Origin of the sequence: Maridesulfovibrio ferrireducens (assembly GCF_016342405.1) — a bacterium.
Taxonomy (GTDB): domain Bacteria; phylum Desulfobacterota; class Desulfovibrionia; order Desulfovibrionales; family Desulfovibrionaceae; genus Maridesulfovibrio; species Maridesulfovibrio ferrireducens_A.
Window position 1 is genome coordinate 170,417 of sequence record NZ_JAEINN010000005.1, and the last position, 57,301, is coordinate 227,717.

The window sequence follows — 57,301 nt, forward strand, 5'->3', positions numbered from 1 at the left end:
ACAGTCCAAGTTTGTATGGCCGCGGCTTTTGCGCCTGAGACTCCGTTAAGCTCAACAGTTTTAGTTTTGCCGGAAGCAACAATACCCACAACCGGAACACGGATTGTTTCGCCGAAAAGATTTTTTAATTCCTGAACTTGCGGTGTAACAATAATATTTTTTTGCTTGCCGTCTCTTGATATAACTAAATCAAGAGAGTCGGTTTTACTGTTTTGAATGGTTTCTGCCAGATCACTCCAGAACACAATCTTTTTCCCGTTTATAGAAAGAACATTGTCTCCAGCCTGAATTCCGGCTTGAAGTGCAGGGCCGTCAGGTTGCAGTGAGCCTACTTCAGGAGTCATACCCATCTGACCATGTGTCAGGATAATTCCCCAGAAGATGATCCATGCCAGAATAAAGTTGAAAACAGGTCCAGCAGCAACAACAAGCATTCTGTGCCACGGAGGACGATTCATGAATAATTGTTTGGAGTTGAAACCGGAATCATTGTCCATATCACGTTCTTCACCGGCCAGGCTTACATAGCCGCCGAGGGGGATTAATGACAATCTGTAGTCGGTATTTCCCAGTGAAAATCCCGCAATCTTTGGGCCGAAGCCCAGAGAAAAGGTTTTAACCCCTATTCCGAGTAAGCGTGCGACAATGAAATGACCTAACTCATGAAAGAAAATTAAGCCGCCGAGAACCAGTAGGAAATCAAATATCCATGTCATATTTTGCCTTAAGCGATAGAGTTCATAACATCGCGTCTGGTTTTGACATCAAGTTCCAGAACCGCTCCTGCTTCACTTACGTCGCAGGATATATGTCGTTCCAGAGCTGAGCCTATTATTGAAGGGATGTCCGTGAATCCTATTTTTTCGTGCAGAAAGAGATCAACAGCTACTTCATTAGCAGCATTCAGAACGATAGGGTGGCTTTGTCCTGCAGAAAAAGCCTCAGCTGCCAGTTTCAGGCAGGGAAAAACTTCAAGATCCGGTTTTTCGAAAGTTAAAGTTCCTATTTCTGCAAGATTCAGAGGTTTTAAGTCCAGTGGAACTATCTTGGGGAAGCAGATGCTGTATGCAATTGGAATCTGCATATTAGGAAGCCCTAAATGGCCTAACTGTGAACCGTCAACATACTCTACAAGCGAATGGATAATACTTTGCGGGTGAACAACAACATCAATCTGTTCCGGCGGCAGACCATATAAATGACAAGCTTCAATAACCTCGAGACCTTTATTCATAAGGGTCGCGGAGTCAATGCTGATTTTTGCGCCCATGTCCCAGTTGGGGTGGTTCAGAGCCTGTTCACGGGTGACAGTTTTCAGAAATTCTTTACTCTTGCCGCGGAAAGGTCCGCCGGAAGCTGTTAGAATAAGTCTGCTTACATCCGCGCCGTTATGACCTGCAAGGCCTTGAAATAGAGCATTGTGTTCAGAATCTACGGGTAGAATTGTTGCACCTGTTGCATGGCAGGTAGCTCGGATAATGTGTCCACCCAGAACCAGAGATTCCTTGTTGGCGAGGGCAATCATTTTGCCTTTTTTAGCCGCTGCAAGAGTAGGCTCAAATCCGGCGGCGCCGACGATTGAAGAGAGAACAAGTGAAACTTCATCAAGAGATGCCAAGGTCACGTAAGCCGAAGGCCCTGTCAGAATTTCAGGTTTGTAATCAGCGGGAAGCAGTGTTTTGAGTTCTTTAGCTATCTCATCCGTAAGAACAGCGAGATAAGCAGGGCGGTGCTTGATAGCCTGTTTTGCCAGTAAAGAAGCATTTCTTCCGCCGGCAAGTGCTGTGATTTTAAAAAGATCTGGATGCTGTTCAATTACTTTTAGAGTGCTTGTTCCGATTGAGCCTGTGCAACCCAGAATAGAAATAGTTCTCGGGAACGCTGGAAGTTGCGCAGTTGCAGGCCATGGAGATATGTAAGTTTTCAAAATCTTAATTCCGTCGTGTTTTGTGAGCTGAAAGTTTTTAGGCTCTGTTTAGAAAAAGGCGTGTAACTGTCTTGCCAGAATATACACGGGGAGCGCAAGGACAAGACTGTCTATTCGGTCTAAAACTCCGCCGTGTCCCGGAAGAATTTTTCCTGAATCTTTAACGTCGAGTTTCCGCTTGAGTGCGGATTCAAAGAAGTCTCCCATTTGAGAAGCTATGTTTAAAGATGCGGCAAGGATAACCCATGAAAGGATTGATGCGTTGCCTAAATATCTTCCGTATACAGTGCAACAGATAATACAGGCAATAAAGCCTCCGATTGATCCTGCCCATGATTTTTTAGGACTGATACGCGGCCATATTTTTTTCTTGCCGAAATAAGTTCCGGCGTAAAAAGCTACGGTGTCAGAGGCAGAGGATGAAAGGAGAACAAAAAGTATTTCCCAGCTGTTCATGGAAGTTAAAAACTGAAGAGTCAAAGGGATGTATATCAGCCCGGAAAAAAGAATCAGGGAGTCGTTGTATGAGGCTCTGCCCGGGGTGGCGCTGTACGAGAAAAGAAATTTTAAATTAAATATCCAGAAAAGGGCGAGTAATAAAATTATTACCCATGTGGGGGAAGCTAAAGCCGCAGTCAAAATTATTGCGGCTCCTGAAATCATGCCGATTATTTTTGAAAAAGTGCGGGAGTTTTCCTTCCAGAACATGGAATAAAATTCGTGGAGCGCTACAACTGAGAAAACAGTCACTGCTCCCATGAGGACGTATCCTCCTAAGTATAATGCGAGAAAAAGAGCAAAGACAAGAAGTACTGAGGTTATAATCCGCTGCTGCAAGGTGCTTAAGGTCATGAAATCCTCTGTTAAAATTTCCAATGAATTCGTGCTGGAAAGATTATTTTTGTATTGTTTTTTTTGGATATTATTTGCATTTAAGCGGTTTTTTTATGTATCAAAAATAAAAAATTAATCAGTTTTTTGGTGTTCAAGTTCGATTAACATTCATAAAAAACTGCATAATTATAATTCATTAATAGGTATCGGGCAACCCGTAGAACCTCCTTTTTAAAGATTAGTTAGAGCATAATGAAAATAAAAATTTTAATAGCAGCTAAATCTGATAGAATCAGGTGTGTTTATATTGATTAACGTAAGTAGATTGAATCTATATGAATAAGTTTAATAAAAGTTTACCAGCTATCTATACGAAGTTATATGATAACGTAAATATTTATGATATTTTAATCATATAATAAAAAGAGTTGAGTAGCTGGTTTCTATGCAGTATGTTTAAGTATTAGCTGATGACTTTATGTTGCTGCACAGGGGGATACCAGCGTGGGGGATGTTTTGAAAAAGAAGATTGCCAAAATAAATGTGACGGGCGCTACAGCCATTGAGAAAATTCTTAATGACATGATAGAAGAGACTCAGTGCGTCACGTGTCAGAAGGCGTTGAAAGATCTTACTAAACCCGTTCTTTCAGCTGTTTCAAGTATGTTCGGTGAGCAGATGGATCTTGTGGACAGGCTTACTGAGATAGGTCTGGCTCTTTCCGGGGAAACAAGGCTTGAGCGTCTTTTAGAAATGATAGTTGATGAAGCCCGTGTTTTGACAAAAGCCGATGCCGGGACTCTTTATATTGTGGATAAAAATAACCGGAAGCTTGAATTTTCCATCCTTCAGAATGACACTATGAATGTGCGCATGGGCGGCACCAGCGGTAATGAAATAACTTTGCCACCTGTTCCTCTTTATACCTCCGGCAATACTCCTAATAAATCTCACGTTTCCGCTTATTGTGCCCTGACCGGTGAAACTGTCAATATTGCAGATGTTTATGAAGCTGAAGGGTTCGATTTTACCGGGCCGCGAAAGTATGATGCCGCAACCGGATATCGTTCAAAATCGATGCTTGTTCTGGCTCTAAAAAATCACGAACAGGATATAATCGGTGTTTTGCAGCTTCTTAATGCTCTTGATAGTAACGAAAAAGTCGTTGAATTTTCAACAGATGTTGTAGATATCGTGGGTTCTCTTGCTTCACAAGCCGCCATTGCTCTCACAAATGCTCAGCTCATTCAGGGCCTTAAAGATCTTCTTTATTCTGTTATCCAGAGTATTGCCGCGGCTATTGATGCAAAGTCTCCTTATACTAACGGGCATATTGAGCGGGTTGTGGATCTTACTATGATGATAGCTGAAACTGTTAACAGAGCAACTGAAGGCAAGTTCGCAGATATGCAGTTTACCGTAGATGAACTGGAAGAGTTGAAGCTTGCGGCTTGGATGCACGATGTAGGAAAAATTTCTATTCCTGAGCATGTGGTAGATAAGTCTACTAAACTTCAGACTATTTATGACCGTTCAGAGCTTGTCGATAACCGGTTCAGGTTGATTTCTGAACTTGTGAAAAACAGGCAGCTTGAAGAAGTTGTTCAAGTTTTGTCCAACGGAGCCGGGACTAATAAAATTTCTGCAATTGAAATGCGATATGCTGTTGAACTGGAACAGCTCGAAGATGACAGGAAATTTATTGCTTCCTGCAATATCCCTAATGAATTCATGACTGATGAAAGGATTGCAAGGGTTCGCGAAATTGCGGCGCGTACTTACGAGAGCGGAGGAGAGTCTTTTAACTGGTTGAGTGATGATGAAGTTACCAATCTGTGCATACGTAAAGGGACTCTGACAGATCGTGAACGCAAGGTTATAGAAAGTCATGCAGCTATTACATATGAAATGCTTTCAAGGCTTCCTTTTCCCAAGAGATTATCGTGCGTGCCTGAGTATGCCGCTGGGCATCATGAAAAAGTTGACGGTTCAGGATATCCGAAAGGGCTGGCGGAAAAGGAACTCTCCTTGCAATCGCGAATTATGGCGGTAGCCGATATCTTTGAAGCGCTTACAGCTAAAGACAGGCCATATAAAAAACCTATGAAACTTTCTCAGGCAATTAAAATACTCGGGTTTATGGAGAAGGACAGGCATATTGATTCTGATGTGTATAAGCTTTTCCTCGATTCAGGGTTATATATGGAATACGCAAAAGCCGAGCTGGACCCCTCGCAGATTGAAGAAGATTAATACCAATGCTATTTTTTCCAGTTATCAAGCCGCTTATTAACCGACCTTTCTTTTTAAGTTTCTAAGAATTTCTTCTACTGATTCGTCTATCGTGACGTGTGCTGTGTTAATTATAAAATCGGGGTTCTCAGGAGCTTTATACTCAGAGTTGTATCCTACAAGAGTATCAATTATTCCTTTTTTTGCCTTCTCATATAGGCCTTTAGGGTCTCGTTCAGCACAAATTTCGATTGGGCAATTAATATAACCTACGGTAATTTTATGTTTTTGTTTGCTTATAAGACATCTGGCTTCGTCTCCAGCGGTAAGAGCGGAGGTGATTGTTGAAACATTTGCATCTCTGGCTTTTTTTGTAATAAAAAAACAAGCCTGTACTACTCGTAATCGTTCATTTTTTGAAAACCCATGATTTTCGCCGAAAAGATTTCGAACTTCATCTCCATCGATATGTATGACCGAAATTCCTTCATCTTTTAGCCTTTTGATTAAAGCAATCGCCAGTGTGGTCTTTCCTGCAGAAGTCGGCCCCATAAGCCAGAGAGAAAAAGGCTCACAAAACATTTACATCTCCAGAATTTTTTCATTTATTATAACTCCGCCGGCTGTTGACGGCGGAGTTATGGCAGAAGCCAATGTATGGTATACTGTGACCCGCAAGGGGTACTTCAGAGAAAGTCTTTTTGTCCAGAGAGGATTCTAATAATACGGTTTTTAACAGTCCTAAAAAATAGAGGATATATAGTAAAGTTCAGTTGTAAATATTATTTGACTTAGTCGCCTTTATTTCCTCTGCGATATCGGTCAAAGTCAGTCAGTGTGTCGAGAGCTGCGTCCGGCGTTGCCCCGTAGGGAATGATCGGAAAGTTCAGAGCTTTAACTTTTTTCAGATAATTGGGATATTGATCTTCTTTGATGTATTCTACATCAAGAATAGTTATCCCTGAATCAGAAAGTTCTTTTGCCAAACTAAGTCTGTAATTTTGATCTTCTTTGCTGAAAACATTGGTCAGCAGACTTTCCAGACCGACCATGTTTACTGTTTTGAAATATACATCGCGGTAGACAGGTGAACAGTCGGCAATTACTCCCAGCCCGTTCTGAGGGCAGATAATAAAATCTTTACCTGATTTTGCACGGCAGTAGTCAGCAATTCTTTTAATTAGTTTGACCATGTCATCTGCTGCGGATTCTATGTCTACACCCTGTTCATGCCAGAACCAGTATCCATCTATAATGTCCAAGTAAACTCCGTCAAATCCTGCTTCTAAGATGCGGTCCAGATATGGGCGCAGTCCTGTTTCCCACCAATCCTCGCGCCAATAGCGCACTTTATAATTTGCAGGCCAGTCCGGGTTTTCCGGCCCGAGAAAATTCGGAGGATTATCCTTCCATTTATTCTGCCAGTAAAATCTGTATTCTTCAGCTTCACCAATGGAAAAATAGCAGAGGACCGTCTTGTCGAATTTGTGAAGAACGGAAATGTCTTTAGTTGTGAATTTTTTGCTGTCGGTTCCATCTGCCGAGTAATCCATCACAATTAAATCGTATGGTGATTCAGCCAACCCAGCAATAGATGGAGCTTGCAGCCAGTAAGCCCAGCTTGTAATATCTTTTTGTGCTTTGTGAATAGTTTGCTTCAAGGGTGCCTTTTGGGGGCTTTCAGGTTGCTTTGCTGTGCATGAAGTTATTGTCATAAGTATGAGTGCCGTAAATAGATATTTAAATTTCATAATGTTATGTTGATTCCTGCTGTTACTCTACATGGAACTATATTTATAATTTGATATTACAGAAAATTGTAGCATTTCATTGTGGAAAATAAAAGTAAGATCCTTGTTGCTTCTTTATAAAAGTGCGATGGAGAGGCTTAAAAGATTGAAAATTTCTTTTCATTGTAATCATTAAGGTTTATTAGTTATTACAAAGTTTATATTTGCTTGATTGAATTATAGTTATCACTTTATTGGTATCAGTTAGAATGTTTGGCAGATATTTTATGTAAGCAGTTATTTTTATTAAAACATATTTTAATCTCATAAGAGATTCTAAATACTTAATCTTTGACTTGGAGTTAGGAGGGGTAAAAGTGAAAAGATCTTTATTTGCCGTGATGTTTTTGGTCATGATTCTTGCGGGGTGTTCCGGATCATACATGAAAGGATATGTTCAGCCTCAAGGTATTGCTAGTGAAGCTCGTCATGCCGCTGTTCTTCCTCTGGTTAATTTGACCACGACACCGAATGCCGGACGGATGGTCGGTGATTTGCTCTCAACAGAGCTGTATTCTTCCACGAAGTTTGACCTGATGGAATCTACAGACATGCTCAAACGCGTGAAAGGGGAAGATGATGATCTGGAATTTGTAATGGAAGATGTAGTGGCTCAAAAAGTCGGAACCCGTCTTGGTGTTGATACCATTATTTACGGTTCGGTATCTGAATATCAGTACAAACGCGGCGTAAATCAAAGCCCAACTGTTGGAATAAACCTCAGAATGATTGATGTCTCTTCAGGGAAAGTTCTTTGGGCTTCATCTGTATCTAAGAGTGGAGGTTGCTTTTTCGGATGCACAGAATCTTTAAACAGCGTAGCTCAGGAAGCCTTGACAGAAATAGTCGCTTCAATGGCCTCTGTTCCGGCTCAATAGTTTTTCTCGTGGTGTTAATATCATTTTCATTGTTCGGTAGTACCTTTGCTTTTGGTAAAAGCAAAAATCAGGTGTCGACATGGAGTTGTTATTATGGACAGCAGGATAAGACTGAGGAATTAGCCCGGTTCGATCTTGTTGTTTTAGCCGTTGGTGGTCAAAATCCGGTTCCTTTGCGCAAGGCCGGTGTTAAATGTCTTGTATACGTGAGTCTTGGTGAAGTGCATGCGGACAGTCCTTATTACGCTGAAGCCGCAAAATCAGGATTGCTTGTCAGTTATAATGAGAACTGGAATTCATGGGTTGTTGATATCCGCCGTCCTGAATGGAAAAAAATGCTTTTTGAGCAGATTATCCCTGATGCGCTCAAGGCCGGATATGACGGTCTTTTTTTTGACACGCTGGATTCTCCGATTGATATGCAGAGGCGAGACCCTGATACCTATAAAGGGACTGAGCGTAGCTCGGTGGAATTGATAAAAGACATCCGAAAGCATTATCCTAAGCTGCTTCTTTGCCAGAATCGCGGATTTGATATTATTCAGAGATCCGGACCATATGTTGATTATTTTCTGATTGAAGGGCTTAGCAGTTCCATGGATATCGGTACGCAGATCAGAAGTGATGTAACGGAAAAAGATCGTGATTTTTTGATTTCCAAGGCACGAGCAGCCTTGAAAAATAATCGTAAACTTGTGGTTCTGAGCCTGGATTATGTTCCTTTTGATGATGTGAAGAATATTGATAAGGCCTATGACTTTTCACGCAAACAAGGATTCGTGCCCTATGTCAGCACCCCTGAACTTAATCAGGTTAATACCTATGCGCCTGCTCCTTAGTTTTATTCTTCTTATGATCTCTGTTTCTGTCGCTGTTCCGGCGAGTCATGCGGCTCCGCTCAAGCGTAAAGTTCTGGTTTTTTATAATGGTGCAGAAGAGCGGACGGCCAGATCAAATCTTTTTGTAGAAGGATTTGCCATGCCGCTTAATTATTTCGGAATCCTGTACGAGATTCGCGATATAAATAAGCGTCCGCTTCCTGACGAGAAGGAAATGGAACAATATCTGGGAGTTTTTACTACTTTTTCAGATGAGATAATGGTGGAACCGGAAGAGTATCTGAATTGGCTTATTAAGCAGCAAAAAAATAATCGCAAAGTTATTATTGCAGGTAATATTGGTGCGAGGCGGGATCTTAATGATAAAAACGTTGATTCTGCTTTGATAAAGAAAGTTTATTCCAATTTAGGTTTTTCATGGCAGGGCAATGCCACCAACGCCCGTACTCGCCTTTTGTACGATTATGTTGATCAAAAGCAGATGAATTTTGAGCGCAAATTATCTCTTTTCCCTTCCAGATATATCCCTATTGTTCCCGCTGATGAGCAAGCCAAATCGTGGGTGACTGTAAAGATTAAGGGTAAGCCTGATTCTGAAGGCTGTGTTGTTGGTGTCAGTCCGAACGGAGGTTTTGCTCTTGATGGATACATACGCTGGCAGGATCCTGTTAATTATCTTAAGCAGTGGTATTTAAATCCTTTTGAATTCTTAAAACAATCTTTGGATCTTACTGGATTACCTGCTTTGACTCCTACTACTCTGAATGGTCTTAGAGTCGCATTTGCTCATATCGATGGCGACGGTTTTGCCGGGTATACTGAAATTGATAAAAACAAGAATTGCGGTGAAATAATAATGGAGCGAATTTTTGCCCGTTATGACTTTCCGAATTCAGCATCAGTAATTGCCGGAGAAATTAACCCCGATGTCAGGGGAAGTCTGACGAATGTTGAACTGGCGCGAACTCTTTTTGAAATGGAGAATATTGAACCGGCTTCTCATTCATATACTCATCCTTTTGCTTGGAATGAAAAGTTGAGAGATTCTCCTGACTACGCCGACAGCTTTGTTATCGGGCAGTATGAGAAAGACGGGTATAAGTTTAATGCAAAGTATGAAATCGTAGATTCCTGTGAATATATTTCTACTGATCTAGCTCCACCTACGCGTCCTTGTAAGACGCTTTTTTGGTCAGGAATGTGTGATCCAACCGAGGATCAGGTTGCAATTGCCACGAAAGCCGGAATTCTTAACCTGAACGGCGGCGGTACTGTTTTTGATGCCCGCCGTAATTCATATTTCGGAGTATCTCCTCTTTATAGAGAGCTTGGTAAGGAAAGTCAGATTTATACAGGGCAGGCAAATGAGAATATCCTGACGAATTTGTGGGAAGGTCCATTTTTCGGATTCCGCAATATTGTGGAGACCATGAAGCGGACCGGATCACCCCGCCGGATTATGCCAATCGATATTTATTATCATTTTTACAGCGGTGAAAAGTTTGCGTCTCTCAAAGCACTGGAAGATGTTTACGATTGGGTTGTCGCGCAGGACTGTGCGAACATTTATGCGTCGGCCTACATTAAAATGGTCGAAGGATATCTTTCTGGCAAAATTGAAATTATAGATGCCGATAACTTTGTTGTAACTGATTACGGGAATTGTCTTTCTCTGCGACTGGGCGGAGCTGATAAGGTTCCAGATCTTTCCAGATGTAAAAATGTTCTCGGGTATGATGTTCAGCCGGAAGGAATATTTGTGCATTTGAATCCGGGAAAAGAACGGGCAGAAGTTGTATTATCTTCAAACCTTAAAGTGAATTCAAACTTTGCATATATTAAAAACGGTTCAGGTTGGATAAGAGATTTTCAGCATTCCCAAAGAGGAGTGCGGTTTATATTTGAATGTTTTGGAAAAGGAAAAATTGTAGTAGGCGGCCTTAAACCTGATCAGACATATAAAGTTCTCGGAAATAATTTTTCGGAATTAGAGGTGCGCAGCAATAATGGCGGCGAGGTTGTTTTACAGGATGTAACGTCAGGACCGTTGGAGATTTCGCTGATTTGAATATCAAGTTGTGGCGAATACTTTTATTTGTGCTCATAATTATCGGAGCCACCGTTCTTATCTATCCTTTCCCGAGAGATATGGTTCCGCTGTATCTAAAAAGCGGTGAGATAGCGAAGGCTTCTGATTTAATTTCGACACTTTTGGATGAAAATCCTGATGATCTGCAACTGCTTACTATAGGAGCGGATGTTTATCTTGTCCGTGGATTGCCGGATAAGGCCATTGCCAGTTTAAATAGAGTTCTTGAATTTAAGCCGAAGGATCTTGCTGTTCTTGAAAAACTGGTTCAGTTTTACGAATGGAATGTTATGCCTCGTGAGGCTTTGCAGACATGGGAGAGGATCTCAAAAATAAGTTCAAAACATAAAAAGCCATTTGAAAAACTGGTTATGTATTATCGTTTTTACAACATGATTCATGACGAAGTCGGCGCGATTATAAAGTTGAACAATTTACAGTCAACTCGTGAATTTACCGATGTTTTTCAAAAAGGGATAAATCTAGAAGTTGCCCGGCTCTCCGGAAAGTACGATGAACAAAAAGAAGATCCCTATCAGGATTATCTTATCAGGCATATTTTTATAGTAGGCGAGCAGTTCAGAATTGCTCTAGCTGATAATGAGAAAATTAATTATTTAGAGTTTGTTACTTATGCTCTTGAATATTATGTTGAAGTTGATCGTATTGAAGAGGCTTTATCCTTTGCTTCTTATATGGATAAAGAAACGGGGAAGGGATTAAAAAATCGTATTCAACTTGTTAAAGTTCTTGGCTGGTCTCAGCAATATACTGCTGCTTTGGATTTGGCGGAAAAATTATATAAGATTAAGCCGGATAGCACCATATTGCTTAGAGAAATGGTCTGGTTGGCTCAGAGTTTAAACAGATATGATCTAGCTGAGTTTTCATTGGAACAGTTGGTGCGCATTGAGCCTGATAATAACCAGCATCGTGAAGATCTGGGGAATATGTATATGCAGACCGGAAAATTCGGTCAGGCCGTGGCTCTTTTTCGTGATTTGGCAGATAAAATTGGTAATTTATTCAAATATGCTCATGATATGTTAAGAGCTGCTTTATATAGTTCTGATACAAAGTTGATGGCAGAAGTCGTGGCAGAGACTGAATCTCTTAATATTTCTGATCCTGAATATCAGCGTACAAGAGCTGAACTTTTACTCGGACTTAATCGTCCCCGCGAAGCATATGCAATGCTTAGGGCCGTGGCTGAAGGGCCCGGCGGTGAAATCGAAGATTATGTCAGACTGTTGGACGCTGCCGGAGCAACAGGAGATGATAAGCTTGTTGCAGAGACCGTCGATTTAGCCTTACGTTTTAAGCCGGATGACATTTCACTCATGCGCCAAGGGGCCGAGGCTTGGATGAATGCCGGTAATCCTTTAAAATCATATCAATTATATCGTAAAGTCGTTCGCAAAGAAGGGCAGGAGAAAGACGTTATAGGTATGCTGCTTGCCGCTGCGGAAACTCAGAAAATTAAAACCGCAAAAGAGGCTGCCGGATACGCAACTAAGGTGTTGCCCGATAATATTAAAGTTCTGTCTCAGGCCGGGGAGATAATGCTTTGGCTGAATTCTCCGGTTGACGGTTACCCCTATTATAAAAAGGCTGCGGTCCTGACCGGCGGAGAGAAAGAAGCTGTTATGAGGCTTATGCAGGTGGCGTCTTTTACTGCTGACAGCAAAATTTTTAGGGATGCGGCTACAACTGCGGTTAAATTAAGACCTTATGATGAACAGGTTGCAATGCTTGCCGCAGGAGTCTGGGCTGCTGCCGGAGACATGGAAAAAGCGAAACAGTTGATAGTCCGGTTTGCAGATAGAAAGGGCGAAACGTATGAAATGCTTCTTCAATGGGCTGATTTAGCAGATAAATCAGGACTTACCGAAGAAGCTTACAGGCTTTATGATCAAATTTATTCGTTGAATTCTAAAGATAAAAAGGTCCGCGCAAACTTGGCAAGGCTTGCAGGCTGGACGAATCGGCCAAAGGTATCTGCGAAGCTTTTCGGTGAGATGTCTGATGAGCAACCGGGTAGTTTTTCTTTGGCAATACAGGCCGCAAAAGGGTATTCTGACTCAGCCGAATATGCCACGGCTGTCGGTTATTATGAACGGGCTTTGTCTCTCAAAACGAGTGACACTGATTTAAAGCTTGAACTGGCTCTTAATTATGGTCTTGCAGGAATGAATGCGAAGCGGATCATCCTGTTGCAGGATTTGTATATACAGGGAGTGCTTCCACAGGGTGAAAAGATAGAATTGGCCAGAGCATATCTTGAAGAAAAAGATCCGCAAAAGGCTTTGGAAATTCTTGAACCTTATGCGCGTCTTAGGACTCTACCAAGATTTGAAGGGTTTTTGCTTGCTTCCGCTTATGATCAGGCTGGGCGCGGGCGCGAAGCCTCTGAAATTTATAAGAGGCTTGGACGTGAACATAATAAGGATGGAATTTTTATGGCTAGGCTTGGAGCTGAGGCCCTCTTTAATAATCATATTGATGAGGCTTTTCATTTGTTTGAATCAGCTCTCAGGGTGGATAAAAAGAACCAGACTGCGCTAAAGGGGATAGCAATAATTTATACTGAACGAAATGAGTATAAAAGGGCTATCGCCAAGTTCCGGGCATATAATAGAATTGTACCGGATGATGCCGATGCCAGATTTCAGCTTGGAGAGATATTTTTGCTGGTTAACAGAGAGGGTGATGCTGTAAGGGAATTTAAAAGAGCGAAGCGGATATTAAAGAGACAAGGGAAAGTTCAAAAGAATCTATCCATTCAAGCTAAAAAGATAATCGACAGGGAATAATTTTGAAAAAGGTCCGTGACTTAAAAATTTTTATTTTGGCAGTAGCATGTTTGCAACTGTTGATCTTATCCTCTTTTCTTCAGGCTGAAGAAAGAATTGTGTCATCGACATCCGTAGCTCAAAATAGTCCTTTTGTAAAAAAATACGGTTCTAAGAGGGTGTGGACTGTTCGAATTTCATCTTTTTTGAGAGCAGAGAATGCTTGGAATTTTTATTCATATCTTCAAAAGCTTGGTTTTAAGCCTGTAATGGTCAGGCTTTTTGATTCAAAATATCGTTTGTGGAATATTGTTCAGATCGGAGATTATCCCACACGCAGTCAAGCTAAAGCTTCCGGACGTTCTTTTAAGAAAAAGATGAATCTCGATTATCAGATTAAGAGTATGAATTTAGGGTTTCTCGCTGCAAGAAAGGCTACTTCACCTGATACTCCTTTGCCTCTAAGACCTGATAAAACATTTGTAGGTGATCCGGTCAGACCAAATGTTGTTAAAACTGGTCCGGCGGATGGGAATATTCCAGAGGATTTAAAGGGCGGATCAGAAGAATTCTTTTATGAAATTGATCAGAATGATGTGTTGCGGGCCGTTTCTCAGCGTCAGCGTGAAGTCATTTTGGCGCGCATAATGGTCCGTCGCGGTTATGTAGATGACGGAATTAGATTGTATGAGAAGTTGGTTAAAATTTATCCCGAAGATATGGATTTGCGCGAAGAGTACATTTCTACCCTGATTGATAATGAGGAATATAACAACGCCGAAAGTCTGCTTCAAGGTTGGCTTGACGATGACCCTGTAGCCGCAGGAGCTTTGCGTCAATCGGCACGTCTTAAACTGCTTACAGGTGATTATGCTCAGCAACAGGCTTCCCTTAATTATATTTTACAGCTGCGCCCCGGAGATACTGATGCGTTGTCTTCCAGTGCATATGGGCGTCAGGAAGGGGGAGACTGGCTTGGAGCTATCGAGAGTTTTTCCGAACTGATTGACCGCGAGCCTAACAATGTTGATGCGCGTCGCGCTTTGTCCGGTCTTCTAACGCAGCGTAGACCTCGCTTGGGCCTTACTCCGCGAGTTTATTTGCAGACTAATGACACAATTACAACTTCAATGAAGACGAATTTTTCTATGCAGCTAGACAGCCTGACGCGGGGCGAATTTATTTATGATTTTGCGCAGATTTATCGGCCTGAAGGGGATGGCATCGAGAAGGTTGATAAAACAATCAACCGTGCAGTCTTTTTGTTTCGCAGAGATTTTTCACGTAAATTTACCGGAATTTTAGGCATCGGTGCTTTTGAGGGGACAGCAGAAGGGGTTACCGGAGCGCTTGGTTTTGACTGGCTGGTTCACGATTCCGGTCCTGTTTCATTTTTGGTTGATTATAATAATCCGTGGATTGATGAGCCTTCCGCAGCAAATTATAAAGGTCGTTATAATCAGGTTTCGCTGACGTATGACGGATTTTATAATGACACTTGGGGATTGTTCATGAACGGACAGGTTCGTCAGTATGTTGTGGATAATGACAGATTGTATGGGACCAAAGGTATTTATAATGTTATTTTAACAAGAAAGCTTTTGAATAATCCTGAACTGTATGTATCCTATTCATATTATCGGTCACATTTTAAATACGATGATGAAAATTATACTCCGATTACATTGGTACAAAATGAGAGTATTCATACTTTGAGCACAAGTTTTAGTAAGTGGTTTTGTGAGACTATAGGGGTTCAGGTTGCCGGAGGTATAAGACAGGATGAGTTTAAAAGTTCTCCGAGTTATTTTGCTTCTCCTAATTTGATTGTGCGACTGGGTGAGCGATGGGAATTTAACGCAGGATATGAGTATAGCAGTGATTCCGGGCTAGCTGGCGGAGGTGAAAGTCAGGCTATTACTGGTGGCATCAGTTATGTTTTCTAATATTATTTATTCAGCGGGTTGCAAATAATGCTTAAGGTTCATGCTGTCGTAAAAAAATATAAGCTCTCAAAGTATTTTGAAGTGTTAACAGGAGTAATTACACTCACTGTTATTAATTTTATTTTTTTCCGCTCTGATCTAGGTTTTATTAACGTGTCTCCTCATCCCTATTGGATTATCGTGTTGCTTACCGCTTCCCGTTATGGGTTCAGTGGCGGAGCATTTGCGGGATTTATCACAGCTGTGGCCTATTTTGGATTTGTACTGCTTTCAATTCCGGACCTTGCTCTTGTTGAATTTAAAAGTCTTTCCATGTGGGGAAAGCCTGCTTTGTTTTTTATTGTGGGTGTTGTGATTGGCGAAATGCGGGAACTTAATATCAAAGAATATAGTTTGTTAAGTGAAGAGCGCGATGCCTATAAGGAAGCCTTCAATAAAATAAAAATAAAATTTGATGTCTTAAGTGAAGCAAAGCAGGAAATTGATACCAGAATTATTTCTCAGGAAAACACTTTGGGAACTTTGTATGAGGCTGCGCAAGGTCTTCGTACTTTGAGTCAGGAAAGTATTTTTCCTGCGGTTCTTGAGATTCTTATAGAGTTTATGAGTGTCGAAGATTGTTCTATTTATACCCTCGAGGGTGATGAATTTAAGCTGAATACCGCGATAAGGCATGGGAGAAGTTCGCTACCTGACAGAATCCCTTATTATGAAGGTTTAATGGGATTGGCAGCTGAAGATAAAAAAACAGTTTCGATTAAAGAAGTGGCAGATTCTGAAAGCATGCCGAGCGGTATAATTATCTCCGCACCGATTTTAGCAGATAATCAAAAACATGTTATCGGCGTCCTGAATGTCGAAAAAATGCCGTTTATGAAATTTAACAGTGACTCTGTGCGAGTTGCCGGACTTGTTGCCGACTGGTGCGGAAGCAGTATTGAAAACGCGACAATATTTCAAGAGACCAAAGATAAACTCATCGCAGATGAAATGATTGATGCTTATACTTATGATTATTTCAAAAGGAGATTGCGTGAGGAATTTGTAAGATCACGCAGGTATGAGCTGGATTTATCACTAATTTTATTAGAATTTCCAAGTATGGAAAATGCTTCGGATGATGGTAGAGAAGAAGTTTTGATGGCTTTCAGTATGATTTTGAAAAATCAGATTCGCGAAATTGATATTTTGTTTTTGAATGATAAGCCCGGTTCTTTTTTTCTGGTCTTGCCGACAACTCCGGTGGCAGGTGCAAGGGTTGTCGTTAAGAATATTTTGAATGCGTTTAGAGCGCTGAGTATGATGGCATTTGAGTCCGATGAAAGTCTGGTTGAGATTCGGGCCGGAGTGTCTGGCTACTCTATGGGTATGGAAGATCCTATGGACATGGTTAAAGCCGTAGAAGAGGATGTCGTCAGTGTTTTATTCGCGGAGTAAAATAATCCTTTCAGCGCGGCTTTGGTTCGCTGCCGCCTTTTTATTTGCATATTGGTTTGAAACTGGTGCGTTCTGGTTTTATGTGAACAGGTCTGAATCTCCCTATTTTGTCTACGCTGCTGTTTTGTCGCATACTTTTGCAGCATTATCTTTTTTTATTACGAGGCCGAAGCCCAGAGCTTTGCCGGGGATCGGATATTATTATCCCCGCTTGGCAGCTCTTTTTACTTTTTTCATGCCCGGTATCGGACTTTTGGGTATTTCAATGACTTTGTTTATGTCCAGAGTTTTTATGACAAGTCACGGTCTTGCCGAGGAATATAAAGAAAAAGCTTTTGAGGGAAGCGGTATAGATGTTGATCTTCCCGAAGATATTAATGTTTTTTTGTATGAAGAATTGGATATTCATCCTATTGCGGATATTCTTGCCGGGGATGATGTCGGAATGAAGCGTGGCGCTGTTAATCTGCTCAGGCGGATTGGGTCGGCAGAGGCTGTTTCATTACTTAGAAAAAGTCTGTCAGATGAAAATGCAGAGGTCCGTTTTTACGCACATATCGCTCTTGCTCGCCTAGAAGAAGATTATGCTCAGTCATTGGATAAAGCTGAGATACGCACTAAAAAATATGGTAGTGCACAATCTTACGCAGAGCTTGGGTCTGTCTATAGAAAATATGCTCAAAGCGGTCTCCCAGAAATTAATATTCAGGAACAATCAATGAAATCGTCTTGTGATAACTGGAAGATTGCTTCTGAAATGGTTCCTGAGAATACTGATTATCTTATGAGGCTGGCAGAAATTTATATTGAGAGCCAGAGGTTTTCTGAAGCAGTTGAAATATATAAAAGCACTAGGAGTAATCCAAAGCTTGAACTTGAATCCCGCTTGGGAATGTGCAGAGCTTATTTTGAAATGGGTAATTTTATTGCATTGTTTCATGAAGTTGAGACTATGCGGGCGAAACCGGAGTTAGAATCTTCTGATCCATTTAAAAAAGTTGTGTATGATTTTTGGATGAATGGAGAGTCTGCGTATGAATAATGAATATGATAAAAATGAAAAAGAATATGACGTTTGTTTACTTCTTGAGGGGACTTATCCATTTGTTTCCGGTGGTGTATCAAGCTGGATTCATAATTTAATTAAGGGAATGCCTGAACTGACATTTACAGCAATCTGTATTTTGGCAACATCTAAGGAAAAAGCAGAGTACAAATATGAAGTTCCGGATAACTTCGTAGACCTTAAAGTTATTTATCTTCATGATCCGATTGATAATAAAAAAAGTCCGTTTAGTAGTATTTCCAAAAAAAACATGCAGAAGTTGAGGAAGTTTCATTACAATCTTGATAAGTATGATATCGGTTTTATGACGGAAATTGTTGATCTATTCCGTGATGATAAATATCCGCTCAGTGAGTTGTTGCATGGTAAAAAGGCTTGGGATTTACTTATTGAGATATATAAACCTGATGTGAATAAAGAGTCTTTTATCGATTATTTCTGGACATATCGTTTTACTCATCTTCCCATTTTTAAAATGCTTCCAATAACTCTGCCTAAAGCAAAGGTTTATCATACTATCTCGACAGGTTATGCTGGTCTTTTAGGCGTTATAGCCAGAGTTACAACCGGTCGCCCTCTGTTGCTTACCGAGCATGGCATTTACGTGAAAGAGCGTAAGATAGAAATTTCGCAGGCTGAATGGATTTATCATAAGAAAGATGAAAGATTCAGAGTGGACAGCAAGCTTGGAGCAATTCAAACGTTCTGGATTCGCATGTTCGAGCAACTTGGAAAGATTTGTTACGACTATTCTTCAGAAATATATACCCTTTACGAAGGTAATAAGCAGCTTGAAATTCTTGAAGGGGCTGATCCAGCTAAAATTAAGATAATTCCTAATGGGATCAGTCTTGATAATTTTTTGGGACTAAAACCGGAAGATCATGATTACAAAGGGCAGACAGAATTCGCTGTTGGTTTTGTCGGCAGAGTTGTGCCTATTAAAGATGTGAAGACTTTTCTCAGAGCCTGCAAAATTGTTGCGCTAAAAATAGAGAAATTGAAAGTTTATATAATGGGGCCGACTGAGGAAGATGAAGAATATTACGAAGAATGCGTAAACCTTGTAAAGTTGCTTCATATTGAAAAGGTTATTGAGTTTACAGGAAAAGTTAAGGTTACAGATTATCTGCCTAAACTTGATGTCATTGTACTGACCAGCATAAGTGAAGCTCAGCCGCTTGTTATAATGGAAGCCAATTGTGCCGGAGTGCCTGCTGTTGCTTCAGATGTGGGTTCGTGTCGGGAGTTGCTTGAAGGGCGAACTGTTTCGGATAAAGCTCTTGGTCCTTCCGGGATTGTAACAAAAGTTGCAGATCCGATCGGGACAGGAGAGGCTATTCTAACAATTCTACAAAAACCTATCCTTAGAAAGAAAATGTCATTGGCGGGCATTGAGCGGGTAAAAACATTCTATAAAGAATCTGATTTGAACAAAACATATTTAAAAATTTATCACAAATATATGAAGATGGAAGACTTGGAGTAACTGATGGCTGGAATCGGATTTGAATTAAGGCGAATGCTGGGCAAAGACAGTTATCTGTCTGAGATGTCGGCTTACTTGTACGCTGCGATGGTTTCATCCGGACCGTGGCTTATGAGTGTTCTCTGTTTATCTATCCTAGGGTTGTATTCATATTCCGGTTTTTCTCGTCTCGATCAGGAAATTTTCAGGACAACTATTGTTTATGTTTATGCTTTTATGCTGGTTTATGTCGGATATATTCAACTCGTAGTAACTCGTTACCTTGCTGATAAGTTCTATCTGGGTGAAGAACGACTCACCCTTACAGCTTTTTTTTCCAGTTCTATCCTTGTGCTTATTGTCGGTTCTATTATCGGGATTGGAGGACTTTGGACCTTTGAATTAACTATAACGTATAAGATTATAGCTGTTGTCCTCTTTCTGATTGTTGCAATGATATGGCTGGCGATGATTTTTCTTTCCGCAGTAAAAGATTTCCGCAGTATTGTGCAGGCCTTCGCCATTGGTACATCTATCAGCGTAGGAGTTGCCTTTCTGCTTTATCCTTTGATGGGGCTTGATGGGTATTTACTTGGATATACTTTGGGGCAGGCTGTTATTTATTTCTGGCTTCTGGCAAGGCTTTTGGCTGAGTTTCCGGCCAGACGGGTGTGGGATTTGGGTATGCTGTCCTATTTTTTAAAATATTGGGAACTTGCGTTGATCGGTATGCTTTTTAATCTGGCAATATGGATAGACAAAATTTTATTCTGGTTTGCCCCTGATTCAAGAATGGTGGTTCCTTATTTGCGAACTCATGATATGTATGAAGGACCGATCTTTTTTGCTTATTTAACAATTGTTCCGACTTTAGCTATTTTTTTGGTCAAAATTGAAACTAAATTTTATGAGCATTATCATGATTATTTTGCAAAAATAATTTCAAAAAAAGACCTTTCCAGTATTTTGGAAGAGAAGAAAGGAATGGTTATCATACTTAAGGAAAGCTTGCGTGAAATTTTAATCGTTCAGGGATCGTTAACTCTTCTGTGTTTGTTTATGGCTTCCGATTTTATTGCGATTGTAGGGCTTTCTCCTATTCAAAAGCCACTCTTGCAGATAGCTTTGATCGGTTCATTGATGCAGGTTATGCTCTCAGTTGCTGTGATTATTTTATTCTATTTTGATTTGCGGAAAGAGGTTTTGCTGATAACTTTGATATTTCTATTCAGTAATGCGGGTCTTACTCTGTTAAGTATGAAATTAGGGTTTACTTTTTACGGATACGGTTACTGCTATTCCTGTTTTATTTCTTTAATGTGTGCATATTACTTTGTCTCAAAAAGCGTGACAGATCTGGAGTATATAACTTTTGCTGGGCAGCCGATAATTTAAAATTATGAAGGAGTCCGCTCTATGAATAAAAAAACATGTCTGGTTACAGGGTGTGCAGGTTTTATAGGAAGTCACCTTACTCAGCGACTGCTTGACCTAGGTCATTTTGTTGTGGGTGTAGATAATTTATTTTCCGGATATGTGCACAATATGAGTGATTTTTTGGATCATCCGGATTTTAAATTTCACGAAGTCTCTGTTGTCGAAAAAGGGTTGCTTGAAAGTTTAAAAGAAGCATATCCCGCGCTTGATATAATATTCCAGTTGGCGGCTATAGTGAGTGTTCCTTATTCTATTGAGGTTCCTGAATTTACGATGGAAGTTAACTTCGACGCGACCAAGAGAATGCTTGAGTCGTCCGCAAAGCTAGGGTTGTCAGCTTTTGTTTTTGCCGGTTCTGCCGCAGAATATGGCAATGAAGAGCGACTTCCTGTCCGTGAAGAATATGCGACTGACGAGGTTATGCGCTTAAGTCCATATGGAGTTGCGAAGTATAAGTCTTCTTCGCTGATCGAAAAAAGCGGGTATGGATGTTCTTTGCGTTTTTTTAATATCTTTGGGCCAAGGCAGGACCCGACAAGTCAGTATAGCGGAGTTATTTCAAGATTTGTTGATTTCGGTCTGGCTGGAAAAAATATGGTTATCTTCGGCGACGGCACTCAGTCTCGCGATTTTTTATATGTATCTGATGTTGTTGATTCTTATTTAATTGCTGCCGGACTTGATCTCGAGGGGCGTGGTCCTCTTACCGGAATTTACAATGTAGGAACTGGACACGGAATTTCAGTTTTGCAGTTGGCCGAGACTGTTTCCACGTTGACCTTGGCACCTTCTGATGTTGTTTTTAAGCCCGAAAGGGCAGGAGATATTAAACATTCTCGTGCAGATATAAGTAAGATTTCAGTAGTGGGATTTAGTTCTTCTGTATCTTTTGAAGATGGTTTAAAAAAAACTATTGAATGGGCAAAGTCCTGTAAATAGCTATTAAAGATTACTGTCTTGATAAAATATAATTATATTAAAGAATAAAGGTTTATAAAATGGTTGAGAGTCTCGTTGAATCAGAAGTAAACATTCCCGTTAATGCTGAAGTTAAGGAAGCTGCTGATGAGTATGTTGAAAAACTGTTCAGTAAGTCTAATAATGATTTTGAAGTTGTAGAAATTCTTAAAAAAATGGCATCCGAAAGAATTTATCATGATATGATCAGCAACCCGGATGAGTATAAAACAAAACCTCATCTTGCATCTGTTGAACGTTGGGATGGAACGAAGCCTGACGGGCCTAGAGCTTTTTTGAAAAAGAAAGTTGTTCTGCCGTCTTTGCCTCAAGTTTTGATTCAGATTCAAAAGGTTCTTAATGATTCTGAAAGTTCAGCCAATGATCTTGCTGAAGTGATAAGCATGGACCCCAAGCTTGTCGCAGCAATTCTACGCCTTGCCAACAGTGCTATGTACAGTTTCAGAACTGAGGTAGATACCCCTACAAGGGCGGTTGCTCTGTTGGGTTTTAAACAGGCTGGGTCTTTAGCTGTCGGAACAGTGTCCCTCAGTTTGTTCAAGCGTTCTAAAGTAGCCGTTCTTGAACCTGAAAGATTTTGGAAGCACTCGATAGCTTGTGGGATTATTGCTCAAGAAATTGCCCGTTTGGCAAACCTCGGTGATCCAGAGCGTTTTTTTGTTTCCGGTCTTCTCCACGACATAGGGCTTTATGTTATTTTTGAAAGCGAGAAGAGCCTTGCTGTTGAGTTACTGCGTATAGCAAATCAAGAAGGAAAAAGTCTCTATGGTGCAGAAAGGAAATTGTTAGGCTTTGATCATGCCATTCTTGGTGGAGTTATCATTAAAGATTGGAGCTTTCCAAAAACTCTTGTGGTTGCGGCTGCCGGTCATCACAATCCTGAAAAAGCTCAAAATGATCCCGATGCAGGGGTTGTGCATATTGCTGACTATGTTGCCAGAGCATTAGGATATGACCTTGGAGTTTCGTCTGTTCTTGGGGCTGTTAGTGAAGTTGTATGGGATAACCTCGGGATAAGTATTGATCAGTTTAAGGAACTAATCCCTCAATTTGAATTACTTATTGATGACATTTTTGAAATATTAAAACCTGAGTAGATCATAAGAATTGTTGTTTTATATTATTGATACGATGAACTAAAAATGCCCGGCATGAATAATGTCGGGCATTTCTAATTGTTGTTTTAGAATTTTTTATTTGACCATTTCGTTTCCGGATCGACTCCAGGCCAAAGCTCCTCCGGCAAGGGAACACACTTGCTTATGTCCATTATTATGGAGATAGCTGCCGACAATGTTAGAGCGATATCCCGATCCGCACATTACAATTACCGGAATATCTTTGTCTGTCTTTAATCCTTCTTCGAGCACCTGTGTAAGGGGTTTATGAATTGCTCCCTTGATATGCCCTGCATCCCATTCCCCTGGGGTTCGAACATCAAGCAAAAGGAATTCGCGGTCATCCTGCATAGCTTCCCGCAAGTCCCCGGTGGATTTTTGCGCAAGACTTTTTACAGGATAGCCGGCAAGCAGCCACGAACTGATGCCGCCGAGAAGGTAGCCGAATATGTTGTCATATCCAATGCGATGCAGCTCAAGGCACATACGGTCATAGTCTTGTTTTGAATTGACTACCAAGAGCAAGTCTGCATTTGGTTCAACGACCATTCCAACCCAGTTCGCAAGTTGTTTTTCAAGGCCGATGTTGATGCTGCCGGGAATATGGAATCCTCCGAATCCGGCTGCGTCTCGTACATCTATAATAGTGGCGCCGTTGTCCATTATCTGTTTGAACCTTTCAGGGTTCATGGCTTTGTCTAAAGGACATCTTTCAAGAAGAGGAGCTCCTTTGAAGTTTGTTTCAATTATGTGGCTGAATGATTTTGGACGGGCCGGAAATGATTCAAGCACCACCTCTTTAAATTTTTCAAAAGATTCAAATTTCAGCATGGGATTGTTGCGTCGTTCATAACCCAGAGTAGTACTGGGTTTGGCGCTCATTCCTTTACCGCAAAGGGAACCTTGCCCATGCGCTGGAAAGACTTCCAGATAATCGGGGAGTTTTCCCAGTTTTACGTAAAGGCTATGGTAAAGGTTCTCCACCTGCTGATCCAGAATTTCATTTCCGGGCAGATCCGGGCGTCCTATGTCGCCGACAAAAAGCAGGTCTCCGGTAAGAATCATCCACGGATCAGTACCGCGCATCATATCTGTTATAAGAATAGATATCGCATTAGGTGTGTGTCCGGGAGTATGTAGAAACTCGAGTTGGGCACTGCCTATAGTGATGGTATCGCCTTCTTTAAGCGGAGTATGAGGGTACGCTACCTTTGCATTTTCATGTATGAATAGCTCCGCTCCGGTTATTGATTTAAGCTCTTGTTCTCCGCCTACATGGTCAGCGTGAACGTGTGTGTTTATCACATGAGTAATTCTCATTCCCTCTTCACGGGAAATATCCAGATACTCCTGCACATCCCGTTTGGGATCGACAATCGCCATCTGTCCTGCTGCGGGACAGCCTATAACATATGAATAGCAACCAAGCCCTTCGGTGGTTATCTGTTTGAAAAACATTATTAAGTATTCTCCTGCATTACCTGTTAAATTTTAAACTTTTCTACCCATAAGTCATGAAGATTACAGAAGCTTGTTGCATAAAATTTCTTTCCTTTTGAAGGGCGCGGATATCTGGACACAGCGTATTTATCCGTTGGTGCAAATGTGTGAGCTCCAATCGGGTTGCCTTTGGAATCAACAAGAGTGTGGCGTACAATGTAATGTTTTTCAGACATTGGATGCGGCGTGGTTATAATAATTTCCGTATCAGTGACTTCTATTTCTGGAACATGGCTTCCGGCTTTACCTTTCCAATGACCTTGGTGTTTTTGGGTGAAGGCTACATTGTATGGAAACTTGAGTTCGTCCTCCGCCGATGCGCTTCCGCCAGCCAGAAGTGTTCCTGCTACTGCCGCCACTGACACTGCCATGAATTTTCTTCTTGAGGTCATTTGTATACTCCTTTTATAGGTATTAAGACTCAGTTTTCAGACGGGGATAACCGCCATCATTGAAGTTTTGAAATATTCATGTTTTTTTGCTACTAAACTTTCTTTCAGTTTATTCTATAGATGTCGGTTCTTGTCAAGAATGATTACTGTTAGTGATAATTTATTTTACTCTTTCCATCCTTTGCCGTTAACCACAATACGGTTGAGTGCAAGAGCCATCTCTGATGCGGCCATTTTGTCCGTTACTATTTCAATATAAGAACCGCTATCCGCCTTTGTTGCTATATCTAAGGACTCATCCAGTTGTTGATTATTTACGACCTTTGCTGCGAACCAGTCTGTCATGCCGAAGGCATCAGGGAGCTTGCTATAATTCCATTGTGCTAAATCATTATAGTATATGTATGGATCTTCGCACAGCATGCGTTCAATAAGGTAACCATCATTGTTCAGGCAAAGTATAACGGGTTTAAGACCGAATCTGCCGAACTGGCTTATTTCTTGAACCGTGAGTTGATGCGCTCCTTCGCCGGTTATAAGAATTACCCTGCGGTCAGGCGCTGCAACTGCTGCCCCGAATGCCGCCGGGGTTGCCCAGCCGATGGAACCCCATAAAGTCTGGTTATAAAATGTGGCTTCGTCAGGAAGTTTTGCTGTGACGAGTCCCATAGACGCTGTGCCGGTTTCAGCCATGATGATGTCACCGGTGCGGAAAAACTTTTCTATTCGAGGGTATAGCGATTCAGGAGTAATTTCAGCTGTTGCTGCTCCTTGCGGATTTCCAAGACCTTGGACCTGATGTTTTTCTTTAATTTTCCGCACTTTTATCTTTTTACCTAAAGCTGTGATTACATCTTGTATGAGCACGTTTTCATAAGTTGCGCGTCCCACATGCACATGATCAGGATGAATGTTTATTTCGCCGATAGGATTTATTTTTATAGTGAAAGCTCCGGTGTTGATATCAGACCGGATAGTTCCGAAGCTGATAACCAGATCACTGTCTTCGACAATTTCACACACGTCCTCAGCAAGAAGGTTGCCGCAGTAAACCCCGATAAAATTAGGATGAGATTCTGACAGAGTTCCTTTTCCCATAAACATGGAGGTGAAAGGGAGTCCCGCTTTTTCTATTATCTGCTGTGTTTCACTGCGCAAATCATAACGACCGATTAATGTTCCAACTACAGCAACAGGGGATAGAGCATTATCAATTTTATCGATGATGACTTGGACTACTGTCGCAAGAGTTTCAGCGTCGCTTGTTTGTTTACTGATTGGATGTGGTTTGGAGCAGCCTATTTCCATCAGTGCAAAATCAGCCGGAATACCAATGTAGACGGGCATTTTTTGAGTTAAGGCCGCGTTTATAAGTCGTTCGATTTCTGAAACACTGTTTTCGGGGGTCAGGATTGAACTTGCACATACTACGGGCTGAACCATCTTGTGAAAGAGATCAAACTCCCCGTTACCGAGGGTATGATGCATAATGTTATTCCCTTCAAGAATGGAATGTTTGGGCATACCCACGATGTGGAATATCGGCAGATGTTCAGCGTAAGCCCCGGCAATGCCGCCGAGGGCATTAAGTTCACCGACTCCATAGGTTGTGCAGAGGGCTGAACATCCTTTGATCCGGGCGTAACCATCCGCAGCAAACGATGCGTTAAGCTCATTGCAGCAACCTATCCAGTTTAGTTCCTGATCATTGCATATGGCATCATTAACGGGGAAGGCGTAGTCGCCCGGAACCCCGAAAATATCCGTGATTCCGATTTCTTTCAGACGCTGGAGCAGGTGCGATATGACTGTTTTGGACATGGCGGTTTCCTCAGATGAATGTAGTCTTGTTATAGCGATATTATTAGCTAAAACAATGACACCTCATAAAGGTCATGTCCATATTTTAGTGAAAAGTTTTGATACCTATAAGGGTATTTTTGTTAATTTGCTGAAAGTAAGCTCGATTATAAAAGTTTAAGCTGGAACTTTATAATGTTTGAGTTCTTTTCATGTTTATTAACTTTTTAGATTTTGAGTCAGAAATTTATCAAGCTGGTTTGTAAATTTCTGCTTGTCCTTGGGGCCGAGAGGGGCAGGGCCGCCTGAAGCCAGACCTCCGGTACGAAGTTCTTCCATCAGGTTGCGCATACTTAATAATCCTTTGATATTCTCCACCGTGTATAGCTCGCCTCTGGGATTTAAACCGATAGCTCCTTTAGTCACTATTTTATCGGCCAAAGGGATGTCTGCGGTAATAACGAGATCACCCGCTTCTGTCAGTCTGGCAATTTCATCATCGGCTACATTGAATCCGGCTGAAACTCTGATTGAATCTATTAGCGGAGATGAAGGCGTGGCAACAGATGTATTGGCAACCAGTGTCATCTTAATTTCGCGCCGTATAGCTGTCTTGAACAACACTTCCTTAATAATATTGGGGCAGGCATCTGCGTCAACCCATATATGCATATTGGTCCTCTTTAATTTTTGTAGGCGGTTGGTTTCCGTCCTATGCGAGTTGATCTAAAATATTATCAGAGTCTCTGCAACTTGCTTTACGTGGTGAAGCTGTCGCAAATTAACTTCTTGAAGTGCTATGAATATTAAAGCTATAAGAAAGACGTTGACTGTGTTTGTATGCTGATTTTAGTTCTCAATAATTGCAAATAATTAATTTGTGACAAGTGTAAACACTATGGTTGATAAAACACTCTCTAGTTCGCGTGGCTTCTCATTGCGTGCAAAATTATTATCGTTATTAATAGGTCTTGTTGTTGCTACGTTAGCTGTAGCCGGAATGACGCTGTGGTATGTTTATGCAACGCAGGATATTTTCCAGCATATGGAAAAGTCTGATATTAGCGCTTTGCTTTCCGCGCAGGGTCTTGAAAAAGAATTGATGGCTCAGCAGGGGCTCACAACTTACTATTCACTGGATCATAACGAGCAATGGCTTGTTCGTCTCGATAAACATAATAAGCAATTTGAAGCTTTGCTCAGTAAAGCCAGAGATACAAATTATCTGGATGAGGGAAGGACTATTTTAAATAGTATTGACTCCGACTATTTACGTTATATTCATTCCCGAAATGAAGTTGTCGATTTATATAAGAAGAATCTTAATAAGGAAGGAGTAAAACTGCATCGGCAAATTCGTACCCGTTTTCAGTCTATTTACGATCTTTGTGAGCAATACAAGCAATTACATCAAAAACGTATTCGGCTTGCTGCAGTCAATTACAAAGAGCAGGCAAAAGTTTTGACTGTTTTGTCTCTTGTTGCCGTTCCATTGTCCGCTCTATTAGCTGTATGGATTGGTTTTATTCTCATTAAGCGTATCCTTGATCCTATTTACCGCTTATCCAGACTGGAAGAAAAAGAGATGCCGGATCTTCTTTCAGGTGAAATGGGCGCGTTATCCGAACGGATGCAGACTTTAATTGATGATGTTGAAAATGCTTACGATATGCTTCAACATAGTCGCGATCAGGTTGAGCAGTCCGAGAAAATGGCCACAGTGGGCAAGCTCGCAGCAGGAATGGCGCATTCCATTCGCAATCCTCTGACTTCTGTGAAAATGCGTTTATTTTCACTGGAACGCAGTCTTGATCTTGATATTATTCAAAAAGAAGATTTTGATGTTATTTCTGAGGAAATCAGACATTTAGATACAATTATAAGAAATTTTCTGGAATTTTCTCGTCCTCCTAAACTTCGTCCTCAAGTGGTCTCTCCGTCTGAATTGGTTGACAGTACCTTGAATTTACTTAGTCATCGGCTGGAATCTTGCGGTGTTGTTGTAACTGTTTGCCGCAAGGAAAAATTGCCCATAGTGAATGCCGACCCTGAACAGTTCAAAGAAGCTCTTATGAATTTGATTCTTAATTCCTGTGAATCAATGGTTGATGGAGGTAAAATATCCATCACAGAAGATTCTATGACAATTGCTCCTTACGGCAAGATGGCAACTATAACGGTTGCGGATAACGGTCCCGGAATTCCTGCATCGTTCAAGGATGATATTTTTAAGCCGTTTTATTCTACTAAGGAAGAAGGGACAGGACTGGGTTTATCCATTTCTAATCGCATTATGATTGAACATGGCGGATGGTTACATCTTAAAGATTCGGAGTCGCAGGGGACTTCCTTTGTGATGGCTTTACCCCTGAAGGAAGCAAGTACATGGCTGAGATCTTAATTGTAGATGATGATTCGCAACTTCGCCAAAGCTTTGAAAAGCTTTTGAAACAGGAAGGTCATTTAGTGCGTGTAGCCTCCTCCGGTGAAGCCGGTGTGGCGGCAGTAAACGAGTCGGTTCCTGATTTGGTTATTATGGATATGCGTATGTCCGGTATTACCGGTCTTGAAGCGTTTCGACTGATGCGTGAAACCGCTCCCCGTATGTCCGTGATAATTATGACTGCTTACGGCACAACCGAAACAGCTATCGAGGCCACCAAAATGGGGGCCTATGATTATATTTTAAAACCGTTTGATATCCCGGAAATGCTAGCCTTGATTCATCAGGCTCTGGAAACGTCTAGACGGAGCAAAGAGCATACGGCAACACGGGAACAAGTTTCGTCGGCAACGAATCAATTGCTGGGCAGCAGCCGTGCGATGCAGAAGGTCTATAAATCTATCGGACGGGTTGCGGCAACAGATGCGCTGGTACTTATCCGGGGGGAATCCGGCACAGGAAAAGAGTTAGTGGCTCAGGCTATTTATAAGCACAGTCTCCGTCAGGAAAAACCTTTGTTGATTATTAACTGTGTAGCCATTCCTGACACTTTACTTGAGTCTGAACTGTTCGGTTATGAAAAGGGCGCGTTTACCGGAGCAAACCGGAGCCGCGCAGGACGGATTGAGCAGGCCGCAGGAGGCACCGTTTTTCTTGATGAAATCGGAGATATGCCTCTAAATATTCAGGCTAAAATTCTTCGTTTATTACAGGAAAAACAATTGGAACGGCTGGGTGGCGGAAGTTCAATTCCGGTTGATGTTCGTATTCTGGCGGCAACGAATCGTGATCTTGAGAAAGCCGTGGCGGATGGAGAGTTTCGCGAAGATTTATATTACAGACTTAATGTCGTGACCATCAGACTTCCTAAGCTTTGCGAACGGAATGATGATGTGTTTGAACTCGCTAATCATTTTTTAGACCGCCTGAGTGCTGAAATGGAAATGCACAATCCAGGTTTATCAGAAGATGGCAAAGAATTTCTTGTAACTCATGAATGGCCCGGCAATGTCCGTGAACTTTCAAACGCGATACAGAAAGCCTTAATTTTTAATCGTGGCGCTCCTATAACGCGGGATGAGCTTACACAGGTTGTAGGGCTCAGTTCCGACAGGCATGCTCCTTCTGATGTCTCAGATGATGCTTTCAAGGCGGAAATTCGGCAGGTACTTACAAAGCATGCCGGGGAAAACGGGTTTGAAATGCTCATGGATTACGCAGGGCGTCTTGTTGTCGGGGAAGCTTTGGAAATCACCGGAGGCAACCGGACCCGTGCAGCAAAATTGCTTGGTATGTCACGTCCTACTTTGAGTGCCCGAATTGATAAATATGGTTTGAGAACTCATATTAAAGTTAATTAAAAAATTACCAATATATCTGCTTAATAAAAGCCGTCGTCCATGTCTGTGGGCGACGGCTTCTTTTTCGTGTTGTAAAAAAAATGGACAGTTGCAATGTCTTTTATCTTGTTTAGCTTTCCTCTTTTTATTAAAATATACAATTAATTAAGTGTGTTGAGAATGTAAGGGGCTGCGGTAAATCTTGGCACAACTATTGCCTTTACCATTCCAGATGTAAACCTGTTGGAGGAATGGATGCAAAGGACTGAAGTCAGAATTCTCATTGTAGAACGTAACCGCCGCATGCGGGACTTTTTGCGTCGGGAATTTTCAAGACGAAATTTTATAGTAGAAGATGCAGGTAACGGGAATGAGTTATTTTCGAAGCTCGATTCAGATACCCCGACTCATCTCGTTGTGCTCGCTGTGAACACTCCTGAGGGTTTGGATGGTGGGTTGCTACAGCAGCTTGTAACCAACTATCCCAATATCCCGGTTATCTTGCATAGCTACCTTGAAGAACTGTCAGAAGATCCATTTCTCCAAAAGGTAGCCGCTATGGTTGAGAAAAGCGGTAATCCGGAAAACTTGACTCGCATGGTTTCTGTCGTGTTGAAGCGATATTATCCGGATTTAATCGAGGATGATGAGTCGGAGAATAGTTATGTCTAATCATTACTATCATGGCTTGGCGAAGAGTATGATGTTTACGATTATTCTTGTGTCGTTTACCCCGCTGCTCATTATCGCTCTTTTGGCAGGCTATCAATACAGCGTCGCTTATAAGGGCAAAGTCGTAGCCCATTTGCGGGAACTTGTTCTCAAACACGACCAAAACGTTGATTCCTACCTTAAAGAAAAAATAGCAGAAATACAGGTTCTGGCAGATGTGGAAGGCATCGCCAATTTAAAAAGCGAAGCACGTCTTGAAGCTTTGCATAATTCTTTACTTCGTCATCATAGAGGTGATTTTGTTGATCTCGGATTGGTGAACAGTAAAGGTGTTCAGGTTGCGTATGTTGGACCGTTTAATCTTCGGGGCGCAAATTATGCTGAAGCAGACTGGTTTAAGAATGTACAGGAACGCCAAGTATACGTCAGTGATGTTTTCCTCGGTCTTCGAGGGGTTCCTCATTTTATTATAGCCGTTCTTATTGAGTCGAAAGGGGAAAAGTGGGTTTTGCGCACTACTCTTGATTTTATCACGTTCAATAAGCTGGTGGAAGATATCCGCATCGGTGAAACAGGGCTGGCTTTTATTATTAATCGTAATGGTGAGTTTCAGACTACGCCGCGTAAAGACCTCATAAAAGAAGTTCCTTTTTTGAAGGAATTGGCCGCTGGAAAGAATGAATTTTCAGGTTTGGCGCGTCGTCGGGCTTCCATCAGTACGGAAATAAACCCTGCGACCGGCCATGAGACAATTTTTGTGATCAGCTCGATCAAGAACGGCGACTGGCTGATGGTCTATCAGCAGGATGTAAGTGATGCTTTTTCCGATCTTAATCAGGCCAGAAATCTTGCGGCAGTAGTTATCTTGCTCGGCGGTATAGCTATTATTGCAATGGCTTACCTCATGTCTAAGCGGATGGCGCGTAAAGTGGAGCGGTCTGATCTTGAAAAGGACATGATGAATGAGCAGGTTATAGAGGCCGGTAAGCTCGCTTCCGTTGGTGAGTTGGCAGCCGGAATAGCCCACGAGATCAATAATCCCGTAGCCATTATGGTTGAAGAGGCCGGGTGGATTCAGGATTTGCTCGAGGAAGGGCTGTATGTTGACGATAATGAGCGCGAAGTGTCGCGGGCGTTGAATCAGATTCGAAGTCAGGGCACGCGTTGCAAGGATATAACTCATAAACTGCTTAGTTTTGCGCATAAGATAGATCCGACCATTATACGGGTTTGTTTAAATGATTTGATCCATGAAATGGCTGAATTGTGTGAACAGCGCGCCAAGTATGCCAATGTTAATATTGAAACCAGTCTGGCAGATAAATTGCCGGAAGTTGCCGCCAGCCCATCCGAACTACAGCAAGTTCTTCTAAATCTCATTAATAATGCCATCGATTCAATGGACCCCGGAGGAGGGGATCTTGATATAGCAACTCGCTTTGAAAACGATGTTGTGGCGGTGTCTATTGCCGATACGGGATGCGGCATTCCAAAATCCAATCTTTCTCGAATTTTCGATCCCTTTTTTACTACCAAGCCTGTGGGCAAAGGGACCGGACTCGGGTTGTCCATAATCTACGGTATTGTAAGTAAAATGAAGGGCGAAATCACTGTGAAATCTGCTCTCGATAAGGGAACTGTTTTCACTCTCAAATTGCCTTTAGCCGGACTTGAATTGGAGCAGGATGAAAATTCTGCAAATTCTGGATGTGTGCTTTGATGAGTGATTTTTGTGAGTAAAATTGAAATAAAATAGGAGGTTATGTCATGTTAGCTACCATTCTTCTTATTGATGATGAACAGGGCTTTGTTGACACTATGTCAAAGCGGCTCAGCAAGCGGAGTCTGACTGTATACACGGCTTATAACGGTCAGGAGGGGCTTGCTGCTCTTGCGAAGTATGGCGCTATCGATGTTGTAGTTCTGGATGTCAAAATGCCCGGTATTAACGGAATTGATGTTCTTAAAATAATTAAGACAGAATACCCGTTGGTAGAAGTCATTATGCTCACCGGACATGCCACTGTTGAAAGTGCCATTGACGGCATGAAGAACGGAGCATTTGATTATATGTTGAAGCCTTGTGAGATGGAAGAGCTTCTCGCAAAAATTAAGGATGCCTATCTGAAAAAGCAGTCTCAGGAAACTAAGATTTATGAGGCTAGAGCAAGGCATATTGAATTGCGCAGAGGCGACTAAAGGGAGTTGCTATGAATACTGAAGTGATCCGGGTTCTGCTTGTAGATGATGAAACAGGGTTTACCGAGGTTTTACAAAAACGCCTCGGAAAACGCGGTTTGGATATTCTTACTGCAGTCGGTGGCACCGTCGCAATTCAGATTCTAAGGAAAAATGATTTTGATGTCGCGATTCTGGATCTCAAGATGGAAGACATGGATGGCATTGAGGTTCTCAAGATATTCAAAAAGATGGACCCGGACATGCCTGTAATTATGCTTACAGGGCACGGCTCGGAGAAAGCAGCAAAAGAGGGCGTGTCGTACGGGGCTTTTGATTATCTTTTAAAACCTTGTGACCTTGAAGAGTTGCTCGAGAAAATTCATCAGGCTGTTAATCGTTAAAATGGAGAAAACTGCAATGTGCTCCATCAAGGTGCTTCTTGTAGATGATGAGGGAGATTTCCTTCGCACACTGGGCAAACGGTTGAGTAAACGGGGGAATGCCGTGGAACTTGCCGCATCAGGTGAAGAGGCTTTGAACAAGCTTGAAACTTTTGAAGCGGATGTTGTTTTACTCGATGTCAAAATGCCCGGGATGGATGGTCTGACACTTCTAAGTTTGATCAAGCAACGCTGGCCGCTCATAGAAGCCATCATGCTTACAGGGCACGCCAGTGTCGAGGTAGCCATTAGAGGTATGGAAATTGGTGCATTCGATTATATGATGAAGCCGGTGAAATTTGAGAGGCTCTACTACAAATTGGAGGATGCCTTCAGACGCAAAATGCATCAGGAGGAGAGAATAATGGCAATGGTCAAAAATGGGTAAGCAAAAATTAAAATAAGGGTAATCTTATGAATTTCGCACGTAAATTTTATGCAGCGATGCAGGAGGCAGCCATAGCCCATGCAAGATGGGATTTGGAGGTTTCCACCAGCATTATTCGGGATAAACGCAAGGTGTGGCTCATTGCCATACTCACTGCGTTGGGGTTGATGGTTTCTCTCGCATTTGCGGATGATCTTAATTTACCGGAAATGCTTGGTGGTAAAAAGGCCTATACTCCCGCTTTTTATACAACAGGTATCTTTCTGGCCTCTATAGCCATCGGGCTGTGTGCAGGTTTGATTACGGGTTGTATCGGGGCTGGTGGTGGTTTCATCATTACTCCTGCTTTGATGTCGGCTGGTATCAAAGGGATTCTGGCTGTTGGTACCGATCTGTTCCATATCTTTGCAAAGGCAATCATGGGAACAGCTGTACATAAAAAACTTGGTAATGTTTCAGTTGGACTGGCGGTTGCCTTCCTAGTGGGGTCAGGAGCAGGTGTTCTTGGGGGCGGTATTTTGAACCGTATGATCTATGAGGCTAATCCTGTTGCTTCTGATGCCTTTATTTCAGTTATTTATGTAGTTTTACTAGGTTTTCTTGGTATGTATGCAATGTCAGACTTTCTGCGTTTGCGTAAGGCCGGAGGCGGCGGTGATGCGCACGGAGGCGGCGGCGGAACAGGCGGACTTCCTGCTAAGCTACAGGCTGCGAATATTCCACCAATGATTTCTTTTGATGAAGATTTGATTCCCGGCGGTAAAAAAATCTCCGGTGTGTTTGTTGCTCTCTGTGGTGTAATTGTCGGTTTTATGGCGGCTATTATGGGTGTTGGCGGAGGCTTTCTTACCTTCCCAATGTTTGTATACGTTCTTGGCGTAAGTTCTTTCACCACTGTCGGTACTGATATTTTGCAGATCATTTTCACCGCTGGATTTGCTGCAATTAGTCAGTACGCAATTTACGGTTTTATCTTTTATACTTTGGCAATGGGGATGTTACTGGGGTCGTTGCTGGGTATCCAGATAGGCGCACTCGTAACCAAGCTTGTTCCCGGATTATATATCCGTGGTTTTTACGCTCTGGCTATTTTGGCCGGTTTTGTAAACAGGCTGTTTGCTATGCCGGGTAAGTTAAATGATATGAAGTTTATTTCCATAAGTCAGGAATTGTCCGGGTTACTAGCAAATATAGGTAACTGGCTGTTCTTCTTGACTATCGGAGTCTTTGCAGTGTGGGTAATAGGTACGTTCCTATCCAAAACCAAGGAACTGAGAGAGGGCTAAGCTATGTTGGTACGTAATAAAAAAGTATTTTATCAGGGGCTGACTCTTGCAATAGGTTTCATAGCCGTTCTCTATTATATGTTCACCCCTAGTTTTAACGGCATGAATGCATTTCATGCTTCTGATGACCTGTTCAATTCAATATCCAAGGGCTCTACTTATTATATTCCTCAAGTAATGGATGGAATTAAAAAGTTTGATGGGCAAAATTTTGAAACAACCATTTTTGAAGATCAGCCGAAGTATATTCCATATGCTACGACTTTGTTGGAAAAAAATGGTTTCACTGTTGCCAAGGCAGGGCAGGGTATTGCTGTTTCCGGAGATATCGGCAAGCTTATGACCAGTGTAACTAAAGATTCGGATGTCATGTTCCATAATAAAGGCCAAGTCCTTGAAGATAAATATGGAATGGATGCCAGACAAGCTTTGTTTGTTTGGTGGCATACGATGAAAGAAGTGAAAGCTTCTTTGGATCAGCAGAAAGTTTTTCCCCCGGCAACGTTTATCGGGAAGAATGTTATTAATCGAGCCATAGAAGTTGGTTACAACTATTATGGGATTGAAGGTCAGAAAGCTTCTGAACGATGGGGTATCATTCTTTTTTCACTGGTTTTCTACGTTGTCTACACCATGTGGTGGGGATATGCTATATTCTTTATGTTTGAGGGAATAGGCTTGGAAATGACATCCAGTAGAAAAAAAGAAGCGTAATTTCCATGTTGGATAATAACTAATAATAAGCGGGTTGCGAACATATGAGTTTCTTTGATTGGCTTCCTTTCAGGAAAAAACAAGCCGAGAAAACACAAGAAGATCTGGCTGAAATACGCCGGACGTTCGCAACCCGCTATGATCATTTCAGGTTGCTTATTCAGGCTAACTCCGAAACTCACGAATTGATGGCTGAGCTTGAAGAAGCTCTTCGTGGGTTTCAGCCTTACGGAATGCACTATGTGCGGGCTTTATGTACTCGCATTTCTACATCAATTTTTCAAATGATAAGACATCTTAATGAACTTGATCAGGGTTCATATGAAAAACTCTATGATCAGTTTTCTGTTATTCAGGATAAAATTTTACCCCACCTTGAATCCATACAACACAACGGAGAAGGAGAGCTTGTTCTTGCTCTTTCTGAGGTTGGGCGGGATCAGGCTGATTTGTGCGGGCCTAAGATGGCAACCCTAGGTGAAGCTGGAAATAAGCTCGGGCTTAAAATTCCAGCAGGTTTTGTTGTAACAACTGCTTCTTTTCGCAAATTTATGAAAAAAGAAGGGTTGGAGGAAGAGGTCGACCGGCTGATTCAAACTGCTGATGCTGATGATAGTGAGGCTATGTTTCAGGTTTCATCAAAGATCATGCAACTGATTATTCAATCTGACCTGCCGGATGATGTCGCGACGACTATCTTGGAGGCATATGATTGTTTATGTGCCAGTCAAGGTGGAGAGGTGAAGGTTGCGGTCCGTTCAAGCGCATTAGGGGAAGATAGTGAAGGGGCCGCTTTTGCAGGTCAGTATCGTTCAATTTTAAATGTAGATCGCAGTTCTCTTATTTTAGCCTGTAAGGAGGTCATGGCTTCCAAATATTCTTTGCAGGCGATGGCTTACCGCATCAATCGGGGCATCCGGGATGAGGATGTTGCAATGAGTGTCGGTTGTATAATGATGATTGATGCTGCCGCAGGCGGGGTTGCATATTCGCGGAGTCCTATGAATATCCGCGATGAAAATATTTCTATTTATTCCGTGTGGGGATTGCCGAAGGCTGTTGTTGACGGTTCTGTGGAGGCTGACGAATTTATGGTCGGTCGAACGGTTCCCATGCAGGTTATCGGTCACCATATAGCAGATAAAGAAGATAAATATGTCTGCGATACAGGAGAGGGCGTTTGCAGTGTTCAGCAACTTACCAGCCGGAGAAATGAGCCTTCTTTAACTGATGAGCAAGCCGTAATTATTGCAGAACAAGCTGTTCGCATTGAGGAGCATTTCGGTCCTGCTCAAGATATTGAATGGGCAATTACGAAAGAGAGTGATCTTTATATTTTGCAATGCAGACCCTTAATGCAGCTTGAAGATTATCCTGAAGGGGTGTTGCAAAGCAGTTCGGTGTCTATTCCTGTGCTTTCGGGCGGAAGAACTGCCAGCCCGGGGGTTGGAACCGGACCAATTTTTCATGTGCGTAAGGATGCAGATACTCTTCATTTTCCGGATGGCGGGGTTTTGGTTCTCAAGCAGGCTTTACCTAGTCGAGCGGCGCTTCTGAATCGGTGCAGTGCAGTGATAACTGAGCAGGGCGGTATTGCCGGACATTTAGCCAATGTATCCAGAGAATTCGGAGTACCGGCATTGTTTGGATTGAAAGGTGCTCTAACCAGTTTTGAAGAAGGACAAGTCGTAACTGTGGATGCGGATGGGCGTGCAATTTATGACGGCCGGATTAATGAGTTGCTTAAAGAAAAACCAAGACACCGTCTTATGCGTGGAAGTGCTGTTCAGGCTACACTTAGAAAAGCAGCAAGACACATTGTGCGGTTGAATCTGACCGATCCTGATTCACCGAAATTCAAACCTTCACATTGTAAAACTTTGCATGACATTATGCGTTATTGCCATGAGATGGCTGTTCGCGAAATGTTCGAGTTCGGTACTAAAAAGGAATTTGTTCAGGCCGCATCCCGCCAGCTTATCTGCAATGTTCCGAAGCAATTCTGGGTTCTTAATCTCGGTGATGGCATTGCTCCCGAAGGGAGAAAAAGACCGGATAGATGCGTTTTGCTGGAACATATAAATTCTGCTCCCATGCGCGCTTTATGGGAAGGTATGCAGGCTGTCCCCTGGGAAGGGCCTCCGGCGGTGCATACCAAGGGATTGTTGTCTGTAATGTTTGAAGCAACGGTTAATCCTGATTTGAATACAACCAGCTCGTCTCGTTTTTCTCAGAAAAATTATTTCATGATTTCGGAGAGATATTGTTGTTTGCAATCACGTTTCGGTTTTCATTTTTGCGGAGTGGAAGCTTTGCTTGGCGACCGGGTAAGCGAGAATTATGCAAGTTTTCAATTCAAGGGCGGAGCCGCTAATCTGGAGCGTCGTATTCTGCGCGCAAAATTCGTCGGCGAAATTCTCGATGAATTTGATTTCAGAGTAAGGATCAGGGAAGACAACTTGAATGCACGTCTTGAAGGTCTTGAACGTTTGAGCATGGAAAGACGTCTTAAAATTTTAGGTTATCTCATTACTCACACACGGCAACTTGATATGATCATGACCAATAGTTTCGAAGTTGAAAAATATAAAAAGAAGTTTTTCGAAGATTTCAAGCTGTTTCCTGCTGTACAATAGAATTACGACTAAACTTGTTATACTGAGAGGTTAAGAAAATGTCCGTGAATGTACTTCTGGCCGATGATGAAAAAGGGTTTGTCGATGCTTTAGACCGGCGTCTGACAAAACGCGGTTATACTGTGCAACAGGTTAACAGCGGCAAAGCGGCTGTCAATATTCTTGCAGATGATTCGAGTGTAGATGTGGTTGTGCTTGATGTTCGGATGCCGGAACCTAACGGGCTGGACACTCTCCATCTTATTAAAACTAAGTATCCTGCTGTGGAGGTTATAATGCTGAGTGCTCATGGAACGCCTCTATGTACGATGGAAAGTATTCGTTGGGGGGCATTTAAATTTCTGACCAAACCTGTCGAGTTGGATGAGCTGGTTAAAACTATTGATGAAGCCGCTAAAGTAGGGCGTTTTCATCGCCAGAAGATTAACGCTAAAGAATTGCAGATGGATCAGGCCTAAGGAGAAATGTCATGAAAGGTGGCTTTAAGCCTACCGCTTTGCGGGGTGATGTTTTCGGAGGTCTGACTGCGGGTATTATAGCTTTACCTCTTGCTTTGGCTTTTGGTGTGGCAAGCGGCGCAGGAGCTGCCGCCGGTCTTTATGGCGCAATTATTCTTGGATTTTTTGCAACGATATTAGGTGGTACTCCTACTCAGGTTTCAGGGCCGACAGGCCCGATGACCGTGGTTACTGCTACAGCTGTAGCTGCTTATTCCGGGGATTTTCAATCTGTCTGTATGGTCATTGTTCTGGCGGGAGTCATTCAGATTCTTTTCGGCGTGTTCCATTTGGGAGGATTTGTCCGGTTTATCCCTTATCCGGTTATATCCGGTTTTATGACAGGCATCGGCATAATCATTATTTTGCTTCAAATTGAGCCTGTTCTGGGCTGTGCAGGGGCTGGTTCTCCGTTAATGGCTATCGCTCAAATGCCGGAAGCTGTGGCGAATGTGTCTCTTCCAAGTCTTTCTCTGGCTGTTGCAACCATGATCATTGTGTTTATGATTCCTCCACGCATAACGAGGGTTGTTCCGTCTCCTCTCATTGCTCTGGTGGGCATGACTGCTGTTGCATGGATTTTTCATATGCCTGTGCCTACCATCGGAGAAATACCTTCGGGGTTGCCTGAATTTAATTTACCATCCATCAATTTATCACAATGGAGCAGTATCGCCGGAACAGCTTTTGCTCTGGCTTTGCTGGGAACAATCGACTCATTGCTGACTTCTATAGTGGCTGACTCCGTAACCAAGGATCATCACGATTCAAACAGAGAGCTTATCGGGCAAGGTGTTGGTAATGCTTTGTGTGGATTTATGGGAGGTCTTCCCGGCGCAGGGGCAACCATGCGTACTGTAGTCAACATCAAGGCTGGAGGCCGGACCAGATTGTCCGGTGTGATTCATTCAATGGTGCTTTTGGTGATACTTTTAGGTGCGGGCCCGTTGGCTGCACATATTCCGCTTGCTGTGCTGGCGGGTATTTTAGTCAAAGTCGGTGTCGATATTCTTGACTATAGACTGCTCCGTCTCGTTCGTAAAATTCCGCGCGAGGATTTAATGGTGATGGTTACAGTCTTCGGAGTTACGGTTTTCGTAGACTTGATTGTTGCGGTGGCTCTCGGAGTAACACTCGCGGCGATTATGACTACGTGGCGTATAGCCAGCCAGACCCGCATAAGTATTCTGGGTGCGGGAAAGTGCAAGGATAAGTCTTTTTCTGATCGTGAGATTCAGGAAGGCAGTAATTTCCGTATCCGTGTAGTTACCATAAATGGTCCTTTCTTTTTCGGCACAACTTCTCAGATGACGGATAAAGTAGAACGCTTGCTTGGTACGCGCATTGTTGTTGTGGACTGTATGGAAGTTCCCTTTATTGATATATCAGCAGTTTTTGCGTTAAGCGAAATGGTTGAAAAACTTCGCGACGTAAATATCCGGGTTGTTCTTGCACTTGGGGACGGCATGTATCAGCGCATGAAAGAACTTGGACTCATCAAAATTGTAGGCGAAGAGAACATTTTTAAAAGTCATGGCAGTGCCTTGCAAATGGCGCAGATGCTTTTAGATGAAGAAGATGAGACCGGACATTTTTTTTCTCACTCAGCTCCCTGTTAGTGAGTTAACTATTGCCTGAGCGCATTTTTCCCCGTCCATGGCTGCGGAAATAATTCCGCCGGCGTACCCCGCCCCTTCGCCGCATGGAAAGAATCCTTTAACCTTGACATGTTCAAAGGTTTCACGGTCACGGGGAATGCGCACAGGTGAGCTGGTGCGTGATTCCACTGCCAGCACTTTGGCCTCATTTGAATCAAATCCTTTGAACTTACGGCCAAGTTCCGGCAGAGCCATGCGTAAACTTTCGGAAACTACAAAAGGCAGTAGTTCGTGAACAGGAGCGCTGTATATTCCGGGAATATAAGATGTCTTCGGAAGTTTTGAAGATATGCGTCCCGCAACAAAATCTCCGACGCGCTGAGCTGGAGCTTTCTGCGTCAGGCCGTCACCTGCTGCGAACATTGTTCTTTCGACTGAAGCCTGAAAATCAAGTGCTGCGAGTGGATCGTTACCTTTGCCTACATCTTCCAGTCTGATTTCAGCAACGAGTCCGGCATTGGCGAAAGGTGCGTTTCTGGCGGCGAGGCTCATACCGTTGAGCACAAGTTCGCCCGGAGCGGTGGATGCTGGAACAATGTATCCGCCGGGACACATGCAGAAGGAGAATACTCCGCGCCCTTCAACCTGTGTTGCAATCCGGTAGCTGGCGGCAGGAAGATTTTCATGTCGCGGGGACTGATGGTAGAAAATTTTATCGATGATAGGCTGTGGATGCTCGATGCGGACCCCAAGGGCGAAGGGTTTTGCTTCGACTTTTATTTTGCGTGCGACAAGAGCATGGAAAATATCTCTGGCAGAATGTCCGGTTGCCAGCAGGACCGCATCGGCGGAAATGGTTTCCGAACCGTTAATGCGGACACCCGTCATGCGGTTCCCGTCTAGAATAAAGTCATCCACGTGAGCATCAAAACGGATTTCTCCGCCGCAAGCAGTGATGTCGTCACGCATTTTGCTGACGATTTTTGGTAAAACGTTGGACCCTAGATGCGGATGTGCATCAATTCGGATATCCGATGGTGCTCCGTTGGCGATAAATAGGTCAAGAATTCTGCCGACATTGCCGCGTTTGGTAGCGCGGGTGTAAAGCTTTCCGTCGGAATATGTTCCGGCTCCGCCTTCGCCGAAACAATAGTTGGAATTCGGATTAATCAATCCTTCAGTATATATTTTTTTGAGATCTTTGCGCCGTGCATTTACGTCTTTACCACGCTCAAGCACTATCGGGAGAATCCCGTTTTCGAGAAGCGTCAGGGCCGCGAAATATCCTGCTGGACCTGCTCCAACTATAATAACCCGTTTGTCTCCAAGGGGAGCAGGTTGAAAAACAGATCCCTGCGGCTCTACTGATTCCGGATCGCCAATCGCAACTTGAAGCACATAGAGCGGTCTTTTGGACCGTGCGTCTATCGACCTGCGAACAACGCGAGTGGAAATATTCTGATCATCGGGAAGTTCCGCCTTTTTTAGTGCGGCTTCGCGGATTGCATTTGCAGTATTGATTTTATCCGGGGTGACTTTTATTTCTACAAGAACTGGCTTCATGGTAATCTCACTTATATATAGCTTAATAACAGGTTGTCTTAAATAATTCCGTGTAGCGGCCCCCCGGCAGCTCCAAGTGCGTCAACCCGTTTTTCGATTTCGGGGTCTGGTTCGAGAGCAGGTGCATGATATGTTTTTAGTCTGGCATCAATGATAATTGCTGTTTCTGCGCCCCAGTGCTTGGCGTGGGTGAATGCATTTACTCCGTACATATCTGTTGCCGGATCGGAGCGGGTGAAAGTCACCCATAAAAAGTTGTCCCAATCTTTGGCCGTGAAATTTGCATCGTCCGCAACTACTATCATTGGGAACCCTTCGATGCCCTTGGTTGTTTTTAACGATTCGCCCAGTCTATCCAGTTGCGAATCCTGTTGATCGCGTTTCATCTGGTGTCTGGTCCCTTTAATGATGAGGATGCCCGGTGCGAATATCTGCGCGTCGCTAAATCCATCAGGCAGGTTGATATTTGCTGGCAGTTCTGTGGAAAGTGTGCGTTTTTTTGAACCTGCGGCGGCAAATACCAGCTTGGAACCTTGGTTCAGGCTGATGCCGGAATAGTCCAGTGTATCAATGGTTGTTCTGGTGATGAAATGAAGATCGCGGGTTAGATCGGCACGCTCCAGCATGTGACGGAAGAAGGCCGGTATGTCGTGACAGGATTCATCTGAACGCATGTCTTCTTTAGCCGCAATGAATATATATTTTGAAAGTGAGGTCTGTGTGTTGCCCAGCAATGACATTGCGTTAGTGAGCAGTTCCTGCGGCTGTCTTTCTTCGGCATACGGAACATAACGTTCGCTGCCTACAGCTAGAAGCAGGGGATGTACTCCCGCCGCGTCTACCGCATGAACTTCGTGGACTCCTGAAAATACGGACGGAACGAGATCCGCTGTCAGTTCGTGTATGAATTCACCGAACATGGTGTCTTCCTGAGGAGGGCGGCCTACTGTTGTAAACGGCCAGATTGCATCGTTGCGGTGGTATACTTTATCTACTTTCAGGACTGGAAAATTGTGGGCAAGGCTATAGTAGCCGAGATGATCGCCGAATGGCCCTTCTGGTTTTCCTGATCCGTTGACAATGGAACCGCTGATGCAGAAATCCGCTTCGGCAGGAATGGGCAGATATCCTTGACGGGTAACCATGGGAATGCGGTGTCCGCCGATTGCTCCGGCAAAGAATATTTCAGCCAGTCCTTCGGGCAGAGGCATGACAGCACCCATAGTCATTGCAGGTGCTCCGCCGACAAATATGTTCACTTTGAGCGGGGCGTTATTCTTGATTGCCTGTGCGTGATGATGTCCGATTCCTCTATGAATCTGGTAGTGCAATCCTACTTCTTCGTTAGGAATAAAGTCGTTGCCGGAGAGCTGTACCCGATACATGCCGATGTTGGAACCGCCGTAGCCCGGGGCTTCAGGGCTTTCAGAATAAACTTGCGGCAGGGTCACATATCCGCCGCCGTCCATGGGCCATGATACCAGTTGCGGCAGTTTGGAAACCGTGGTTTCGTTTTGCATGATCGGACCGGTGGAAACTTTTTTGGGCATGGTATGCCACGCTGTTTTGGGGGCACCAAGATATTTCCACGGTTTTTTGAGTGCTTCCATGGGGCTGAGTTTAAGTTTCATCAGCTTTTCGACCATTTCAATGGTATCACGGAAGATGAAATTCATTCTGTCTTTGGTGCCGTAAATATTTGCAGCCATGGGAAACTGACATCCCTTCACATTTGTGAAGAGTAAGGCTGGACCTCCGGCCTGAAATACCCTGCGCTGGATTGCTCCTACTTCGATGTTTGCATCGACAACCTGATCTATGCGCAACAGTTCGCCGCGTGTATCAAGTGCATTGAGGCATTCCCGTGTATTTTTATATCCCATGTGTAGTTCCCTTATTTATATGAAAAAAAGCGGGATTAACCCGCTTCATGCTTATCTTTCGTACAACCTGTTTACAGGTGTCCGTTTTGCATAGTTAACTGTTTTGATGTTTTACCAGCGGAGAGAAAGTTTTGCTAAAAAAAATGCGTATGAATTCCTTGTATTCAAATGAATAGTAGTGGTCAAGAGCCTGCGGTTGCCGCAGGCTCTTGGAACCTTAAAAAGGAAAGGCTAGGGAAGTATTTTATTTGCTAATAATTTTTGAATCCCTACAACATCACTGCCTTTTTTGAGTTCTTTTTTAATAGGATCGTGCCTGCCGGAAACCCAGAGAGTCAGTTCTGAATCCATGTCAAAATGGCCAGCTGTTTCAACTGAGAACGAGCTTATAGATTTGTATAGGATAGAGAGATATTCAGTTTTCTTTCCTGTAATTCCTTGTTTATCTATAAGAATAAGGCGTCCGTTGGTGAAAATATACATATCACGAACAACTTTGAAAGCTCGTTCTACATTTTCATTATCACCAAGAATCGGCGAAAGTTCTTCTTCGACATCTGAAACTTCTACTTCAGTAGCATTTCCTAAGAGTCCATCTAATATTCCCATAATATCTCCCGTGGTTGTTATTATGTTATTTAAGTATACTTCGGGCTACACGATAAAACATTGATTTGTCATTAGCGTCGTAGCTCATAATTGTTTGACCTATGATCTCCGATATACAAAGACGGTTTTACTTTTACTGTCTGTGTTGTATATAAATACATGGTCGCGCCATCTTTAGCATGTTTTCAGATGTCGTCCACATAGTTGGGTAATCCTAATAATCAATTTTGCTATATTTAAATAAATACTATCTATTATATAACATCAATCAGTTGTGTTGGTTGACATTTGTACCAAATTGCGTTACGACATCTTGAATGAAATGTTGTGTTTATATTTATTAGCAACTCTTTTTTGAGTAATATCCGGATGGTTTGGATTGGGAAAAAAGTGTCGAGCTATGTATAGTCACAATATTTTTTTGCCGTTGCAGGGATGTTTGCAATGTGAATTAAGTTTGATTGCCGAAATGGTGGACGTTTAGCTGTCGCCTGCAATCGTAATAATGATAATGATAAGTGAAATATGAATGGAGCAGATATGGCTAAAGACGCATATTATACAATTGGATCTGTGGTAAAGGTATTTGCTGTTATTGAGCAGATGACGAAGCAACCTAAATGGGAACTTGCAGAATTGAGTCGAGCTGTCGGTATTCCCAAAACAACGGTTCATCGATTTTTACTGACTTTGCAGGATCTTGGATATGTTGTTCAAAGTGATGAAGAAAGTGCGTATGGACTTACATTTAAACTTTTCAAGATGGGAAGTCTTGTTACGGGACATACGAGTATTCAAGACGTTGCCAGACCATATGGTAAACGATTGCTTGAGGCTATAGGGGAAACAGTCAATCTTTGTGTTTATTCCGGCACGGAAATGATTGTTGTCGACAGGCATGTGACAAAGCAGGCGCTGCGTCAGGATTCAATTGTTGGCCATTCGTTTCCAATGTATCTTTCAGCTTCCGGGAAGGTGTCCCTTGCCTTTATGGATTCTATGAAGGCCGGTTCACTGTTGGAGAGTATTCGGAAAGAATCGGATGGAAAGATTGGTCCTGCGGAAATGGCTGATTTTATAAAAGAAATTGAAGTAGTGCGAGAAAATATTATTGGGTATGACAATGAAGAAATATATCAGGGCGTTTGTTGTACAGCGGTCCCTGTGTTTGATTGCAATGATGATCTTGTTGCTACCTTAGGTGTTTCCGTACCGAGTGCGCGTTTTACTCCTAGTAAGCGAGAAGTGGCCAGCCGCGAATTATACAAGGCTGCAGAGCAAGTCTCGCTGCGGTTAGGCGCCAGCAGTTATCCACCTGTTAAGCGGAAATAAAAATTCTGTCATCATGACTGAAGCATGTATGAGTTGAATCTATATTGACTCGTATGTGTCAGCAAATTTTAAAAGCAGCGGCCTTGAAAAGGTCGCTGCTTTTTTTTGTCTTTTTTTCATAAGTCCTCTGCTTGTGGGGCGTAGCTATTTTTCACGGTTTTATGGTGGGTTACTGGAAATTGAGTAGGCCCGTCAGTTGTGTTTTGGATTATATCCACAAAATAATGAAACGTAATATTGTAAAAACCGCTTGACGAATTGTTTTCGAGGAGCTATTTTTTTCGGAACGCCGCACCATAATGCGGTACGAAGTAGATAATAACTTGTTTACACAAGATTTTTTTGGCCCGTTATAGTGGTATGGCATAGTTTAATACGGTACAGCCTTGCCGCAAAGAATAAAAACGGTCGAACCTCAAAACAATTGCAAGTGAGGGTTACATGAAATCAGAACCTTTGTTCCTGAAAAACGCGCAGACATTTGCTGAAGCAATGGTGCGTTGTGGGGTGCGTTATCATTTTGCATACCCCATTACGCCTGCGACGGAAGTTATGAAGCATACTGCAGTTATTCTTCCTCAGTACGGTGGACGTATGGTGCAGATGGAAAGTGAACTGGCAGTTTCCAATGCTTTGGCTGGCTGTGCATGTACCGGAAAGTTGGGCGCAACGTCCACATCCGGCCCCGGAATGTCACTGATGCAGGAAACTATGTCCTACATGGCTGGTGGCGAATTACCTTGCATCATGCTCGACGCAATGCGCGTAGGCCCTGGTGACGGCGATATCGTTGGAGCACAAAGCAATTATTTTCAGGCTACACGCGGCGGCGGTCACGGCGACTACCGTGTAATCGTTCTTGCCCCGGCAAGTGGTCAGGAAATCGTTGATATCATGCCTGATGCTGTGAAATTGGCTTACACCTACCGCACTCCAGTGTTGTTTGTAATCGACGGTGTTACTTGCACCATGACAGAGTCCGCTCTTTTCCCTGAAGCACACGACTATGCATCTGAATTCGACACATCTTCATGGGCCTTCACTGGTACTGGCGACCATCCCAAACGTTATCTGCTGACTGGTAGCTACACCCATTCTCAGGGTGAAGAATTGAACGAAAAGCTGCTCGCCAAGTATGAGCTTATCAAAGAAAAAGAACAGCTTTGGGAAGAAATTGAAGTGGAAGACGCTGATGTTGTGCTGGTTGCATTCGGCATTCACGGCCGCATGGGACAGGACTTGGTAGCCAATATGCGTGCGGAAGGTAAAAAAGTCGGCCTTATTCGTCCGATTTCCTTGTGGCCTTTCCCTGACAAAGCATTCGAAGGACTGTCTGATTCTGTGAAATCCATGCTGGTGGTGGAAATGAATCACGGGCAGATGGTTGACGATGTGCGCCTGGCAGTAAACGGCCGCATTCCTGTTCATTTCCTTGGCAAAACCGGAGGCGATATGCCGCTGTGCACGCTTGCCGAAATGACCGCTAAAATCAACACGTTGCTGTAAGGATAGACGATATGCAAGAACTCGCAAAAATTTATGGTGAAACACTGCTGCTGGATAAGAAGTTCAGTTACTGTCCCGGTTGCGGTCACGGTATTGTAACGCGCCTTGTTGCGGAAGCTATTGAAGCTCTAGGCATTCGTAAACGTACAATAAGCGTTGTCGGTATCGGTTGTGGTGGGTTTTCTCATCACTATATGGAAATCGATGCCATTGAAGCTATGCATGGTCGCGCTCCTGCTGTTGCAGTCGGTTACAAAGTCGCGAAGCCTGAAAACATCGTCTATACCTATCAGGGAGACGGAGATTGCAGTGCTATCGGTCTAGCTGAATTGTTGCATACAGCTAACCGCGGTATGCCGGTTACTTGTTTCATGATCAACAACAACCTGTTCGGCATGACTGGCGGACAGATGTCTCCTTCCACGCTTGAAGGTCAGATTACCTCCACTACTCCTAATGGCCGTGATGTGCATCAGCATGGTTATCCTCTGCGTGTCCCCGAAATGATGGCGGATATGCACGGTGCCAAGTATGTCGCCCGCGAATCCGTTTGTGACGCCAAGAGCATCCGCAAAGCTGCAAGCAGCGTGCGTAAAGCTCTGGACTGTCAAATGAAGGGTCTTGGTTTTTCCTTCGTTGAATTCATTGTTCCTTGTCCGACTGGCCTCAAGCTTTCTGTGCCGGATTCTTACAAGTGGAACAAAGAAAAAATGGTGGAGTACTTCAAGCCACAGATTTTCAAAAATGAGATGGAGCAGAATGATGAGAACTAAATGTACTTTTTCTGGTTCAGGCGGCCAGGGATCAGCTCTGCTTGCAAAGCTGATTTGCAAAGGCGCTATGAAGCAGGGACTACAGGTCGTGATGACTCAGACATACGGTATTGAGCAGCGTGGCGGAGACTCCACCGGATACGTTGTCGTATCCGACACTCGTATCGGAAATCCTCTTGTGGAAAATGACGCCGACGTGAGTGTCGCTCTTAGCCCCACCATCTATGACGGTTGTCTTGACGGTTCAGCTATCGGCGGCCTGGTCCTCGTGAATAGCTCTATGATCATGGACACTCGTGAACGTGAGGGTGTTAAACAAATCCTGATTCCTGCTTCGGATATTGCTGCTGAACTTGGCTCTGTGAGATGCGCGAATATCGTAATGCTCGGGGCTGTGTTGGAAGCTACAAATGTACTGGAATTTGCAACTGTGGAAGAAGTGTTGCGGGATCTTATGGGCGCTAAGAAGCCCGCCCTGCTGGAAATGAATTTGAAAGCCCTTCAAAAGGGCCGCACCCTCTACGCCAGCGCTGCGGAGTAAGAAGATGAAAGCAAACAATAAAAAGCACGTTATTAGCGCCGAACGCTGTAAATCTTGCGGTTTGTGTGTTGATGCCTGCCCTAAAAATACTCTTGCCATCGGTCACACCTTGAACGGTCAGGGCTACAGTGTCGTTGAGCAGGTTCGTCCTGATGATTGTGTCCTGTGTGGCCTGTGCCGCATCGTCTGTCCTGATGTCGCTATCGGCGTCATTGTGTTGGACTAACCCGTAGATACAGGAGGAAAACAATGTCTGAACTTAAGACTCTGTTTCGCCCTCGCAGTGTAGCATTGATAGGTGCTTCGCGCGACACAAAGAAATATGGATATTGGACAGCTAAAAGCCTGTTCGAAAATAAATATAAAGGTGATGTCTATTTGATTTCCCGTTCAGGCGGCGAAATTCTTGGACACGAAACCTATCCGGATATCCTTGCTGTGAAAGGTGACGTTGATCTCGCCATCATCGCTATTGCACCTAAGTACATTCTTCCCGTTATTGAACAGTGTGTTGAAAAGGGCGTAAAAAGCGCCATAGTTGTTTCCACCGGCTTCGGTGAAACCGGTGCTGAGGGCAAAGAAATCGAGCGGAAGATGCTTGAGATTGCCCGCAAAGGCGGCCTGCGTATTCAGGGCCCGAACTGCATGGGTACTTATAGCGCCGCTGTGAATATGAACGCCAGTATCATTGATCTGGCTCCCGGCCCCATGAGCCTTGTACTGCAAAGCGGAAACTTCGGTATTGATCTGAACTTCAACGCTAAGGCGCGAAATCTGGGTTACAGCTGTTGGGCTACCATCGGTAATCAGATGGACCTTCGTTTTCACGACTTTGTGAAATACATCGAAGAAGACGACAGCACTAAGGTTCTTCTTCTATATATGGAAGGGTTGCGTGTTGAATCAGAAGAAGATGGTCGCAAGTTCATCGAAGCTGCCCGCAAAACTGCTCTTAAGAAACCTGTCGCTGCAATCAAAATTGGTCGTAGTGCTGCAGGTGCAAGAGCCGCTGCATCACATACCGGTTCTTTAGCCGGTAGTGAAAAAATCTTTGACGCAGCTCTCCGTCAATCCGGTATTATCCGGGTGGACAGTCCTAACGAGTTGTTGGACGTCGCGGAAGCTTTTTCCAAGTGTAAGCCTGCCCATGGTAAGCGTATCGCCATTCTTACTGATGGTGGAGGTCATGGAGTCATGGCTACAGATTCAGCCGAAAGCTTTAAGCTGGAAGCCCCTGTTCTTTCAGATGCCACACAGGAAAAATTGAGCGCTATTCTGATGCCTCATTGTCCTATCAAAAACCCTGTTGATCTTGCGGGTACCCCTGAAGCTGATATGTGGGTTTTTGATCGTTGTCTTGATGTGCTTTTGAATGATCCTGATGTTGACGGTGTTGTTATCGTGGGACTCTACGGTGGTTATGCTGATCTTTCGGAAGAATTCCGTGAGAAAGAAATGGATGTGGCCAAAAGTATGGTCGCTCGTGTGCGTGTTTCTGACAAACCTGTTGTCATGCATTCCATCTATGCTCCTCAGCGTCCAGAATGCCTCGCCTATATCAGTGATAGGGGCGTGCCGGTATTCGATTCCGTGAAAGCAGCTATGCGTACTATGGGTGCGTTGGTGAGCTACGATGAAGGCCGTAAGGCTCTGCTGGAAGAAGCTGAAGCTGCCGCTCCGACTCTACCTGCCGATCGTAAGGAAAAGACTAATGCCATTTTTGATGCAGTACGTGCGAGTGGTCGCATCAATTTGGTTGAGACTGAAGCTCGTGACGTGCTGAGTGCTTATGGCTTGCCTCTTGCTGAATGTCATCTTGCCCTTAATACGAATGAAGCCGCTGAAAAATATGAAGCTCTTGGCGGCAAAGTCGTCATGAAAATCGTATCCCCTGACATCCTGCACAAAACTGACGCTGGAGGCGTGACGCTGAATATTGATTCAGCTCAGGCCGCTCGTGATGCTTTTGAGCGCCTTGTTGATAATGGTCTTAAGTACAAACCTGACGCTGATATCTTTGGCGTTATGCTTACCCCCATGCTGCCCGGCGGCGTGGAATGTATCATCGGTGCCAGCCATGATACCACCTTTGGCCCCACAGTAATGTTCGGCCTTGGCGGAATCTTCGTGGAAATTCTTAAAGACATCTCATTCCGTGTCGCGCCTGTAAACATGCCTTCATGTCGCCAGATGATACGCGAAATCAAGGGTCACAAATTGCTGGAAGGAGCTCGAGGCTCTGTCCCTTGTGATATAGAGGCTCTGGCAGAAACGGTATGTGTGATCTCGTACATGGTAAATGAGCTGCGGGAAGTCGCTGAAGTTGATCTGAATCCTGTGTTTGCATGGGAGAAAGGGCTGGCTGTGGCGGATGCACGTATTGTGCTCCATCCCTAAGCTTAGTCGATAGGGTGGCGTTGCAACGCCACCCATACAATAAAGTTTTTTTGTCAGCTGTTTTTTTGACGGCATTCACCTGTAATTAGAGGGAAGTATCATCATGCGCGAAGTAAAACTATTTCCAACGACAACCGGGCAGAGCTGGCTTGAAATGTCTTCTTACAAGAATCACAGTTTTAAGTCTCCTGACGATATGAGTGATAAGTACGATTATATTATTGTTGGAGCCGGTTACGGCGGTTATGGAACTGCCAGCCGTCTTGCAGAGCTGAATCCTGAATCAAAGATAGCCGTAATTGAAGCTATTAAAATCGGTGATAATGACAGTGGTAAGAATGCCGGTTTCATTATCGACGTTCCTCATGATTTCGGTGACGCCGGTGGTTCTTCTTTTGAAGACAACAAGATGTATTTTAAGTTGAACACTGCAATCATCGCCAGAATGCGCGACACAATCAAGAGTAGCGGTATCGATGTAGACTGGCGCGATAGCGGCAAATACGTTTGCTGTTGTAATCCGCGCAGTTACAAGATGATCGACACCGAAGTTCATGATCTTGATAAAATGGGCGTTCCTTATAAAATATATGAAGGTGAAGAGTTAAACCGTCGCCTTGGTACTGAATATTATACCAAGGCTCTTTATACGTCAGGTTCCACATTGGTGAACCCTGCTGATGTACTTCGCGGCCTTTTTACTACTTTGCCTGACAATGTGGAAGTTTTTGAAAATTGTCCTGTCTTGCGCGTTGATGAAGGCAGCAACATGGTTGTTGTTTTGCAGAACGGCAGACCCATCACCGGTGGAAATGTCATTGTTACCGGTGGTCCGTTTATTGAACAATTCGGTATCGTCAAAAACGTATTCTGTCCTGTAACTTCTTTCGGTGCTTTCTCCCGCAAATTGACCGCTAACGAGTTGAAAGATTTCGAAGGCGTGGAGCCTTGGGGTTGCACAGCCGGTCATCCTGCTGGAACAACTGTTCGTTATACTGCTGATCAGCGCATTTACGTGCGTAACGGCTTCAGCTTCAACTCACAATTGACCACATCACATCAGCGTATCCGCAATTCCATTCCAAAGTTGCGTAAGGCTTTTGAAAATAGATTCCCCAATCTCCGCCATGTTAATTTTGAGTTTGTCTACGGCGGCATGATCAACATGACCATGAATTATCGTCCGTTGATGATGCAGAAATCGTCCAATTTGTTTGCTTCTGCCTGTGGTGAAGGTGCCGGCGTGGCGAAAACCTGCATGATGGGCCACTACATTGCTGAATGGATCAGCGGTGTTCAAAGTGAAGATCTCAACTTCCTGCGCCGTATCGCCAAACCTAGCTGGTTGCCACCGGATCCTTTCCGTACTGCTGGAGCACGCGTCCGTCTTGCTTGGGAAGAGTATAACGCCAAGCAGGAAATCTAATAAAAAAAGGGTTTGCGGCTGTAGTCAACTTCCGCCTTCAGCAAACGTTGCTGTTGTTGACCAGCCGCTTGTCCCAAAAGCCGGAATAGCTGCATAACTCACAAATTTACAAAGGAGATTGTTTTGGAATTTATACATGCATCCAAGGCCTGTGCCTCAGTTGGTCCGTATTCCCACGCAGTGAAAGCAGGAAATACATATTACCTCTCCGGGCAAGTACCTTTTCATCCCGTAAGTGGAGTTGTTGTCGGATCAAACATGGCTGAGCAGGCTGCTCAGACACTTACAAATTTGAAAGCAGTGCTTGATGAAGCAGGCTTGAAAATTACCGACCTTGTTAAGACTACTGTTTTCCTTGCTAATTGGGGTGATTTTGAAGCTTTTAACGAAGTCTACGGCAACTTTTTAGGTGATCATCGTCCAGCTCGTGTCTGCGTAGAAACCAGTAATCTTGCCGGCGGATGCCTGATCGAAATGGATGCCATTTGTTTCGTTGAATAAATAATAGAAATAAACCCTTATTTGCCGAATGCAGAAATGTTTGTGTTGAAACGGTGCAGCAATCGAAAATGATTAAGAAGTTATAGGGGTCGATCTCATTTTAAATTGATTCTGTAATTAGGACGGGAGGTTATATGCATCGTATTGTTGTTGGAGTAACTGGGGCAAGTGGTATGCCTCTGGTTGAAAATCTCTTACGTCTTTATGCCGGGATAAAGGATCTAGAAGTTCATTTGATTGTTTCAGGCGGGGCTGAAGTTGTGATGCAGTCTGAATTTCGGGGCAGTGATTTATCATTGGTAAAGCATGTTCACACGGTCCATTCCATAAAAGATATGACTGCTGGGCCGTCCAGTGGATCATGGCAGCATGACGGAATGATTATCTGTCCTTGTTCCATGAGTTCTCTGGCTTCCATTGCCTGTGGTGCCGGTGTGAATCTTATTCATCGTGCGGCCGATGTGACTCTGAAAGAACGTAAGAAACTTGTGATCGTTCCAAGAGAAACTCCTCTGACAATGATCCATCTACGCAATATGCAGACCGTAACAGAGGCTGGTGCTGTAATAGCTCCTTTCTGTCCCGCATATTACGACTCTAAAACAACAATTGAAAATATGATGCAGCATTTTGCAGGTCGTCTTCTCGACCAGTTACGCATTGAGAACTCTCTCTGCGCACGCTGGAAAGACAACATGTAGGCCTTTTTGAAATAGTTAAGGCTTTTTTTGGGGATCATATGCGTAACGAATGAACTCATAAAAGGTATTATATCTAAACTAAAGGAGAGGGGGATTGATTTTAATTCGACTGATCGGTTGTAGACATAACAGCATTGTTACGCTGCTTGAAAAAAGATGCTGTGTATGTGGTTCAATAAAGAAAAAATGCCGTTTTATTTGAGATGATCTCTGTTGGTTTGGAACAATAATTTGTAATCAGAATAATTGTAAAAGGTGATAATTATGAACGACATGCGAGACCCTCAAGGTATAAGTTTTGAAGATGCTCCATCTTTTCCAATTCATCGTAAACTTGCCGCTGGTGCCTTTATGGGTCAGATTACCGATGGATATATTTTAGGTGTTGTTGGTATTGCGCTTAGCTATGCGACAGTCCCTCTTGGACTGACTAGCCTTTGGCTCGGTATTCTTGGAGCTGCGTCTTTGCTAGGAATTTTGTTTGGAAGTTTTATTACCGGTTCTCTAGCTGACCGTTTTGGCAGAAAGCCTTTTTTCGGCACAGTCATGTTTCTTGCTGTTTTATTGTCCCTTGCGCAGTTCGTTGTTACCGATCCGATGTTACTGGCTATTTTACGGTTTGCGCTTGGCATGTGTATCGGTGCAGATTACACCGTTGGCATCGCTTTGTTGAGCGAATGGACACCTGCTAAAAAACGTTCGGGTTTTCTTGCTTGGCTTCTTGTCTCTTGGACAGTCGGGTATGTTCTTGCTTACATAGTAGGCTTTTTCATGGACGGACTTGGTGATAATGGCTGGCGTTGGGTGCTCTGTACATCTGCTATTCCGGGAGCTATCACATTGTTTTTTCGTTTTGGTGTTCCTGAATCTCCTAGTTGGCTTGCAGGTAAAGGGCAGGTTGAGAAGGCGCTGGAAAACATTCACAAGCATCTTGGCCCGAATTATTGCCTACCGAAGATTGAAGAGGAGCCTCCGTCTGCATCCTGGTTCCGTCTGTTCAGTCCTGAATTACGTTACAATACAATAGTATCATGTGTCTTTTTTTGTTGTCAGGTGTTGCCGTTTTTCGCCATCAGTATTTTCCTTCCGCTTGTTCTTTCGAATATGCATATTGAAAATCCGTATGCGTCCGGTGTTATGTACAACGGCTTTACCATAGTCGGCGTATTGGTAGGTACTTGGCTTATCAATAGAATCTCCCGCAGAGCTTTCCTGTTGTGGACATTTTATGGTGCAGCCGTGATTTTGACGATTATGACAGTTTGGACGGATATGCCCGCTGTGCTTTCTTTGACCATGCTTGCAGCTTTCTCAACAGTGCTTGCTATCTCCATTGTTCTCGAATTTGCCTATCCGCCAGAGCTATTCCCTACGGAATTGCGTGCGTCCGGTATTGGCCTGACTATCGCAATGAGTCGTGTCGGCGCTGCCGGTGGTGCATTTTTGCTCCCTATCGTTAATGAACACTTCGGTATTTATGCAGCCCTTGGCGCGTGCATCGCGACGCTGGCTATAGGTGGCATAGTCTGTCAAGCATGGGCGCCTGAAACTTCTCCTCAGTTTGCTCCTAAAAAATTGAGAACTGCCCCTGTAATGGCTAATTTATAAATCTACCCTTAGACTCACCGTTCGTAACGGCCCCATCAACCATGGAACGTGAGCATAAACAAGTATGACGCCAGGCGTGCCCCGTCTGGCGTCATCATGTTTTTTTTAGATAAAATTCTACTTTTCAGAACAATTAATTCGGGGATTAACTACTTGGGCAACAGTAGGACACTCATTGACTCAAATTGATTTTTTAATCGAAAAGTATTTCAAATAATAAAACCGGCTAATCGCGATGCGATTAGCCGGTTTTATGACGTTTTTATAATTAAGGTTCTTACAATTCGAATGGTGTTAAACTTTCAAATCCGTTTTCAGTGATGACAATGGTTTGCTCGAACTGTGCAGAAAGTGAGCCGTCTTTTGTTATGGCGGTCCAGTCGTCATCGAGCACCGTAACTTCTTTATCGCCGAGGTTTATCATCGGTTCGATGGTAAAAGTCATGCCCGGAGTAAGAGGGACATTGCCCCAACGAGAGCGGAAGTGGGGGACGTTCGGAGCTTCATGGAAGTCGAGGCCGACGCCGTGGCCCATGTATTCACGCACCACCGAGCAGCCCTGTCCTTCGGCGTAGGTCTGGATTGCGGAAGAGATATCGTTGATGATTTTACCGGGTTTGGCTTGTTCGAGGCCTAGGCGCAGGCTCTCACGGGCCACGTTAACAATTTTGCGCGCATCCGGGGATGGTTCTCCCACGAAGAAAGTCTGGTTACAGTCGGCGTAGTAGCCATTGAGGATGGAGGTGATGTCTATGTTGACTATGTCGCCGTCCTTGAGGATATATTCGCCGGGAATTCCGTGGCAGATAACTTCGTTGGGAGAGATACAGACACTTTTGGGAAAGCCGTGGTAATTCAGCGGGGCGGGAATTGCACCGTTTTTGATGGTGAATTCGTGTACTGCCCGGTTGATTTCATCGGTTTGTATGCCTGGCTTAATCAAGTCCTTGACGGCTTCGAAAGTTTGCATGACCAGCTTGCCGCAACGACGTATGCCTTCGATCTGTTCTGGTGTTTTCAGACGGATATTGTAGCGTTTAAGGAAGGTCTCGGGTAAATTAAGGTTCGCCGCATTTGCCGTGCCCATGCAGCACTTCTTGTATTTTTTACCACTGCCACAGGGGCAGGGATCGTTCCTTCCGATTTTGGCGTTCATCAATGGTCTCCTGAATATATATTGTGGCGGATTTGTACCCGTCGGAAAGCGCTTATATTGGCAAAAAGAACGGCGATTGAAAAGCTTTATCATGAATAAAAGTACTGGATTATGTCTTAAAAAAATGACTCGGACTGGTAATTATGAATACTTTGAAAAGGAGGGCTTAAAATATTATGGATGTATCTCTATGAGGATCTGTATATTGTGGTGTTTGTTGTATTAATAATTCCATAAATTGGGCAATTTTTGGGTTGCCCAATTTATGGAAATTTAGTGTCAGTACGTAAGCTCAGTTCCGTTGGGGATAGAGGCAAGCTCTTCGATATCTTCAGTATCTTCAGAGTCCTCTAAGTCTAGCCAGTCAGGTTTATCCAATAAGTGGATACCTTCTTTTACAAGTGAAACACACATGGCAAAAGTAAAAAGCATCATGGGAAACGCAGCAAGAGATATTAACCCGCGGACAGGTTCAATCCCTCCGCATATGCACAAGACATAAGCAATAAGTCGTAAGCGTCACATAGGCTCCATCTACTCATAATTTTTGAAATCCTGCATACTCACTCTTCAGCCTAAAAGGAGTG

48 protein-coding genes (1 of these 48 only partly in view) are annotated in these 57,301 nt (G+C 43.4%); 34 read left to right on the forward strand and 14 right to left on the reverse strand.

Annotation, left to right across the window (positions count from 1 at the left end):
* The 3 genes in view from rseP to JEY82_RS07570 are tightly spaced (at most 48 nt apart) and all read right to left on the reverse strand, a layout consistent with a single transcriptional unit that may run on beyond the window.
* Positions 1-716 carry the 5' portion of an RIP metalloprotease RseP gene (rseP, locus tag JEY82_RS07560; protein WP_304084453.1) on the reverse strand. It extends 349 nt beyond the left edge of the window, so 716 of the gene's 1,065 nt are visible here — the first part of the coding sequence; its start codon is at positions 714-716; its stop codon lies off the left edge, out of view.
* A gap of 8 nt (positions 717-724) precedes the next feature.
* A complete protein-coding gene (locus JEY82_RS07565; protein ID WP_304084455.1) occupies positions 725-1,927 on the reverse strand; it encodes a 1-deoxy-D-xylulose-5-phosphate reductoisomerase in 1,203 nt (400 codons plus the stop codon).
* Between the two features lie 48 nt (positions 1,928-1,975).
* On the reverse strand, positions 1,976-2,779 hold the full coding sequence (locus JEY82_RS07570) for a phosphatidate cytidylyltransferase (RefSeq protein WP_304084458.1): 804 nt from the start codon (positions 2,777-2,779) through the stop codon (positions 1,976-1,978).
* A gap of 498 nt (positions 2,780-3,277) precedes the next feature.
* On the opposite strand from JEY82_RS07570, the gene JEY82_RS07575 reads away from it, so the two are divergent.
* Positions 3,278-5,014, forward strand: coding sequence for an HD family phosphohydrolase (locus JEY82_RS07575; RefSeq protein WP_304084460.1), 1,737 nt, complete (start codon positions 3,278-3,280; stop codon positions 5,012-5,014).
* A gap of 36 nt (positions 5,015-5,050) precedes the next feature.
* Here the strand turns inward: JEY82_RS07575 and JEY82_RS07580 are convergent, their stop codons facing one another.
* Both JEY82_RS07580 and JEY82_RS07585 read right to left on the reverse strand, forming a co-directional pair.
* Positions 5,051-5,575 (reverse strand): adenylyl-sulfate kinase, encoded by a 525-nt coding sequence (locus tag JEY82_RS07580; protein WP_304084461.1) that lies wholly within the window; start codon positions 5,573-5,575, stop codon positions 5,051-5,053.
* A gap of 209 nt (positions 5,576-5,784) precedes the next feature.
* Positions 5,785-6,744, reverse strand: coding sequence for an MJ1477/TM1410 family putative glycoside hydrolase (locus tag JEY82_RS07585; RefSeq protein WP_369681153.1), 960 nt, complete (start codon positions 6,742-6,744; stop codon positions 5,785-5,787).
* A gap of 356 nt (positions 6,745-7,100) precedes the next feature.
* Here JEY82_RS07585 and JEY82_RS07590 point away from each other — a divergent pair, with 356 nt between their 5' ends.
* The 11 genes from JEY82_RS07590 to JEY82_RS07640 all read left to right on the forward strand — a co-directional run bounded on the left by JEY82_RS07590 (position 7,101) and on the right by JEY82_RS07640 (position 22,810).
* Complete coding sequence (locus JEY82_RS07590) at positions 7,101-7,661, forward strand: GNA1162 family protein (protein WP_304084463.1); 561 nt, start codon at positions 7,101-7,103, stop codon at positions 7,659-7,661.
* A 71-nt stretch (positions 7,662-7,732) separates the two neighbouring features.
* The gene (locus JEY82_RS07595) at positions 7,733-8,500 is read left to right on the forward strand and encodes an endo alpha-1,4 polygalactosaminidase (RefSeq protein ID WP_304084466.1); all 768 of its coding nucleotides are present in this window, start codon (positions 7,733-7,735) and stop codon (positions 8,498-8,500) included.
* Entirely contained in the window at positions 8,484-10,568 is a 2,085-nt protein-coding gene (locus tag JEY82_RS07600; protein WP_304084469.1) for a polysaccharide deacetylase, read from the forward strand. Before JEY82_RS07595 ends, JEY82_RS07600 begins: the two co-directional genes overlap by 17 nt.
* Positions 10,565-13,402, forward strand: coding sequence for a tetratricopeptide repeat protein (locus JEY82_RS07605; protein ID WP_304084472.1), 2,838 nt, complete (start codon positions 10,565-10,567; stop codon positions 13,400-13,402). The genes JEY82_RS07600 and JEY82_RS07605 overlap by 4 nt, the downstream gene beginning before the upstream one ends.
* Before the next feature lie 2 nt (positions 13,403-13,404).
* Positions 13,405-15,327, forward strand: a complete 1,923-nt coding sequence (locus tag JEY82_RS07610; protein WP_304084474.1) for an SPOR domain-containing protein — start codon at positions 13,405-13,407, stop codon at positions 15,325-15,327.
* A 27-nt stretch (positions 15,328-15,354) separates the two neighbouring features.
* The gene (locus JEY82_RS07615; RefSeq protein WP_304084476.1) at positions 15,355-16,764 is read left to right on the forward strand and encodes a GAF domain-containing protein; all 1,410 of its coding nucleotides are present in this window, start codon (positions 15,355-15,357) and stop codon (positions 16,762-16,764) included.
* On the forward strand, positions 16,745-17,806 hold the full coding sequence (locus JEY82_RS07620) for a HEAT repeat domain-containing protein (protein WP_304084478.1): 1,062 nt from the start codon (positions 16,745-16,747) through the stop codon (positions 17,804-17,806). Before JEY82_RS07615 ends, JEY82_RS07620 begins: the two co-directional genes overlap by 20 nt.
* Entirely contained in the window at positions 17,799-19,319 is a 1,521-nt protein-coding gene (gene pelF / locus JEY82_RS07625; RefSeq protein ID WP_304084481.1) for a GT4 family glycosyltransferase PelF, read from the forward strand. The genes JEY82_RS07620 and pelF overlap by 8 nt, the downstream gene beginning before the upstream one ends.
* Before the next feature lie 3 nt (positions 19,320-19,322).
* Positions 19,323-20,693 (forward strand): exopolysaccharide Pel transporter PelG, encoded by a 1,371-nt coding sequence (pelG, locus tag JEY82_RS07630; RefSeq protein WP_304084483.1) that lies wholly within the window; start codon positions 19,323-19,325, stop codon positions 20,691-20,693.
* A 21-nt stretch (positions 20,694-20,714) separates the two neighbouring features.
* Positions 20,715-21,674, forward strand: coding sequence for an NAD-dependent epimerase/dehydratase family protein (locus JEY82_RS07635; RefSeq protein WP_304084487.1), 960 nt, complete (start codon positions 20,715-20,717; stop codon positions 21,672-21,674).
* Between the two features lie 59 nt (positions 21,675-21,733).
* Positions 21,734-22,810 carry an HDOD domain-containing protein gene (locus tag JEY82_RS07640; RefSeq protein ID WP_304084488.1) on the forward strand — a complete coding sequence of 359 codons (1,077 nt, stop codon included), beginning with the start codon at positions 21,734-21,736 and terminating at the stop codon, positions 22,808-22,810.
* 96 nt (positions 22,811-22,906) lie between these two features.
* Here the strand turns inward: JEY82_RS07640 and JEY82_RS07645 are convergent, their stop codons facing one another.
* From JEY82_RS07645 to JEY82_RS07660, 4 genes are all read right to left on the reverse strand, one after another.
* Positions 22,907-24,289: an MBL fold metallo-hydrolase gene (locus tag JEY82_RS07645; protein ID WP_304084489.1), complete on the reverse strand. Its 1,383-nt coding sequence runs from the start codon at positions 24,287-24,289 to the stop codon at positions 22,907-22,909.
* A 26-nt stretch (positions 24,290-24,315) separates the two neighbouring features.
* Entirely contained in the window at positions 24,316-24,723 is a 408-nt protein-coding gene (locus tag JEY82_RS07650; protein WP_304084490.1) for a desulfoferrodoxin family protein, read from the reverse strand.
* A 165-nt stretch (positions 24,724-24,888) separates the two neighbouring features.
* A complete protein-coding gene (locus JEY82_RS07655; protein WP_304084492.1) occupies positions 24,889-26,544 on the reverse strand; it encodes an alpha-keto acid decarboxylase family protein in 1,656 nt (551 codons plus the stop codon).
* Positions 26,545-26,742: 198 nt separating this feature from the next.
* The gene (locus JEY82_RS07660) at positions 26,743-27,195 is read right to left on the reverse strand and encodes a YaiI/YqxD family protein (RefSeq protein WP_092159493.1); all 453 of its coding nucleotides are present in this window, start codon (positions 27,193-27,195) and stop codon (positions 26,743-26,745) included.
* 226 nt (positions 27,196-27,421) lie between these two features.
* Between JEY82_RS07660 and JEY82_RS07665 the strand changes: the two genes are divergently transcribed.
* The 12 genes from JEY82_RS07665 to JEY82_RS07720 all read left to right on the forward strand — a co-directional run bounded on the left by JEY82_RS07665 (position 27,422) and on the right by JEY82_RS07720 (position 40,739).
* Positions 27,422-28,924, forward strand: coding sequence for an ATP-binding protein (locus JEY82_RS07665; RefSeq protein WP_304084494.1), 1,503 nt, complete (start codon positions 27,422-27,424; stop codon positions 28,922-28,924).
* Positions 28,909-30,327 carry a sigma-54 dependent transcriptional regulator gene (locus JEY82_RS07670; protein WP_304084496.1) on the forward strand — a complete coding sequence of 473 codons (1,419 nt, stop codon included), beginning with the start codon at positions 28,909-28,911 and terminating at the stop codon, positions 30,325-30,327. Before JEY82_RS07665 ends, JEY82_RS07670 begins: the two co-directional genes overlap by 16 nt.
* Positions 30,328-30,561: 234 nt before the next feature.
* A complete protein-coding gene (locus JEY82_RS07675; RefSeq protein ID WP_304084498.1) occupies positions 30,562-30,978 on the forward strand; it encodes a response regulator in 417 nt (138 codons plus the stop codon).
* Positions 30,971-32,698 (forward strand): PAS domain-containing sensor histidine kinase, encoded by a 1,728-nt coding sequence (locus JEY82_RS07680; RefSeq protein ID WP_304084500.1) that lies wholly within the window; start codon positions 30,971-30,973, stop codon positions 32,696-32,698. The genes JEY82_RS07675 and JEY82_RS07680 overlap by 8 nt, the downstream gene beginning before the upstream one ends.
* A gap of 47 nt (positions 32,699-32,745) precedes the next feature.
* Positions 32,746-33,177, forward strand: a complete 432-nt coding sequence (locus tag JEY82_RS07685; protein ID WP_092159488.1) for a response regulator — start codon at positions 32,746-32,748, stop codon at positions 33,175-33,177.
* 11 nt (positions 33,178-33,188) lie between these two features.
* Positions 33,189-33,560 carry a response regulator gene (locus JEY82_RS07690; protein ID WP_092159487.1) on the forward strand — a complete coding sequence of 124 codons (372 nt, stop codon included), beginning with the start codon at positions 33,189-33,191 and terminating at the stop codon, positions 33,558-33,560.
* A gap of 16 nt (positions 33,561-33,576) precedes the next feature.
* Positions 33,577-33,987, forward strand: coding sequence for a response regulator (locus JEY82_RS07695; RefSeq protein ID WP_304084504.1), 411 nt, complete (start codon positions 33,577-33,579; stop codon positions 33,985-33,987).
* 26 nt (positions 33,988-34,013) lie between these two features.
* Positions 34,014-35,273 carry a sulfite exporter TauE/SafE family protein gene (locus tag JEY82_RS07700; RefSeq protein ID WP_304084506.1) on the forward strand — a complete coding sequence of 420 codons (1,260 nt, stop codon included), beginning with the start codon at positions 34,014-34,016 and terminating at the stop codon, positions 35,271-35,273.
* Between the two features lie 3 nt (positions 35,274-35,276).
* Positions 35,277-35,987 (forward strand): hypothetical protein, encoded by a 711-nt coding sequence (locus tag JEY82_RS07705; protein ID WP_304084509.1) that lies wholly within the window; start codon positions 35,277-35,279, stop codon positions 35,985-35,987.
* A 44-nt stretch (positions 35,988-36,031) separates the two neighbouring features.
* Positions 36,032-38,623, forward strand: coding sequence for a PEP/pyruvate-binding domain-containing protein (locus JEY82_RS07710; protein WP_304084511.1), 2,592 nt, complete (start codon positions 36,032-36,034; stop codon positions 38,621-38,623).
* Between the two features lie 38 nt (positions 38,624-38,661).
* Positions 38,662-39,081, forward strand: coding sequence for a response regulator (locus JEY82_RS07715; protein WP_304084514.1), 420 nt, complete (start codon positions 38,662-38,664; stop codon positions 39,079-39,081).
* An 11-nt stretch (positions 39,082-39,092) separates the two neighbouring features.
* Positions 39,093-40,739, forward strand: a complete 1,647-nt coding sequence (locus JEY82_RS07720) for a SulP family inorganic anion transporter (RefSeq protein WP_304084515.1) — start codon at positions 39,093-39,095, stop codon at positions 40,737-40,739.
* On the opposite strand, the gene JEY82_RS07725 is transcribed toward JEY82_RS07720, so the two are convergent.
* The 3 genes from JEY82_RS07725 to JEY82_RS07735 form a co-directional block, all read right to left on the reverse strand.
* Entirely contained in the window at positions 40,725-42,281 is a 1,557-nt protein-coding gene (locus JEY82_RS07725) for an NAD(P)/FAD-dependent oxidoreductase (RefSeq protein ID WP_304084519.1), read from the reverse strand. The two genes, JEY82_RS07720 and JEY82_RS07725, sit on opposite strands and share 15 nt — an antisense overlap.
* Before the next feature lie 38 nt (positions 42,282-42,319).
* A complete protein-coding gene (locus tag JEY82_RS07730; protein ID WP_304084523.1) occupies positions 42,320-44,164 on the reverse strand; it encodes a UbiD family decarboxylase in 1,845 nt (614 codons plus the stop codon).
* A gap of 231 nt (positions 44,165-44,395) precedes the next feature.
* Positions 44,396-44,773 (reverse strand): PH domain-containing protein, encoded by a 378-nt coding sequence (locus JEY82_RS07735; protein WP_304084526.1) that lies wholly within the window; start codon positions 44,771-44,773, stop codon positions 44,396-44,398.
* A 540-nt stretch (positions 44,774-45,313) separates the two neighbouring features.
* Here JEY82_RS07735 and JEY82_RS07740 point away from each other — a divergent pair.
* The 10 genes from JEY82_RS07740 to JEY82_RS07785 all read left to right on the forward strand — a co-directional run bounded on the left by JEY82_RS07740 (position 45,314) and on the right by JEY82_RS07785 (position 55,558).
* The gene (locus JEY82_RS07740) at positions 45,314-46,105 is read left to right on the forward strand and encodes an IclR family transcriptional regulator (protein ID WP_304084527.1); all 792 of its coding nucleotides are present in this window, start codon (positions 45,314-45,316) and stop codon (positions 46,103-46,105) included.
* A gap of 441 nt (positions 46,106-46,546) precedes the next feature.
* Positions 46,547-47,611: a pyruvate ferredoxin oxidoreductase gene (locus JEY82_RS07745; RefSeq protein ID WP_304084530.1), complete on the forward strand. Its 1,065-nt coding sequence runs from the start codon at positions 46,547-46,549 to the stop codon at positions 47,609-47,611.
* Positions 47,612-47,622: 11 nt separating this feature from the next.
* Positions 47,623-48,384 carry a thiamine pyrophosphate-dependent enzyme gene (locus tag JEY82_RS07750; RefSeq protein WP_304084534.1) on the forward strand — a complete coding sequence of 254 codons (762 nt, stop codon included), beginning with the start codon at positions 47,623-47,625 and terminating at the stop codon, positions 48,382-48,384.
* The gene (locus JEY82_RS07755; RefSeq protein ID WP_304084537.1) at positions 48,374-48,925 is read left to right on the forward strand and encodes a 2-oxoacid:acceptor oxidoreductase family protein; all 552 of its coding nucleotides are present in this window, start codon (positions 48,374-48,376) and stop codon (positions 48,923-48,925) included. The genes JEY82_RS07750 and JEY82_RS07755 overlap by 11 nt, the downstream gene beginning before the upstream one ends.
* Positions 48,926-48,929: 4 nt before the next feature.
* A complete protein-coding gene (locus JEY82_RS07760) occupies positions 48,930-49,151 on the forward strand; it encodes a ferredoxin family protein (RefSeq protein ID WP_304084539.1) in 222 nt (73 codons plus the stop codon).
* A gap of 23 nt (positions 49,152-49,174) precedes the next feature.
* Positions 49,175-51,322: an acetate--CoA ligase family protein gene (locus JEY82_RS07765; protein WP_304084542.1), complete on the forward strand. Its 2,148-nt coding sequence runs from the start codon at positions 49,175-49,177 to the stop codon at positions 51,320-51,322.
* A gap of 103 nt (positions 51,323-51,425) precedes the next feature.
* Complete coding sequence (locus tag JEY82_RS07770) at positions 51,426-52,748, forward strand: FAD-binding oxidoreductase (protein ID WP_304084545.1); 1,323 nt, start codon at positions 51,426-51,428, stop codon at positions 52,746-52,748.
* A 123-nt stretch (positions 52,749-52,871) separates the two neighbouring features.
* Positions 52,872-53,249 carry a Rid family detoxifying hydrolase gene (locus JEY82_RS07775; RefSeq protein ID WP_304084548.1) on the forward strand — a complete coding sequence of 126 codons (378 nt, stop codon included), beginning with the start codon at positions 52,872-52,874 and terminating at the stop codon, positions 53,247-53,249.
* A 134-nt stretch (positions 53,250-53,383) separates the two neighbouring features.
* The gene (locus JEY82_RS07780) at positions 53,384-53,950 is read left to right on the forward strand and encodes a UbiX family flavin prenyltransferase (RefSeq protein ID WP_304084551.1); all 567 of its coding nucleotides are present in this window, start codon (positions 53,384-53,386) and stop codon (positions 53,948-53,950) included.
* 264 nt (positions 53,951-54,214) lie between these two features.
* Positions 54,215-55,558: an MFS transporter gene (locus JEY82_RS07785; protein WP_304084553.1), complete on the forward strand. Its 1,344-nt coding sequence runs from the start codon at positions 54,215-54,217 to the stop codon at positions 55,556-55,558.
* A gap of 277 nt (positions 55,559-55,835) precedes the next feature.
* Here JEY82_RS07785 and map read toward each other — a convergent pair whose 3' ends face one another.
* Both map and JEY82_RS07795 read right to left on the reverse strand, forming a co-directional pair.
* On the reverse strand, positions 55,836-56,714 hold the full coding sequence (gene map / locus JEY82_RS07790; protein ID WP_304084555.1) for a type I methionyl aminopeptidase: 879 nt from the start codon (positions 56,712-56,714) through the stop codon (positions 55,836-55,838).
* A 279-nt stretch (positions 56,715-56,993) separates the two neighbouring features.
* Positions 56,994-57,149 (reverse strand): hypothetical protein, encoded by a 156-nt coding sequence (locus tag JEY82_RS07795; protein WP_304084559.1) that lies wholly within the window; start codon positions 57,147-57,149, stop codon positions 56,994-56,996.
* Between the last annotated feature and the right edge of the window lie 152 nt (positions 57,150-57,301).

Excerpts from the sequence above, each read along its gene's own strand:
- JEY82_RS07705 (WP_304084509.1), top strand. The coding sequence starts at position 35,277 with ATGTTGGTACGTAATAAAAAAGTATTTTATCAGGGGCTGACTCTTGCA.
- pelG (WP_304084483.1), top strand. The coding sequence starts at position 19,323 with ATGGCTGGAATCGGATTTGAATTAAGGCGAATGCTGGGCAAAGACAGT.
- JEY82_RS07645 (WP_304084489.1), bottom strand. The coding sequence starts at position 24,289 with ATGTTTTTCAAACAGATAACCACCGAAGGGCTTGGTTGCTATTCATAT.
- JEY82_RS07690 (WP_092159487.1), top strand. The coding sequence starts at position 33,189 with ATGAATACTGAAGTGATCCGGGTTCTGCTTGTAGATGATGAAACAGGG.
- JEY82_RS07780 (WP_304084551.1), top strand. The coding sequence starts at position 53,384 with ATGCATCGTATTGTTGTTGGAGTAACTGGGGCAAGTGGTATGCCTCTG.
- JEY82_RS07580 (WP_304084461.1), bottom strand. The coding sequence starts at position 5,575 with ATGTTTTGTGAGCCTTTTTCTCTCTGGCTTATGGGGCCGACTTCTGCA.
- JEY82_RS07615 (WP_304084476.1), top strand. The coding sequence starts at position 15,355 with ATGCTTAAGGTTCATGCTGTCGTAAAAAAATATAAGCTCTCAAAGTAT.
- JEY82_RS07660 (WP_092159493.1), bottom strand. The coding sequence starts at position 27,195 with ATGCATATATGGGTTGACGCAGATGCCTGCCCCAATATTATTAAGGAA.
- pelF (WP_304084481.1), top strand. The coding sequence starts at position 17,799 with ATGAATAATGAATATGATAAAAATGAAAAAGAATATGACGTTTGTTTA.
- JEY82_RS07785 (WP_304084553.1), top strand. The coding sequence starts at position 54,215 with ATGAACGACATGCGAGACCCTCAAGGTATAAGTTTTGAAGATGCTCCA.
- JEY82_RS07725 (WP_304084519.1), bottom strand. The coding sequence starts at position 42,281 with ATGAAGCCAGTTCTTGTAGAAATAAAAGTCACCCCGGATAAAATCAAT.
- JEY82_RS07695 (WP_304084504.1), top strand. The coding sequence starts at position 33,577 with ATGTGCTCCATCAAGGTGCTTCTTGTAGATGATGAGGGAGATTTCCTT.
- JEY82_RS07720 (WP_304084515.1), top strand. The coding sequence starts at position 39,093 with ATGAAAGGTGGCTTTAAGCCTACCGCTTTGCGGGGTGATGTTTTCGGA.
- JEY82_RS07675 (WP_304084498.1), top strand. The coding sequence starts at position 30,562 with ATGCAAAGGACTGAAGTCAGAATTCTCATTGTAGAACGTAACCGCCGC.
- JEY82_RS07640 (WP_304084488.1), top strand. The coding sequence starts at position 21,734 with ATGGTTGAGAGTCTCGTTGAATCAGAAGTAAACATTCCCGTTAATGCT.
- JEY82_RS07650 (WP_304084490.1), bottom strand. The coding sequence starts at position 24,723 with ATGACCTCAAGAAGAAAATTCATGGCAGTGTCAGTGGCGGCAGTAGCA.
- JEY82_RS07665 (WP_304084494.1), top strand. The coding sequence starts at position 27,422 with ATGGTTGATAAAACACTCTCTAGTTCGCGTGGCTTCTCATTGCGTGCA.
- JEY82_RS07635 (WP_304084487.1), top strand. The coding sequence starts at position 20,715 with ATGAATAAAAAAACATGTCTGGTTACAGGGTGTGCAGGTTTTATAGGA.
- JEY82_RS07735 (WP_304084526.1), bottom strand. The coding sequence starts at position 44,773 with ATGGGAATATTAGATGGACTCTTAGGAAATGCTACTGAAGTAGAAGTT.
- JEY82_RS07700 (WP_304084506.1), top strand. The coding sequence starts at position 34,014 with ATGAATTTCGCACGTAAATTTTATGCAGCGATGCAGGAGGCAGCCATA.
- JEY82_RS07715 (WP_304084514.1), top strand. The coding sequence starts at position 38,662 with ATGTCCGTGAATGTACTTCTGGCCGATGATGAAAAAGGGTTTGTCGAT.
- JEY82_RS07600 (WP_304084469.1), top strand. The coding sequence starts at position 8,484 with ATGCGCCTGCTCCTTAGTTTTATTCTTCTTATGATCTCTGTTTCTGTC.
- JEY82_RS07585 (WP_369681153.1), bottom strand. The coding sequence starts at position 6,744 with ATGAAATTTAAATATCTATTTACGGCACTCATACTTATGACAATAACT.
- JEY82_RS07710 (WP_304084511.1), top strand. The coding sequence starts at position 36,032 with ATGAGTTTCTTTGATTGGCTTCCTTTCAGGAAAAAACAAGCCGAGAAA.
- JEY82_RS07745 (WP_304084530.1), top strand. The coding sequence starts at position 46,547 with ATGAAATCAGAACCTTTGTTCCTGAAAAACGCGCAGACATTTGCTGAA.
- JEY82_RS07740 (WP_304084527.1), top strand. The coding sequence starts at position 45,314 with ATGGCTAAAGACGCATATTATACAATTGGATCTGTGGTAAAGGTATTT.
- JEY82_RS07795 (WP_304084559.1), bottom strand. The coding sequence starts at position 57,149 with ATGATGCTTTTTACTTTTGCCATGTGTGTTTCACTTGTAAAAGAAGGT.
- map (WP_304084555.1), bottom strand. The coding sequence starts at position 56,714 with ATGAACGCCAAAATCGGAAGGAACGATCCCTGCCCCTGTGGCAGTGGT.
- JEY82_RS07760 (WP_304084539.1), top strand. The coding sequence starts at position 48,930 with ATGAAAGCAAACAATAAAAAGCACGTTATTAGCGCCGAACGCTGTAAA.
- JEY82_RS07655 (WP_304084492.1), bottom strand. The coding sequence starts at position 26,544 with ATGTCCAAAACAGTCATATCGCACCTGCTCCAGCGTCTGAAAGAAATC.
- JEY82_RS07755 (WP_304084537.1), top strand. The coding sequence starts at position 48,374 with ATGAGAACTAAATGTACTTTTTCTGGTTCAGGCGGCCAGGGATCAGCT.
- JEY82_RS07670 (WP_304084496.1), top strand. The coding sequence starts at position 28,909 with ATGGCTGAGATCTTAATTGTAGATGATGATTCGCAACTTCGCCAAAGC.
- JEY82_RS07765 (WP_304084542.1), top strand. The coding sequence starts at position 49,175 with ATGTCTGAACTTAAGACTCTGTTTCGCCCTCGCAGTGTAGCATTGATA.
- JEY82_RS07750 (WP_304084534.1), top strand. The coding sequence starts at position 47,623 with ATGCAAGAACTCGCAAAAATTTATGGTGAAACACTGCTGCTGGATAAG.
- JEY82_RS07730 (WP_304084523.1), bottom strand. The coding sequence starts at position 44,164 with ATGGGATATAAAAATACACGGGAATGCCTCAATGCACTTGATACACGC.
- JEY82_RS07570 (WP_304084458.1), bottom strand. The coding sequence starts at position 2,779 with ATGACCTTAAGCACCTTGCAGCAGCGGATTATAACCTCAGTACTTCTT.
- JEY82_RS07770 (WP_304084545.1), top strand. The coding sequence starts at position 51,426 with ATGCGCGAAGTAAAACTATTTCCAACGACAACCGGGCAGAGCTGGCTT.
- JEY82_RS07680 (WP_304084500.1), top strand. The coding sequence starts at position 30,971 with ATGTCTAATCATTACTATCATGGCTTGGCGAAGAGTATGATGTTTACG.
- JEY82_RS07685 (WP_092159488.1), top strand. The coding sequence starts at position 32,746 with ATGTTAGCTACCATTCTTCTTATTGATGATGAACAGGGCTTTGTTGAC.